The organism is Rhodococcus sp. P4_B6, from assembly GCF_056402215.1.
In genome coordinates, this window is sequence record NZ_JBFUHV010000051.1 from 1 (window position 1) to 56833 (window position 56833).

The 56833-nt window shown below is 68.9% G+C and carries 55 protein-coding genes and 1 riboswitch; of the genes, 35 read left to right on the forward strand and 20 right to left on the reverse strand.

Annotated features, from left to right (window positions below; translation table 11 throughout):
• Positions 1 to 695: Rossmann-fold NAD(P)-binding domain-containing protein (locus tag AC1DWT_RS23425; protein WP_477922406.1), on the reverse strand; the 695-nt coding region annotated here is incomplete at its 3' end.
• A gap of 271 nt (positions 696 to 966) precedes the next feature.
• On the opposite strand from AC1DWT_RS23425, the gene AC1DWT_RS23430 reads away from it, so the two are divergent.
• Together AC1DWT_RS23430 and AC1DWT_RS23435 are read left to right on the forward strand one after the other, a co-directional pair.
• The gene (locus AC1DWT_RS23430; RefSeq protein WP_072945947.1) at positions 967 to 1368 is read left to right on the forward strand and encodes a DUF488 domain-containing protein; all 402 of its coding nucleotides are present in this window, start codon (positions 967 to 969) and stop codon (positions 1366 to 1368) included.
• Positions 1365 to 1529: a hypothetical protein gene (locus tag AC1DWT_RS23435; protein ID WP_167372210.1), complete on the forward strand. Its 165-nt coding sequence runs from the start codon at positions 1365 to 1367 to the stop codon at positions 1527 to 1529. Before AC1DWT_RS23430 ends, AC1DWT_RS23435 begins: the two co-directional genes overlap by 4 nt.
• Positions 1530 to 1540: 11 nt before the next feature.
• Here AC1DWT_RS23435 and AC1DWT_RS23440 read toward each other — a convergent pair whose 3' ends face one another.
• Positions 1541 to 3082, reverse strand: coding sequence for an AMP-binding protein (locus tag AC1DWT_RS23440; protein WP_206012834.1), 1542 nt, complete (start codon positions 3080 to 3082; stop codon positions 1541 to 1543).
• A 168-nt stretch (positions 3083 to 3250) separates the two neighbouring features.
• On the opposite strand from AC1DWT_RS23440, the gene AC1DWT_RS23445 reads away from it, so the two are divergent.
• Positions 3251 to 4069, forward strand: coding sequence for a maleylpyruvate isomerase family mycothiol-dependent enzyme (locus AC1DWT_RS23445; protein ID WP_095865763.1), 819 nt, complete (start codon positions 3251 to 3253; stop codon positions 4067 to 4069).
• Positions 4070 to 4074: 5 nt separating this feature from the next.
• Positions 4075 to 4758 (forward strand): Type 1 glutamine amidotransferase-like domain-containing protein, encoded by a 684-nt coding sequence (locus AC1DWT_RS23450; protein ID WP_072945940.1) that lies wholly within the window; start codon positions 4075 to 4077, stop codon positions 4756 to 4758.
• A gap of 29 nt (positions 4759 to 4787) precedes the next feature.
• On the opposite strand, the gene AC1DWT_RS23455 is transcribed toward AC1DWT_RS23450, so the two are convergent.
• Complete coding sequence (locus AC1DWT_RS23455) at positions 4788 to 5117, reverse strand: hypothetical protein (RefSeq protein ID WP_011594545.1); 330 nt, start codon at positions 5115 to 5117, stop codon at positions 4788 to 4790.
• 513 nt (positions 5118 to 5630) lie between these two features.
• Between AC1DWT_RS23455 and AC1DWT_RS23460 the strand changes: the two genes are divergently transcribed.
• The 6 genes from AC1DWT_RS23460 (at position 5631) to AC1DWT_RS23485 (ending at position 11014) form a co-directional block, all read left to right on the forward strand.
• A complete protein-coding gene (locus tag AC1DWT_RS23460) occupies positions 5631 to 7004 on the forward strand; it encodes an FAD-binding oxidoreductase (protein WP_206015940.1) in 1374 nt (457 codons plus the stop codon).
• Between the two features lie 110 nt (positions 7005 to 7114).
• Positions 7115 to 8305, forward strand: a complete 1191-nt coding sequence (locus AC1DWT_RS23465) for a DUF4185 domain-containing protein (protein WP_206012835.1) — start codon at positions 7115 to 7117, stop codon at positions 8303 to 8305.
• Positions 8306 to 8369: 64 nt separating this feature from the next.
• Positions 8370 to 8645, forward strand: coding sequence for a GNAT family N-acetyltransferase (locus AC1DWT_RS23470; protein WP_072945936.1), 276 nt, complete (start codon positions 8370 to 8372; stop codon positions 8643 to 8645).
• Positions 8629 to 9168 carry a DUF3558 domain-containing protein gene (locus AC1DWT_RS23475; protein ID WP_072945934.1) on the forward strand — a complete coding sequence of 180 codons (540 nt, stop codon included), beginning with the start codon at positions 8629 to 8631 and terminating at the stop codon, positions 9166 to 9168. The genes AC1DWT_RS23470 and AC1DWT_RS23475 overlap by 17 nt, the downstream gene beginning before the upstream one ends.
• On the forward strand, positions 9165 to 9689 hold the full coding sequence (locus AC1DWT_RS23480) for a DUF3558 domain-containing protein (protein ID WP_206012836.1): 525 nt from the start codon (positions 9165 to 9167) through the stop codon (positions 9687 to 9689). The genes AC1DWT_RS23475 and AC1DWT_RS23480 overlap by 4 nt, the downstream gene beginning before the upstream one ends.
• A gap of 83 nt (positions 9690 to 9772) precedes the next feature.
• Positions 9773 to 11014 (forward strand): MFS transporter, encoded by a 1242-nt coding sequence (locus tag AC1DWT_RS23485; protein WP_206012837.1) that lies wholly within the window; start codon positions 9773 to 9775, stop codon positions 11012 to 11014.
• On the opposite strand, the gene AC1DWT_RS23490 is transcribed toward AC1DWT_RS23485, so the two are convergent.
• The gene (locus tag AC1DWT_RS23490) at positions 11007 to 12560 is read right to left on the reverse strand and encodes a carboxylesterase/lipase family protein (protein ID WP_206012838.1); all 1554 of its coding nucleotides are present in this window, start codon (positions 12558 to 12560) and stop codon (positions 11007 to 11009) included. The genes AC1DWT_RS23485 and AC1DWT_RS23490 overlap by 8 nt on opposite strands.
• Positions 12561 to 12672: 112 nt before the next feature.
• Between AC1DWT_RS23490 and AC1DWT_RS23495 the strand changes: the two genes are divergently transcribed.
• The 5 genes from AC1DWT_RS23495 to AC1DWT_RS23515 all read left to right on the forward strand — a co-directional run bounded on the left by AC1DWT_RS23495 (position 12673) and on the right by AC1DWT_RS23515 (position 16849).
• Entirely contained in the window at positions 12673 to 13350 is a 678-nt protein-coding gene (locus AC1DWT_RS23495) for an NUDIX hydrolase (protein ID WP_206012839.1), read from the forward strand.
• A 58-nt stretch (positions 13351 to 13408) separates the two neighbouring features.
• Positions 13409 to 13504: riboswitch (TPP riboswitch) on the forward strand.
• Positions 13498 to 14220 carry a TenA family protein gene (locus AC1DWT_RS23500; protein ID WP_206012840.1) on the forward strand — a complete coding sequence of 241 codons (723 nt, stop codon included), beginning with the start codon at positions 13498 to 13500 and terminating at the stop codon, positions 14218 to 14220. It overlaps the preceding riboswitch by 7 nt.
• Positions 14205 to 15245 (forward strand): ABC transporter substrate-binding protein, encoded by a 1041-nt coding sequence (locus AC1DWT_RS23505; RefSeq protein WP_072945923.1) that lies wholly within the window; start codon positions 14205 to 14207, stop codon positions 15243 to 15245. The genes AC1DWT_RS23500 and AC1DWT_RS23505 overlap by 16 nt, the downstream gene beginning before the upstream one ends.
• On the forward strand, positions 15223 to 16044 hold the full coding sequence (locus AC1DWT_RS23510; protein WP_072945921.1) for an ABC transporter permease: 822 nt from the start codon (positions 15223 to 15225) through the stop codon (positions 16042 to 16044). Before AC1DWT_RS23505 ends, AC1DWT_RS23510 begins: the two co-directional genes overlap by 23 nt.
• Complete coding sequence (locus tag AC1DWT_RS23515) at positions 16037 to 16849, forward strand: ABC transporter ATP-binding protein (RefSeq protein ID WP_072945919.1); 813 nt, start codon at positions 16037 to 16039, stop codon at positions 16847 to 16849. Before AC1DWT_RS23510 ends, AC1DWT_RS23515 begins: the two co-directional genes overlap by 8 nt.
• A 29-nt stretch (positions 16850 to 16878) precedes the next feature.
• Here the strand turns inward: AC1DWT_RS23515 and AC1DWT_RS23520 are convergent, their stop codons facing one another.
• A complete protein-coding gene (locus AC1DWT_RS23520) occupies positions 16879 to 18237 on the reverse strand; it encodes a WS/DGAT/MGAT family O-acyltransferase (protein WP_477922412.1) in 1359 nt (452 codons plus the stop codon).
• Positions 18238 to 18415: 178 nt separating this feature from the next.
• Here AC1DWT_RS23520 and AC1DWT_RS23525 point away from each other — a divergent pair, with 178 nt between their 5' ends.
• Positions 18416 to 19405 (forward strand): alpha/beta hydrolase, encoded by a 990-nt coding sequence (locus AC1DWT_RS23525; RefSeq protein WP_206012841.1) that lies wholly within the window; start codon positions 18416 to 18418, stop codon positions 19403 to 19405.
• A gap of 10 nt (positions 19406 to 19415) precedes the next feature.
• Here the strand turns inward: AC1DWT_RS23525 and AC1DWT_RS23530 are convergent, their stop codons facing one another.
• Positions 19416 to 19760 carry a 4Fe-4S dicluster domain-containing protein gene (locus tag AC1DWT_RS23530; RefSeq protein ID WP_095865769.1) on the reverse strand — a complete coding sequence of 115 codons (345 nt, stop codon included), beginning with the start codon at positions 19758 to 19760 and terminating at the stop codon, positions 19416 to 19418.
• Entirely contained in the window at positions 19757 to 21334 is a 1578-nt protein-coding gene (locus AC1DWT_RS23535; protein ID WP_206012842.1) for an FAD-binding protein, read from the reverse strand. The genes AC1DWT_RS23530 and AC1DWT_RS23535 overlap by 4 nt, the downstream gene beginning before the upstream one ends.
• Before the next feature lie 303 nt (positions 21335 to 21637).
• Between AC1DWT_RS23535 and AC1DWT_RS23540 the strand changes: the two genes are divergently transcribed.
• Positions 21638 to 22183 carry a hypothetical protein gene (locus AC1DWT_RS23540; protein WP_072945910.1) on the forward strand — a complete coding sequence of 182 codons (546 nt, stop codon included), beginning with the start codon at positions 21638 to 21640 and terminating at the stop codon, positions 22181 to 22183.
• A 3-nt stretch (positions 22184 to 22186) separates the two neighbouring features.
• Here AC1DWT_RS23540 and AC1DWT_RS23545 read toward each other — a convergent pair whose 3' ends face one another.
• Positions 22187 to 23398, reverse strand: coding sequence for an MFS transporter (locus AC1DWT_RS23545; RefSeq protein ID WP_206012843.1), 1212 nt, complete (start codon positions 23396 to 23398; stop codon positions 22187 to 22189).
• A gap of 123 nt (positions 23399 to 23521) precedes the next feature.
• Between AC1DWT_RS23545 and AC1DWT_RS23550 the strand changes: the two genes are divergently transcribed.
• From AC1DWT_RS23550 to AC1DWT_RS23565, 4 genes are all read left to right on the forward strand, one after another.
• Positions 23522 to 24427 (forward strand): PPE domain-containing protein, encoded by a 906-nt coding sequence (locus AC1DWT_RS23550; protein WP_206012844.1) that lies wholly within the window; start codon positions 23522 to 23524, stop codon positions 24425 to 24427.
• Between the two features lie 14 nt (positions 24428 to 24441).
• Complete coding sequence (locus AC1DWT_RS23555; protein ID WP_206012845.1) at positions 24442 to 25104, forward strand: ESX secretion-associated protein EspG; 663 nt, start codon at positions 24442 to 24444, stop codon at positions 25102 to 25104.
• A gap of 70 nt (positions 25105 to 25174) precedes the next feature.
• Positions 25175 to 26533 (forward strand): T3SS (YopN, CesT) and YbjN peptide-binding chaperone 1, encoded by a 1359-nt coding sequence (locus tag AC1DWT_RS23560; RefSeq protein WP_083395813.1) that lies wholly within the window; start codon positions 25175 to 25177, stop codon positions 26531 to 26533.
• A 576-nt stretch (positions 26534 to 27109) separates the two neighbouring features.
• Entirely contained in the window at positions 27110 to 27400 is a 291-nt protein-coding gene (locus tag AC1DWT_RS23565) for a hypothetical protein (protein WP_072945903.1), read from the forward strand.
• Between the two features lie 287 nt (positions 27401 to 27687).
• On the opposite strand, the gene AC1DWT_RS23570 is transcribed toward AC1DWT_RS23565, so the two are convergent.
• The 3 genes from AC1DWT_RS23570 to AC1DWT_RS23580 all read right to left on the reverse strand — a co-directional run bounded on the left by AC1DWT_RS23570 (position 27688) and on the right by AC1DWT_RS23580 (position 31814).
• Positions 27688 to 28809 carry a methyltransferase gene (locus tag AC1DWT_RS23570; RefSeq protein ID WP_206012846.1) on the reverse strand — a complete coding sequence of 374 codons (1122 nt, stop codon included), beginning with the start codon at positions 28807 to 28809 and terminating at the stop codon, positions 27688 to 27690.
• Between the two features lie 81 nt (positions 28810 to 28890).
• Complete coding sequence (locus AC1DWT_RS23575) at positions 28891 to 30525, reverse strand: AMP-binding protein (protein ID WP_206012847.1); 1635 nt, start codon at positions 30523 to 30525, stop codon at positions 28891 to 28893.
• The gene (locus tag AC1DWT_RS23580; protein WP_477922418.1) at positions 30525 to 31814 is read right to left on the reverse strand and encodes an MFS transporter; all 1290 of its coding nucleotides are present in this window, start codon (positions 31812 to 31814) and stop codon (positions 30525 to 30527) included. The genes AC1DWT_RS23575 and AC1DWT_RS23580 overlap by 1 nt, the downstream gene beginning before the upstream one ends.
• A gap of 299 nt (positions 31815 to 32113) precedes the next feature.
• On the opposite strand from AC1DWT_RS23580, the gene AC1DWT_RS23585 reads away from it, so the two are divergent.
• The 6 genes from AC1DWT_RS23585 to AC1DWT_RS23610 all read left to right on the forward strand — a co-directional run bounded on the left by AC1DWT_RS23585 (position 32114) and on the right by AC1DWT_RS23610 (position 36365).
• Positions 32114 to 32857, forward strand: a complete 744-nt coding sequence (locus AC1DWT_RS23585) for an SDR family NAD(P)-dependent oxidoreductase (protein WP_206012849.1) — start codon at positions 32114 to 32116, stop codon at positions 32855 to 32857.
• Between the two features lie 43 nt (positions 32858 to 32900).
• Positions 32901 to 34088, forward strand: coding sequence for an acyl-CoA dehydrogenase family protein (locus AC1DWT_RS23590; RefSeq protein WP_072945892.1), 1188 nt, complete (start codon positions 32901 to 32903; stop codon positions 34086 to 34088).
• Between the two features lie 68 nt (positions 34089 to 34156).
• Entirely contained in the window at positions 34157 to 34669 is a 513-nt protein-coding gene (locus tag AC1DWT_RS23595) for an acetyl-CoA C-acetyltransferase (protein ID WP_241031288.1), read from the forward strand.
• Positions 34670 to 34709: 40 nt separating this feature from the next.
• Positions 34710 to 35285: a TetR/AcrR family transcriptional regulator gene (locus tag AC1DWT_RS23600; protein ID WP_072945888.1), complete on the forward strand. Its 576-nt coding sequence runs from the start codon at positions 34710 to 34712 to the stop codon at positions 35283 to 35285.
• Positions 35286 to 35395: 110 nt separating this feature from the next.
• Positions 35396 to 35860: a winged helix-turn-helix transcriptional regulator gene (locus AC1DWT_RS23605; protein ID WP_072945886.1), complete on the forward strand. Its 465-nt coding sequence runs from the start codon at positions 35396 to 35398 to the stop codon at positions 35858 to 35860.
• Between the two features lie 91 nt (positions 35861 to 35951).
• Positions 35952 to 36365, forward strand: a complete 414-nt coding sequence (locus AC1DWT_RS23610) for an ester cyclase (protein ID WP_095865777.1) — start codon at positions 35952 to 35954, stop codon at positions 36363 to 36365.
• A 68-nt stretch (positions 36366 to 36433) separates the two neighbouring features.
• Here AC1DWT_RS23610 and AC1DWT_RS23615 read toward each other — a convergent pair whose 3' ends face one another.
• Both AC1DWT_RS23615 and AC1DWT_RS23620 read right to left on the reverse strand, forming a co-directional pair.
• On the reverse strand, positions 36434 to 37528 hold the full coding sequence (locus AC1DWT_RS23615) for a Glu/Leu/Phe/Val family dehydrogenase (protein WP_206012850.1): 1095 nt from the start codon (positions 37526 to 37528) through the stop codon (positions 36434 to 36436).
• 6 nt (positions 37529 to 37534) lie between these two features.
• On the reverse strand, positions 37535 to 41047 hold the full coding sequence (locus AC1DWT_RS23620; protein ID WP_206012851.1) for an indolepyruvate ferredoxin oxidoreductase family protein: 3513 nt from the start codon (positions 41045 to 41047) through the stop codon (positions 37535 to 37537).
• A gap of 137 nt (positions 41048 to 41184) precedes the next feature.
• On the opposite strand from AC1DWT_RS23620, the gene AC1DWT_RS23625 reads away from it, so the two are divergent.
• Both AC1DWT_RS23625 and AC1DWT_RS23630 read left to right on the forward strand, forming a co-directional pair.
• On the forward strand, positions 41185 to 41697 hold the full coding sequence (locus tag AC1DWT_RS23625) for an Lrp/AsnC family transcriptional regulator (protein WP_072945874.1): 513 nt from the start codon (positions 41185 to 41187) through the stop codon (positions 41695 to 41697).
• Between the two features lie 23 nt (positions 41698 to 41720).
• A complete protein-coding gene (locus tag AC1DWT_RS23630; RefSeq protein ID WP_072945872.1) occupies positions 41721 to 42182 on the forward strand; it encodes a 6,7-dimethyl-8-ribityllumazine synthase in 462 nt (153 codons plus the stop codon).
• A 252-nt stretch (positions 42183 to 42434) separates the two neighbouring features.
• On the opposite strand, the gene AC1DWT_RS23635 is transcribed toward AC1DWT_RS23630, so the two are convergent.
• Positions 42435 to 43076, reverse strand: coding sequence for a restriction endonuclease (locus AC1DWT_RS23635; RefSeq protein ID WP_072945870.1), 642 nt, complete (start codon positions 43074 to 43076; stop codon positions 42435 to 42437).
• A 190-nt stretch (positions 43077 to 43266) separates the two neighbouring features.
• Between AC1DWT_RS23635 and AC1DWT_RS23640 the strand changes: the two genes are divergently transcribed.
• Positions 43267 to 44322, forward strand: a complete 1056-nt coding sequence (locus AC1DWT_RS23640) for a 2,3-butanediol dehydrogenase (protein ID WP_206012852.1) — start codon at positions 43267 to 43269, stop codon at positions 44320 to 44322.
• 3 nt (positions 44323 to 44325) lie between these two features.
• Here the strand turns inward: AC1DWT_RS23640 and AC1DWT_RS23645 are convergent, their stop codons facing one another.
• Positions 44326 to 45837, reverse strand: coding sequence for a PucR family transcriptional regulator (locus tag AC1DWT_RS23645; RefSeq protein ID WP_206012853.1), 1512 nt, complete (start codon positions 45835 to 45837; stop codon positions 44326 to 44328).
• A 121-nt stretch (positions 45838 to 45958) separates the two neighbouring features.
• Between AC1DWT_RS23645 and AC1DWT_RS23650 the strand changes: the two genes are divergently transcribed.
• The 3 genes from AC1DWT_RS23650 (at position 45959) to AC1DWT_RS23660 (ending at position 48091) form a co-directional block, all read left to right on the forward strand.
• Positions 45959 to 47410 (forward strand): purine-cytosine permease family protein, encoded by a 1452-nt coding sequence (locus AC1DWT_RS23650; RefSeq protein WP_206012854.1) that lies wholly within the window; start codon positions 45959 to 45961, stop codon positions 47408 to 47410.
• Complete coding sequence (locus AC1DWT_RS23655) at positions 47403 to 47810, forward strand: YybH family protein (RefSeq protein ID WP_206012855.1); 408 nt, start codon at positions 47403 to 47405, stop codon at positions 47808 to 47810. Before AC1DWT_RS23650 ends, AC1DWT_RS23655 begins: the two co-directional genes overlap by 8 nt.
• 128 nt (positions 47811 to 47938) lie before the next feature.
• The gene (locus tag AC1DWT_RS23660) at positions 47939 to 48091 is read left to right on the forward strand and encodes a hypothetical protein (RefSeq protein ID WP_167372209.1); all 153 of its coding nucleotides are present in this window, start codon (positions 47939 to 47941) and stop codon (positions 48089 to 48091) included.
• A 10-nt stretch (positions 48092 to 48101) separates the two neighbouring features.
• Here the strand turns inward: AC1DWT_RS23660 and AC1DWT_RS23665 are convergent, their stop codons facing one another.
• The 5 genes from AC1DWT_RS23665 to AC1DWT_RS23685 all read right to left on the reverse strand — a co-directional run bounded on the left by AC1DWT_RS23665 (position 48102) and on the right by AC1DWT_RS23685 (position 54972).
• Positions 48102 to 49469 (reverse strand): bifunctional lysylphosphatidylglycerol flippase/synthetase MprF, encoded by a 1368-nt coding sequence (locus AC1DWT_RS23665; protein ID WP_206012856.1) that lies wholly within the window; start codon positions 49467 to 49469, stop codon positions 48102 to 48104.
• A gap of 90 nt (positions 49470 to 49559) precedes the next feature.
• Positions 49560 to 49898, reverse strand: coding sequence for a 4Fe-4S dicluster domain-containing protein (locus AC1DWT_RS23670; protein WP_072945860.1), 339 nt, complete (start codon positions 49896 to 49898; stop codon positions 49560 to 49562).
• Positions 49895 to 51490, reverse strand: a complete 1596-nt coding sequence (locus AC1DWT_RS23675) for an FAD-dependent oxidoreductase (RefSeq protein ID WP_206012857.1) — start codon at positions 51488 to 51490, stop codon at positions 49895 to 49897. Before AC1DWT_RS23675 ends, AC1DWT_RS23670 begins: the two co-directional genes overlap by 4 nt.
• Positions 51491 to 51632: 142 nt before the next feature.
• Complete coding sequence (locus AC1DWT_RS23680; RefSeq protein WP_072945856.1) at positions 51633 to 52061, reverse strand: pyridoxamine 5'-phosphate oxidase family protein; 429 nt, start codon at positions 52059 to 52061, stop codon at positions 51633 to 51635.
• A 1-nt stretch (position 52062) separates the two neighbouring features.
• On the reverse strand, positions 52063 to 54972 hold the full coding sequence (locus tag AC1DWT_RS23685; RefSeq protein ID WP_477922425.1) for an FAD-binding and (Fe-S)-binding domain-containing protein: 2910 nt from the start codon (positions 54970 to 54972) through the stop codon (positions 52063 to 52065).
• A gap of 130 nt (positions 54973 to 55102) precedes the next feature.
• Between AC1DWT_RS23685 and AC1DWT_RS23690 the strand changes: the two genes are divergently transcribed.
• Positions 55103 to 55762 carry a DUF998 domain-containing protein gene (locus AC1DWT_RS23690; protein ID WP_241031657.1) on the forward strand — a complete coding sequence of 220 codons (660 nt, stop codon included), beginning with the start codon at positions 55103 to 55105 and terminating at the stop codon, positions 55760 to 55762.
• A 45-nt stretch (positions 55763 to 55807) separates the two neighbouring features.
• Positions 55808 to 56590 carry a DUF427 domain-containing protein gene (locus AC1DWT_RS23695; protein ID WP_206012859.1) on the forward strand — a complete coding sequence of 261 codons (783 nt, stop codon included), beginning with the start codon at positions 55808 to 55810 and terminating at the stop codon, positions 56588 to 56590.
• Positions 56591 to 56833: the final 243 nt, after the last annotated feature.

Genomic DNA, 56833 nt, shown 5'->3' on the forward strand with positions numbered 1-56833 from the left:
TAGCCGCCCTCACCGGCGGCGTCAATCCCCAGATCGAGCCACTGGGCACCGACCGAGCGGACCTGGTCGGCGACCTCCGGGCGCACGTCGTAGCCGGTGGCCCGGCCGCCGAGCCGCTTCGCCGTCGCCAGGGCCTGCAGGCCGGCGACACCGACCCCGAGGACCAGCACCGTCGCCGGCTTGACCGTGCCCGCCGCGGTGGTGAGCATCGGGAAGAACCGCGTCGACTCCGACGCCGCCAACAGCACCGACTTGTAGCCGGACACGTTCGCCTGCGACGACAGCGCGTCCATCACCTGGGCGCGGGAGATCCGCGGGATCGCCTCGACGGCGAACGCCGCCACCCCGGCCGCCTTCAGCGCGGCGACCTGATTGTCCTGGTTGCGGGGGGCGAGGAACCCGATCAGGGTCTGCCCGGCATGCAACCGGCCCACTTCCTCGTCCGACGGCGGCGCGACCTTCACGATCACGTCCGCCGACCACGGGTCGGCGATCTTCGCCCCCGCCCCGGTGTACAACTCGTCCGGGATCAGCGCGCCCAATCCGGCACCCGACTCGACCACCACGTCGACGCCCTTGGCGATCAACGACGCCACGATCTTCGGCACCAACGCCACCCGACGCTCACCGTCGTTCGACTCCCGAACGACACCGATCGTCGGGCGCGCGGTGGACGCGCTCTGCGATGTATCCATGTATCGACTTCCTGCGGTAGATGGTGTGTGTGCCGCGACGAGCGGCGATCAACCGATGACGAGCGGGAAAAAAATTCCCCCGATTCGACTGAGTTAGCTGATAGTAGCCAGAGAACGCGTGACGTAGGGAACAGAGAAGTCCGTGCGTACGCGTCTGAATCGAGTCCGAACAGTCGTTCTCACAGATCTTTCTGCTCGATTGTGAACCCGATCACAGGGCGATTCGTCGTAGTCTGACGGTAGACAGCCGCAAGGAAGCGGAGGTTCGGCCATGAGCAAACCGAAGGAACGGAGCGCGGAGGACGTCACCGCGGATCCGCCGGTGATCGTCGAGCGGGTCTACGACCATCCGACCGAGGGCGATGGACTGCGACTGTTCGTGGACCGGCTGTGGCCGCGGGGGCTGCGCAAGGACGCGTTCCATTTCGACGACTGGGCCAAGGACCTGGCGCCGTCGACGGAGTTGCGTCACTGGTACTCGCACGACGTTGCCGCGTTCAGCGAGTTCCGCGAGCGGTACGTCCACGAGCTCGATTCACCGACCGGCCGGAAGGCGGTCGCACGGGTGCAGGAACTGGCGCAGGGGCGGCCGATCGTTCTGCTCACCGCGACGAAGGACGTCAGTCACAGTCATGCCGAGGTCCTCGCCGAATACATGCTGGATCGGTTGTGACGTTTCCCGGCGACGAGGCCGTGCCCATCACCGAGCCGGACGGCGACGTCGGCGGCGATCCGGTCTGCTGGCTCGACCGCGTGTGCCCCGACTGCGGGTTGTTCCTCACCGACCGGACCGCGAGCACCTGCCCGCGCTGCGGTGCGGCACGGGACAGGTGACGGTCGGGGGTTCAGCCGGCGTTCAGGTACCGCGCGCGGAGTTTGTGCTTGACGAGTTTGCCGGTGGGGGTGCGCGGCAGGTCGTCGGAGAAGTCGATGCTGCGGGGAGCCTTGTAGTGACTGACCCGCTCCCGCACGTAGTCGAGTAGCTCGCGGGCGACGGCGTCCGACGGTTCCACCCCGGCGACGAGTTGCACGACGGCTTTGACTTGTTCGCCCATCTCCTCGTCGGGTACGCCGATCACCGCGACGTCGAATACCTTGGGATGCATGGTGAGAACGTTCTCCGACTCCTGCGGGTAGATGTTCACTCCGCCCGAGATGATCATGAACGCGGCCCGGTCCGTGAGGTAGAGGAAGCGGTCGGAGTCGATGTACCCGATGTCGCCGCTCGTCGTCCACGTCGGGTGGTCGGGGTGCGTCGCGGAGTCGGTCTTCGCGGGGTCGTTATGATACTCGAACGGTCGCTCCTCCCGTTCCCAGTAGACGGTTCCGATGTCGCCGACGGGGACGTCCGCGCCGGTGTCGTCGCAGATGTGGACGGTGCCCATGACCCCGTCGTGGCCCACCGACCCGGGCTTGGCGAGTGCCTGTGCGCTGTCGATGAACGTGGCACCGGCGCCCTCCGTGGAGGCGTAGTACTCGTGGACGACCGGACCCCACCAGTCGATCATCGACCGCTTCACGTCGGGCGGGCACGGCGCCGCCGCGTGGATCGCAACCTTCAGACTCGACACGTCGAACTTGTCGCGAACGTCCTTCGGCAGCTTGAGCATCCGGACGAACATCGTCGGAACCCACTGACTGTGGGTCACCCGGTACTCCTCGATGAGCCGCAGTGATTCCTCGGCGTCGAAACGGTCCATCAGCACGATCGTGCCGCCGACGGAGGTGATGGTGCCGCAGAAGCGCAGCGGCGCGGCGTGATACAGCGGTGCCGGGCACAGATAGACGGTGCCGGAATCGAATCCGTACATCGGGGCGAACACCGCGGTGTACGGGTCCGTCGTCGTGTCCACTTCCCCCTCGGGGAGTGCGGGTTTGATCCCCTTGGGCCTGCCGGTGGTGCCCGACGAGTACAGCATGTCCTGCCCGCGGGGCTGCGAATCGAGCGGTTCGGCCGACTGCGCCGCCACGGCGTCCTCGTAGCTGTCGAATCCGTCCAGCGCACCGCCGTACACGAGCCGGTGGCGGACGCGGGGCAGCTGACTCCGGTCGCGGGGCACAGCGCCGCCCGCGTCGGCGGACACGATGAGCACCTCGGCTCCGCAGTCGTCGACGACGTAACCGGCTTCCTCCGGGGTGAGGTGCCAGTTCACCACGGTGATGTACAGCCCGGATCGCAGCGCCGCCCAGTACACCTCGAGGACCCGGAGGTCGTTGCTCGACACGAGCGCCAGGTGGTCGCCGACCTTCAGGCCGAGCGAGCGCAGGTGCCGTGCGAGGCGGGTGGACCGCTCGTCCAACTCCCGGTAGGTCAGCCGCTCCCCCGTCGAGGGACGTATGACGGCGGGCTTGTCCGGGGTGGTCGCCACGAAGTTTCCAGGGAACATCCGCACTCCTTTTGTTAATGGAGATTCTCACCCTCGGTCTACCACACCGAACCCCTGGACGGGGAGGCCTTCGACGCTCTCACCGGCACATTCGCCCACCCGCGGCGAAAATGCTCGGCCTGTCGGGCGGAAGGTCCTAGAGTTGAGGCAAAAGGAGGCGTACGACCCGTGAATGCCCTACAGAAGGAATCGATCCTCGACGCGTTGTTCGAGGAATGGGACGTACTCGACGACGTGCTGTCCTCGTTGTCCGGCGACGCGTGGTTCACGCCCACCGCCCTGCCCGGGTGGACGGTGCACGACGTGACCGCGCATCTCATCGGCACGGAGTCGCTGCTCGCCGGAATCTCCGCGCCGCACACCACCATCGACGTCCGCGGCCTCGCCCACGTGCGCAACGAGATCGGTGCGTTCAACGAACAGTGGGTGGAGGGACTGCGGGGGTGCTCCGGCACCGAAATGCTCGAGCGTTTCCGGATGATCGTCGCCCGCAGGCGGTCGGAGCTGGGCGAGATGACCGACGAGATGTTCGCGGCCGAGACCACCACGCCGGTCGGGCCGGCGCCCTATCTCCGGTTCATGCGCATCCGCGTGTTCGACTGCTGGATGCACGAGCTCGACCTACGGGACGCACTCGGGCTGCCCGGCGACGAGGGCGGCCTGCGCGGGGAGACGGCGTTCGCGGAGATCGCAGGCGCCGTCGCATTCCTCGTCGGCAAGCGCGGCAAGGCTCCGGACGGGTCGAGGATCACGCTCGAGCTGACGGGACCGCTCGCGCGGAACATCCACATCGCCGTCGACGGCAGGGCCGCGGTGGTCGACGAACTGCCGTCGGAGGCCACCACGACGGTGACTCTCGACTCCCGGCTGTTCACCCGGCTGGCAGGCGGCAGGACGACGGCCGCGGACCACCGCGACGAGATCGCGTTGCGCGGCGACACCGACGCGGGCAAGCGGATCGTCGACAACCTCGCGTTCACGATCTGACCGCGGTGCGCCTGTTCCTGTCCTCGTACCGGTTCGGCGCGGATCCCGCGCCGCTGATGTCGCTCGTCGGCCGTCCGGGGCGCGTCGGGGTGATCGCGGCTGCGGCGGATGCGTGGCCGCGGACGGCGCGGACGTCCGCGGTCGTGAGTGACGTGATGCCGCTGACGCGCCTGGGCTTCACCGCGGAGGAGGTGGATCTACGCGACTACATCGGCGACGACGGGCAGCCGCGTGCGGCCGCACTGAGGCAGCGGCTCGACGGGTTCGGCATGGTGTGGGTGCGCGGCGGGAACACGTTCGTGCTGCGCGCGCAGATGGCCCGGAGTGGGGCGGATCGGGTGATCCCGGAACTGTTGGCGAGTGATTCGCTCGTGTACGCCGGCTACAGCGCGGGGGCGTGCGTGATGACTCCGACGCTGCACGGTCTCGACTCCTCCGATGACCCGGCGGAGGTGGTCGCGACGTGTGGCGTGGAGCCGCGCTGGGACGGACTGGGGATGGTGGGCTTCGCGATCGTGCCGCATCACCCGCCTGCGGAGCTTCCAGGGGCCGAGAACGCGGTGCCCTTGGAGGACGTGGCCGCCGTTCGGCGCACGATCGACGCCCTGAGGCTCGCCGGCATCGAGTACCGCACCTTGACGGACGATCAGGCGATCGTCGTGAACGGAGATCGAACCGAACTCGTCTGACGACGGCGAGCCCTGCGGCGGGAAGGCCTTCAGCCGAAGACGGCGACCGGCACGGACGGCGTGAAGGGGGCGACGCGGTCGAGTGCGGCCCAGGTGACCTCGCAGCGCTTGGCGGTGACTTCGTCCGCGTCGGCGAGGAGCGTGTTCAGGAGGGTCTTCGGGTTCAGGCGCCATTCCTGGACCATCGACCGAACTTCCTCGTTGGTGAACAATCCCGAACCGGCGAGTGCGAAGATCCATTCGTCGAACTCGCCACGGTGGATCTGCTCGATGGAGTCGTAGTCGATACCACCATCGAGGAACTCGTACGARAACATCGCGGAGATGTAGCTGCTGGGATCTCGGTGGAGTGCATTCATCGGTGCGGGTCCTTCCAGGGTCGGTGCGGCAAAACCCGGCCCCAACGGTGTTCTGGCTCACATTTCGTGAGAATCTCCGTTTGGGTGTAACGCCTCGCCGGTGTTTGACGATGCAAGACGCTAACCCGTAGAAGTGGGTTTTTGCATTGCCTGGTCGATACGATCCGGTAACAGAGTGGCGAATGTGACCTGTGTTACACCCGATTTGTCCGGGTCCGCCCGGTTCGCGGGACGCCTCTACCAGCATTTTCCCCTCCGGGCACGGTTGCATACCCCATCGGTGGACCCCCCGAAAAAATTCACCCCCCTGATCCCACATCGTGAGACTCCTACGCGTAAGTAACTAACAGATGGGCTATTGGGGGGTCGCTTCTGCACCGAACGTCCAGGTTGGAGCGATATCCGGGAAACACGGTCGGAATCGGTTCAGTTGGACGAATGACCAATTCGCGGACACTCGCCGTTCGCCGGGCTACCGTCGAGGTCCCCGACACCCGCATTCCAGGAGTCACGATGACGGTCACCGACGACGCACTCGCGGCGCTCACGAGCGCGCTCCCCCGGGGCTGCCTCGTCACCGATCCGGACGTCCTGGCGTCCTACCGCCAGGACTGGGCGCGCGATCCCGACGCCGTCCTCCCCCTCGCCGTCGCCCGCCCCGCGACCACCGAGGAAGTCCAGGTGGTGATGCGCTGGGCGACCGAGCACCGCGTCCCCGTGATCCCGCGCGGCGCCGGCTCCGGGCTCAGTGGCGGCGCCACCGCCGTGGCGGGCAGCGTGGTGGTCAGCACCGAGCGCATGCGCCGGATCGAGGTGGACCCGGTGACGCGGATCGCCGTCGTCGAACCGGGGCTGCTCAACGCCGAGGTCAAGGCCGCGGCCGCCGAACACGGCCTCTGGTACCCGCCCGATCCGTCGTCGTTCGAGATGTGCTCGATCGGCGGCAACGTCGCGACCAACGCGGGCGGGCTGTGCTGCGTCAAGTACGGCGTCACCACCGACTACGTCCTCGCGCTGCGGGTGGTTCTCGCGGACGGGACGGACGTGCGCCTCGGCGGCCCGCGGCTGAAGGACGTGGCCGGCCTGTCGCTGACCAAGCTGTTCGTCGGGAGCGAGGGAACACTCGGCATCGTCACGGAGGCGACGCTGCGGCTGATCCCGGCCCAGCCACCTGCGAGCACCCTCGTCGCGTCGTTCGCCTCCGTGCAGGCGGCCGCCGACACCGTGCTGGCCATCACCCGCACGCTGCGACCGTCGATGCTCGAGTTCATGGACCGCGCCTCGATCGGCGCCGTCGAGGACGCATTGAAGATGGGCCTGGACCGGACGGCGGAGGCGATGCTCATCGCCCGGTCGGACGCCCCCGGTTCGATTGCGGCCGAAGAGATTTCCGTCATGTCCGACGCCTGCACGGCAAACGGCGCGACCGAAGTCTTCACCACCGACGACCCCGACGAGGGCGAAGCGTTCGCCGCGGCAAGACGATTCGCGATCCCCGCGGTCGAGAGACTGGGCACCCTGCTCCTCGAGGACGTCGGGGTCCCGCTGCCGAAACTGCCTGCGCTGGTGGAGGGAATCGCGGCCATCTCCCGCGAACGTGACGTGATGGTCGCGGTGATCGCCCATGCCGGCGACGGAAACACGCACCCGCTCATCGTGTTCGACCCCGAGGATGCCGCGATGGCCGAGCGCGCCCACCTCGCTTTCGGCGAGATCATGGACCTCGCAATCGCTCTCGGCGGCACGATCACCGGCGAGCACGGTGTCGGCCGCTTGAAGAAGGCCTGGCTGCCCGACCAGTTGGGCCCGGACGTCATGGAATTGACGCAGCGGATCAAGACGGCACTCGACCCGATGGGGATACTCAACCCCGGAGCGATCCTGTAGCTACCCAGGGCGGGTGCGATATCCAATGGTTACCCAAGGGACTGGTGTGACAGGTGAGGTATTGCTAGCGTGACCGGACCGAACTCGACTCGTCGCAGAGAGGTGCGCTCGTGACCAGACTCCGCCGTGTCGCCTCCCTGGCGATGCCCGCCTTACTCGCTTCCACCTGCACGTTTTTCACGATGGCGCCCCCTGTTGCGACGGCGGCGCCGTGCCTCGGCGGAACCGGCAGCCTCGGATCGAGCGGCTCGGGCCAGGGCATCAATCCCATCCCCTGGCTCAACGGCAGTGACGGCCGCCTTCCCGAGCTGCGTGGCAAAACTCAGGCAATCGCGCACATCACCGGGCCTCGCAGCCCCAACGACACGATCGGCAGGTTCCGGGTACTCGGCACCGACCTCGGCATCATGTGGGACAACGGCGGAGGCGAGATCCTCACGGCGTTCGGTGACACCGTCGGGCTGAGCGACAACCCGCTGTGCGGTCTGGTCGGCGACTGGCGCAGCAACATCCTGCTGCGCAGCTCCGACAAGGACCTCACCGACGGGATGGGCATCGACAATTCCCCGGTCGATCTGCCGAACCATTCCAAGGAGATCATCCAGAGCCAGAAGATCCCGGGCGTGGAGCAGACCGTCATCCCCACCACCGGCATCTCGGTCGGCGAGGGCCCGGCCGCGACGCAGTACATCAATTACATGTCGGTGCGCAGCTGGGGCGCCCCGGGCGAGTGGGACACCAACGCGTCCGGCATCGCGTACTCCGTGGACAACGGCGAGAACTGGGTCACCGATCCCCTGACGCTGCGGCCCAACGTGCCGGGCACGGGCGCCGAGAACTTCCAGATGGGCTCGTACGTCAAGCACGACGGATTCGTCTACGCATTCGGCACCCCCTCGGGGCGTTCCGGCGACGCCCGGTTGTCGCGGGTGAAGGAGGCGGACATCCGGAACCTCACGCTGTACGAGTACTGGGACGGCAAGGCGTGGGTGAAGGCCAACGCCACCGTCGCCACACCGGTGATCCCCGGACCGGTCAGCGAGTTGTCCGTGCAGTTCAACGAATACCTCGGTCAGTTCGTGGCGATGTACACCGATGCCGGCAACTCGGTGGTGATGCGCCGTTCCGACCACCTCGAATCCGGCTGGAGCGAACCCGAAGTGCTCGTGAGCAGCCGGGACGTGCCCGAGCTGTACGGCGCGTACATGCACCCGTGGTCGAAGGGATCCGACCTGTATTTCCTGGCCACCACCTGGTCGGACTACAACGTCATGCTGCTGCGCACCAACCTCGCGGACTGACGTAATCTGCGAGTGACAGCGTGCGCGGGACAGCGCGCACGCCACACGAGCAGAGGAGCGATCTGTGGCGGCCACGGTGGAACACGACGTGTCGGAATCCCGGTTCGAGATCTACCTCGACGGCCAGCTGGCCGGATACGCCGACTACTTCGAGCGGAACGGCGCCCGCGACTTCCACCACACCGTGACGTACCCGCAGTTCCGCGGGCAGGGTCTGGCGGCGGTGGTGGTGAAGGCCGCCCTCGACGACACGAAGTCCAGTGGGCTCGCCGTGATCCCGTCGTGCTCCTACGTGGAGAAGTACATCGCCGAGAATCCGAGCTATGCGGAGCTCGTCTGATCCGCTCCGCCCGGCCGTCCGCGCGACGTGTCTTCTCGCGGCGACGGTCGTGCTGGCCGGTTGCGGTTCCGGCGGCGGTTCGGACACCGATCCGGCATCCGCGCCGACCACCTCGGTGGCCGTGCAGCCCGGCCCGTTCGTGGGTGAATGCGGCTCGCTGACCGACGCCGAAGTGTACGAGCGGGCGCGGATCGCGGGGCTCACCCCGGTGTCGCGGAACGGCATCAAGTGCCGGTGGGAAGCGGACGGCGGCGAACGGTACGTGATGTTCACCTGGTACCGCGGCAGCCCCATCGACCGGGAGCGGTCGGTGGCCAAGGGCATCGGTCACGAGGTCCACGACCTCGAGATCGCCGGGCATCGCGGGTTTTCGTCGCAGAACGTCGGGTTCTGCGAGGTCGCGCTCGGCACCGGTTCCGACTTCGTGCACTGGCTGGTCCGCTACGGAACGGGCAGTGCACCCTCCGATCCGTGCGAGGCACCGACCGCGCTCGGCCGGCTGACGCTGGAGAAGGCCAAATGACCGGCCGCCGGCGACTCGCCGCGGCGGTCGCGTCGGCGATGGTGCTGGCCGGCTGCGGCACGTCCGTCACGGGCACTCCCCTGCCCGAGGGTGCCGCCTCCTCCGACGACGGCTCGCCGCAGTTCGACAAGCTCCTGCGCGAATGCGACGCCGTCCCCAACGACAAGATCGTGGAGACACTGCACGGCGCAGGCATCGACCAGTACTTCTACGGTGCAGTGTGCATGTGGACGGTGTCGTCCGCCGCCGGATCGATCGACGTCACGTTCGGCTGGTTCGAGAACAACTCGTTGCAGCGGGAGCGGGCGGTGGCGGACCAGCTGGGCTATCAGGTGGAGACCACGACGATCGCGGGCACGTCGGCGTTCAGCGCCCGGCGGCCGGGTGATTCGGCGACGTGTGGGATCACCGCCGCCTACTCCGGTGTCATCACGTGGTGGGTGCAGCAACGGTCCGGGACGGGCGACCCGTGCGACGGTGCGCGCACGCTCGCCGAGTTGACTCTGCAACGCAACCAGTAGCGGCCGAAAATTCGCTCGCGGTGGCCACGACCTCGCTGTTAGCGTCGAAGGACCACCGACCGAGCCGACCAGAGGACCTTGCCGTGACCGCCACCGAGACGGCTGTGACTCGCCGGTTCGGGCCCCTGATCCTCCTGAACGTCGCGACCCTGTTCTCCTCCACGGGCAACGGCATCGTGATCGTCGTGCTGCCGTGGCTCGTGCTCGAGCAGACCGGTCGCGCATCGGACGCCGCGATCGTCGCGGGCGCGGCCACCCTCCCGCTGTTGCTGTCGAGCCTGTTCGCGGGCACGTTCGTCGACCTGTTCGGACGACGCCGCACGTCGCTGATCTCCGACTGCCTGTCGGCCCTGTCCGTGGCGGCCATCCCGGTGATCGCGACCACGACGGGCCTCACCGTCACGGTGATCGCCGTCCTCGCCGCGATCGGCGCCGCGTTCGATCCGGCCGGCATCGCGGCCAGGGAGTCGATGCTGCCCGCCGCCACGAAGTCCGCGGGGTGGTCACTCGACCGGATGAACAGTCTCTACGAGGCCAACTACAACGTGGCGTATCTCGTCGGCCCGGGCATCGGCGGCGTYCTCATCGCCACCGTGGGTGCGGTGAACACGTTGTGGGTCGCCGCCGCCGGGTTCGTGCTGTCCGTTGCGACGATCGCGTTCCTGCGTCTCGAGCACGCCGGCAGACCGGACACCGCCACGCGCCCGACGTCCATTTGGCACGGCACGCTCGAGGGATTGAAGTTCGTGTGGCACAACCGGCTCCTGCGCACGATCGCGCTCGTGGACATGGCGGTGGTCGCGCTGTACATGCCGGTCGAGTCAGTGGTGTTCCCGGTGTACTTCACCGAACTCGACAAACCTGCGCAACTCGGTTCGGTCCTGATGGCGCTCAGCATCGGCGGCGTGGTGGGCGCCCTCGCCTACGGACCGCTCGCGCCGTTCGTGTCGCGCCGGATGCTGATGGTGGTGGCGGTGACGGTGCTGGGCGCAGCGATGGTCGCGATGGCGTTCCTGCCGCCGCTGTGGGCGATTCTGGCGCTGGCTCTCCTGCAGGGTCTGGTGTTCGGTCCGGTCGGCCCGATCGCCAACTACGCCATGCAGACTCGCAGTCCGGAGCACATGCGCGGCCGGGTCACCGGGGTCATGACGTCCACGGCGTATGCGGCGGGTCCGCTGGGCTACCTGCTGGCCGGTCCGATCCTCGACAAGTGGGGTATCCAGCCGACGTTCTTCGTGCTCGCGATCCCGGTCCTGATCATCGGGCTGGCGTGCTTCGCGCTGCCCGTGCTGAAGGAACTGGACGATAAGGTGCCGGTCAGTTGAACCCCATGACGTCGTTGCCCCAGGCGACCCGCATCTCGTGGTCCGGGTCCTTCACCAGCGTGTCCGCGCCGTCGATCAGCAACGTGGCGCGGTCCTCCTCGTCGTAGGGGGCCCAGTGCTTGGACGCGTCCAGGGCGGCGGGGACACCGTGCCGCGCGAACGCGAGCCACCGGCGCTGGATGCGGCCCGACACCTCGAGTGCCGTCTTCCGGCCGCCGAGCCAGAACGTCGGGTCGATGTTGAGGGTGTCGAAATTGCCGAAGACGTACGGGAGTTCGGTGGCGTGCCCGGCTCCGATGCGCGCGGCCTTGAGCATCGGGGTGGCCTGGTCGAACCGGTACATCCACGTCGGCGAGTGCCTGCTGTGGGCGTCGGCCACCCACAGGGCGGGCATCCGGAACGCGGCGTCGCGGGACATCGCGAGTGCGCCCTTCGGTTTGCCGCGGTCCGGGTACACAGACAGGATGTCGGCGAGGCGGGCCGCGGGCAGTTCCGGGTGATCGGTCGCGATCGCCCGCAGCATCTCCTGCACCGAATCCGAAGTGACCGGCAGCAGAGGCGATTTCATGAACTTGAAGATCGACGACTCGTCCTTGTTGGAACCGATGATGAGGGGGATCCGGTGGGAGTAGCCCTTCTGGAACGCGGCCACCGGGTAGCGGGGCAGGAAGTCGCGGTCCACCACGGGCGCCATGGCGAGTGTGCCCGGGATCTTCGTCGGCACCTCGTTGACGAGGGTGTCGCTGGCCTCGATGACCGTGCGGTACGGGAGGCGCAGCAACGTGTCGATCCGGGCGGGTTCCACGTCGAGGATGTCGAGGAACTGCTTCGCGACCGTGGCCGCCCGCTCGCTGCCGTACACCGACGTGGCGGGTGGGCTCTGGGCGATCGCGCGGTGGAACAACCCGTCCGCACTCGGGCACGTCATCAGGGTGGTGATCGACCCGGCTCCCGACGACTCCCCGAACACCGTCACCTCGTCCGGGTCACCGCCGAACGACGCGATGTTCTCGCGCACCCATTCGAGGGCGGCGACCTGGTCGCGCAGCCCGCAGTTGGTCTCGAACACCCGCTCCGCCGTCGAGAACGACGACAGGTCGAGGAAGCCGAGCGCCCCGACCCGGTAGTTGAACGAGACCAGCACGACGTCGCCGAGAGTGGACAGGATCCGCCCGTTGTAGATGCCCTGGGCCGCGGTTCCCAGGCAGTAGGCGCCGCCGTGGATCCACACCATCACCGGCCGCGGGATGCCGTCGGGCCTGGGTGCCCACACGTTGACCGACAGGCAGTCCTCGTCCATCTCGAGTCCGGCGTCGATCGGGACGGCGGTGCCGTGGCCCTGCGGGGCCATCGGGCCGAAGTCGACGCAGTCGCGCACGCCGTCCCACGGTGCGGGCGGGGCCGGCGCCCGGAACCGCAGATCGCCGACGGTGGCGGCGGCGAACGGGATGCCCTTCCACGCGTAGACGTCGCCTTCGGGATAGCCGCGCACGTCGCCGTCCCGGGCGCGGACGACGAGTGTGTCGCCTGACTTCTCGACATCCACGGCCGAATCTCCTCACGCAGCGCGTACGGGAATCTCTCGCCAAACTACCAACGATGCGCAGGCAGGACCGTTCGAACGCGATATAGATCAACCGCGCGCTAACATGTGCTCCGTGGCCGCATCGACCGATCCCGAGGGCAAGAGTCTCCTCGACTACCCGCGGCCGTCCGTGGCGGTCGACGTCGCCGTCCTCACCGTCGACGGCGCCGAGCTGAAAGTGCTTGTGGTTCCGCACCGTTCGGGCCGGCTCGCGCTTCCGGGCACCTTCCTCCACAAGGGCGAGCGGCTGCGGGACGCCGCCGAGCGGTGCCTGCGGATCAAGGCCGGACTGGCGGGTGCCGAGTTCCACCAGTTGGCGATGTTCGACGACCCCGCCCGCGACGACCGCGGGTGGGTGCTGTCGATGACGCACGGTGCGGCGCTGCCGCGCACGGCACTCCCCCGCGACGCCCTGCTGATCCCCGTCGACGGCGACCGGGTGACGCAGGACCTCGCGTTCGACCACGCGGACGTCGTCACCCTCGCCGTCGCCGACCTGCGCGAGCGGTACGCGCGGTCCGTCGACCCGTCGGGGCTGGCCGGCGACACGTTCACGGTGCTCGAACTCCGCCGGGTCTACGAGGTGGTGTTCGGCCGTCCCCTCCCGAAGGACTCGTTCCGCCGGCACATGATGCCCGCCCTCGAGCACACCGGCGACATGGCCGTCGTCGGGACCGGCAGGCCCGCCGAGATCTACACGCGCGGCCCCGCGCCCCTCCCGCCGGGAGCGGCCGCGTTCCTCGCAGGCTGAGCCCGTCCACCCACCCGGGGCCTTTCCGTTCGCGGCACGGCCGGTGCTAGGGTCGGCTTGTTCTGACACGGGGTGCTCCGCACGGGCGGGGCTGAGAACACACCCGGGAACCTGCTCAGGTAATGCTGACGAAGGGATGTCAACGTTGTGAATAGCTCTGTCCAAGGTGCTGCGGGCGCAGGCCAGCACGCCCGATTCACGGACCACTTGTGGGACCGGACCAAGGTGCTGCGCGAAGCGATCGACGAACTCGAGTTCCTCCGCCGCCTCGGCGACGGAACACTGCCGCTGGACGTGTTCCGCACGTACATCGAGCAGGATTTCCTGTACCTGACCGGATACGCGAAGGCCCTGTCCCTGGTCGCCGCGCATGCGCCGGGCCCCGTCGAGGCCGGCTTCTGGGCCGGCTCGGCAGCCGAGGCCGCCACGGTCGAGGCGACATTGCACCAGAATCTGCTGACCAGCGGACGGCTCCCCGCGTCGGACGCCGAACCGCAGCATTCGCAGGCCTGCCTCGGGTACATCTCCTACCTGACGGCGGTCGCCGCCACCGAGCCGTACGCGGTGTCCGCCGCCGCGGTGCTGCCGTGCTTCTGGATCTACGCCGACGTGGGACGCCGGCTGGCGGCGAGCGCCCGGGACGTGCTGGCCGCCGACCCGACGCACCCGTACGCACAGTGGGTGACCACGTACGACGCGGAGGAGTTCCACGCCGCCGTCGCGAAGGCCCGCGAACTCGTGGACGCCGCCGCGGAGGCCGCGACCGACGCCCAGCGCGAGGCGATGGTGGAGGCGTTCACGATCGCCAGCCGCTACGAACTCATGTTCTGGGACACCGCACTCAACAAGCAGGAATGGCCGGCGTCGTGACACTTTTCTCCCGTACCAAGCGCGCTGCCACCGCAGCCGTCATCCTCGTCTCGGCCCTGTCGATGCTCACCGGCTGCGCCGGCGACTCACAGTCCGACGACACCATCCGGTTCGCACTCGACTGGACGCCGAACACCAACCACACCGGACTGTTCGTCGCCCAGCAGGAGGGCTGGTTCGCGGACGCCGGACTCGACGTGCAGGTTCTGCCGTACAACGACACCTCACCCGACACCCTCGTCGACGCCGGCAACGCGGAGTTCGGCGTGAGCTTCCAGAGTTCCGCGACGTTCTCGAAGGCCGCGGGCGCCCAGACCACGTCGGTCATGGCCCCGCTGCAGCACTGGGCGACGGGCATCGCGGTGAAGGCGGATCGCGCCGACATCACCCGCCCCCGGGATCTCGACGGCAAGATCTACGCCGGTTTCGCGGACCCCGACGGCGAGGAGACGCTGAAGCAGATCATCCGGAACGACGGCGGCAAGGGCGAATTCACCACCGTCACGCTCGGCACGTCGGCCTACGAGGCCGTGTACTCCGGCACCGCCGACTTCACCGTGTCGTTCTTCGGCTGGGAGGGCATCGAGGCCGAGCACCGGGGCACCCCGATGCGCTACTTCCACTACACCGACTACGGCTTCCCGGACGCGTACGCACTCGTCATCGAGGGCAACGAGCAGTGGATGGACGAGCATCCCGAGCAGGCCCGCAAGTTCGTCCAGGCCCTGCAGCGCGGCTACCAGTTCGCCGCCGACCGGCCGGACGAGGCCGCGCAGATGTTGATCGACGCCAACCCCGGCGCCTTCACGGACGAGTCCCTCGTGCGGGAGAGCCAGCAGATGCTGTCCTCCGAGTACATGAAGGACGCTTCCGGAAAGGTCGGGACACAGACGGCCGAGCAGTGGGCGGGGTACTCCGGTTTCCTGTTCCAGCACGGCCTGCTCACTGGCCCCGACGGGGCACCGCTGACCACGGAACCCGACTGGTCGACGTATTTCACCAATGAGTACCTCGCTCAGCCCTGACCCGACCCTCCGGACCCCGGCCCCGGGCACGTCCCCGCTGCTGCGGCGGGTACTGCCCGCGGTCGTGGTCGTGGCGCTGCTGGTCGTCGCGTGGCAGGTGTACGTGACGGTCAGCGGTATCCGGCCGCAGGTGCTGCCGTCGCCGCTGCGGGTCGTCCAGCAGGGTTGGCGGGCGCGGGACGCCATCTCCGGTCACGCCTCCGCGACACTGCAGGTGACGCTGATCGGGTTCGCCGTGTCCCTGCTCTGCGCGTGGGCTCTCGCCGTGCTCGTGGACTTCTCGCCGTGGCTGCGACGCGCATTCGTTCCGCTGTTCGTCGTGTCGCAGACGCTGCCGATCATCGCGATCGCGCCGCTGATGATCATCTGGTTCGGATTCGGTCTGCTGCCGAAGGTCCTCGTGATCGCCCTCGCCACGTTCTTCCCCATGACGATCGGCCTGATCGAGGGTTTCGCCGCCGCCGACCGGGAGGCGGGTGCGCTGTTGCGCAGCATGGGCGCCTCCCGGTGGCAGGAATTCCGCTACGTGCGGCTGCCCTCGGCCATCCCCCGGTTCTTCACCGCCCTGCGCATCGGCATCACGTACGCCGTCGTGGGTGCCGTGTTCGCCGAATACGTCGGGGCCACGTCCGGTCTCGGCATCTACATGGCCACGCAGAAGAACTCCTTCCGCACCGACCTCGTGCTGGCGGCGGTGCTCGTCACCGCCGTGATCAGCGTCAGCCTCTACCTGCTCACGTTCGCGGTGGAGCGCGTCGTCGCCCCCTGGATCAAGAACGAGAGAGCCCGGCATGAGTGAGACCGCGCGCGTCGCACTGTCCGGACTGAGCAAGGGATTCCCCGTCCGCGGCGGCATCCGTCCCGTCCTCGACAACGTCTCGTTCACCGTCGAACCGGGCGAGTTCGTGTCGGTGATCGGCCCCAGCGGGTGCGGGAAGAGCACCGCGTTCGCCATGCTCGCCGGACTCGACCAACCGGACGCCGGCACCGTCACGATCGGCGGCGAGCCCGTGCGTCCCGCGGGCAGTGGCCCGTCGAACTGCGCGTACATGCCGCAGAAGGACCTGCTGTTCCCGTGGCGCAGCGTCCTCGACAACACCACCCTCGGACTCGAGGTGCAGGGCGTGCCCCGGAAACAGGCGCGGGACAAAGCCCGGGAACTGTTTTCCGTCTTCGGTCTCGGCGGGTTCGAGGACGCCCGCCCCAGCCAGCTGTCCGGCGGCATGCGACAGCGCGCCGCGATGCTGCGGACCGTCGTCCAGGACCGGCCCGTGCTGCTGCTCGACGAGCCGTTCGGCGCCCTGGATTCGTTGACCCGCACCGAGATGCAGACCTGGTTGCAGGACGTGTGGCAGCGCTACCGGTGGACCGTCCTGATGATCACCCACGACATCCGGGAGGCCGTCTACCTGTCGGACCGGGTGGTCGTGCTGTCCGCCCGGCCCGCCACCGTGCGGCGCGAGGTGACGGTGGGCCTGCCCCGCCCCCGCGAACTGTCGATGATGACGTCACCCGAATTCGCGGACGTCGAACACGAACTGCTCGGCGTGCTGCACGAGGAATCGCGGCGGGCCCTCGTCGAGCAGGAGTCGGGCAGACGCTGAAACCCGCGGCGCCTCCAAGCAGTAGCGTCTCAGAGTAGTGCCGCCTCCAGTTCGCCGAGGGCAGCCTCCAGGTAGTGGAGGATGCGTTGCAGGCTCGGCACCGAGCGGCGGCACCCGATGACACCGAAATCGAGGTTGCCGCCGTTGGTGGTGAGCGTGATGTTCAGCGCCTGCCCGTCCAGCACCACCGACGTCGGGTAGATGCCGTCCAGCCGGGACCCGTTCCAGTACATGGTCTTCCGCGGTCCCGGGACGTTGGAGATGATCACGTTGAACGGCGGCGGCGTGAAGCGGACGAACCCCGGCACCGGCGTCAGGGCGATCGGTGACATGTTGACCGCGGACCACGCCAGCGCCTGCAACGAGGTGAGGCTGCCGAACAATTCCTTTCCCTGCGACATGGACGCGGAGATCGCCGTCAGACGCTCCGCCGGGTCGTCGACGTCCGTCGCCAGGTTGCACAACGTCACCCCCACCGCGTTGCCGCCGGAGTCGGCCTTCTGCTCGTCGCGCAGCGACACCGGAACCATCGCGATCAGCGGTTCGTCCGGCAGCGCGTTCTGTTCCTCGAGGTAGCCCCGCAGCCCCCCGGCGCACATGGCCATCACGACGTCGTTGACACTGACGCCTGCCGCTTTCCGCACGGCATGGATCCGGTCGAGCGGCCAGGACTGCGCGGCGAACCGGCGCGCGCCACCGATCGGGACGTTGAGCATGGTGCGGGGCGCCTCGTACGGAAACCTCATGTCGTGCTGACCCATCGCGGTGCGGGCGATCCGCAGCGACGCCGGCGCGAGACCGGCGACGTCGCCGACCGTGCGGCGGACCCCGTTCACCACCGACCAGAGGTCGGGGGCGGCGGCTCCGTTCGCCGACCCCGAGCGCGGCAGGTTCCACGGCGGCGGCGCGTCGCGCACGTCCGGGTCGGTCGACAGCGTCCGCATCAGCAGCCGCAGCCCGGAGACCCCGTCCATCAGCGAGTGGTGCAGCTTGGTGTAGATCGCGAACCGGCCGTCGGAGAGGCCCTCGATCAGATACATCTCCCACAGCGGGCGATGACGGTCCAGGAGCGTGCCGTGCAACCGGGACGTCAGCGTCAGCAATTCGCGGACCCGGTACGGCGCAGGCAGGGCCGAATGACGCACGTGGTATTCGAGATCGACGTCCGACTCGTCGGCCCACCACAGGTTCCCGAGAYTGCCGACCGGGCCCGCCGGCTTCTTGCGGAACGTGGGGTCCACGTCCGTGTGCTTCAGCAGTGTTTCGTGCATCGACTTCACGTAGTCCGGTCCGGCATCCTCCGGCGGTGTGAACAATTCGAGCGATCCGACATGCATCGGATGCTCTCGCGATTCGCCGAGAAGGAATATCGAATCGGTAACCGGCATGATCCCCACCTGGACGTTCACCCCCGCTCGGTCACTATCCCATTACGACTTCCGCCTGGATGCTACGTCGGGCGTAGCGTCCGTGCGACCTACTTCGATGTAGACCGTACGGCGCAAAGAGGTGGCAAACCTGAAGGCAGCACGTCGAAGGGCACCGAGGCCGGAACGGAGGCAGGCAATGAGCACTGCGACTTACGAATTCTGCCCGTCACCGCTCCCGGTGACGCGGCGGGAGTTCGCCGGGACCAGCCTGCAGTCGGCGGCCCTCGCACATACCCTCCGCCGCACGGTCCGGCCGTTCCTCGACGGGTGGGCGCGCTACCCCGAACTGCCGTGGCCCACCGGAGTCGTCGACCTGTTCGGGTACTCGCTCGGCCCCATCCGCGGAACCCAGCGCAGGCCCGTCCGGCTGCCGCACTGCCGCGCCGAATGGATCCGGCCTCCGGGTGAGCTCGGCGACCGGGCGATCCTCTACCTCCACGGCGGGGCGTTCCTGTGCTGCGGGATCAACTCGCACCGCCAGATGGTGTCGCGGATCTCGGCGGAGTCCCAGGCGTCGACGCTGAACGTCGCGTACCGGATGATCCCGCGGAACCCCATCCGGGCGGCCGTCGCGGACGGTGTCGACGGGTACCGGTGGCTGCTCGCGCACGGGTACACCGCGGACCGCCTCGTCATCGCCGGCGACTCGGCGGGCGGATTCCTGACGTTCATGGTGACGCTCGAAGCGCTGCGCCAGGGGCTGCCGCGTCCCGCCGCCGACGTCGCGCTGTCGCCGCTGACCGACCTCGACCCGGTGAACAAGCTGGCCCATCCCAACGCCGACCTCTGCGCCGTCTTCCCCAAACGCGCGGTCGGTGCCCTGTCCAGGCTGATCGAACGCCTGGACACCCGGGGCGGGCACGAGCCGTCCACGTCCCCCGTGGACGGCTCCCTCGCCTCCATGCCGCCTGCCCTGATCCAGACCGGCTCGCAGGAAATGGTGTACGTCGACGCGGAACTGATGTCCGAGCGGCTGTCCCAGGCCGGTGTGCCGTGCGAACTGCAGGTGTGGGAGCGGCAGGTGCACGTCTTCCAGGCCGCCGCCGGACTGCTCCCCGAAGGCACCCGCGCCATCCGCGAGATCGGCCGGTTCATCCGCAGGGCCACCCCCGTGAGTGCTTGTTAACGTCCGGCGGTTACGAAGTACTCACGGGTGCGAACAGGTGGTTCCGGTCGAGCGTGGAACCCGGCGTGCGCCCGCCACCCCACCCGATCACGGCGCGGTAGGCGCCGAGCGCCCCGGACTCCGCCAGCGCGTCGGCGTCGGTGTGGGTGGAGTCCTCGGGAACCGGGGTGTCGAACGGCGCGACGTACAGCGCGTCGGTGGGACAGTTCGCCTCACACATGAAGCACGTCTGGCAGTCCTCCTGGTGCGCGACGACGGGAACCCCGTCCTCGCCGCGCCGGAAGACGTCCGTCGGGCAGACCTTGATGCAGATGTCGCACTGCACGCACCTGTCGGCGAGGACGACCTCGATCACGACGCCACCGTCCTGTTTTCGGCGGCGCCGTGTTCCGGCCGCACCCACACTTCGCCCATTCCGCCCGACAGCAGGCGACGGGTCTGCGACGGATCGGTGTCGGGCAGGTCGGTGCGCACGTGCATGCCCCGGGTCTCGGTCCGCGCCAGCGCCGAGTGGGTCGCCCACCGGGCCGCGGCGAGCATCGCGGCGGCCGAACGTGCCTGCAGCAGTTCCCGTTCGCTCCCGCCGAGCAGATCGGCGGCACCCGACCAGGCTTCGTCGAGCGCGGTCACGCTGTCCTGCAGGCTCGTCGCGCTGCGCCGGTAGCTGCGCCGCAGCGGCAGGGTGTGCTCCTGAACCAGTCCGACGATGGCGCGCGACGCTTGCCGCCGGGCGGACGGGCCGCGCAGACCGGCCGTTCCCGCGCCGCGCACTCCGTCGGGGACGGGACGCCCCCGCGCGAACCGGGCGGCGCCCGCGCCCGCCCATGTTCCCGAGGAGATCGCCCAGGCCCCGTTGTGACTGCCGCCGCCGCTGCGGCCGCCGGTGATCAACTCGCGGGTGGCGGCGTCGCCGGCTGCGAACAGGCCGGGAACGTCACTGGCGCAGTCGGTGCCGGTGATCCGGATGCCTCCGGTCCCACGCACCGTCCCCTCCAGCACCGCGCGCACGGGATACTTCTGCGTGAACGGGTCGATGCCAGCCTTGTCCAGCGGCAAAAAGTAATTCGGTTGCGACGTGCGCATGACCGCGCGGATGTCGGGCCGGGCCCGATCCAGCCGCGCATACACCGGGCGGCCGGTGGCGAGGTGCGCCATCGCGGCGCCGCGTGCGGAGAAGCCGCCGTCCCCGAGCGGCTGGCCGTCCGCGTCGTAGTACGTGGCGAACTGCATCATCAAGCCCTTGGTGTGCCCGCTCCACGCCGGGGCCAGCGCGTAGGCGGTCGAGAATTCCATGCCCGAGAACGACGCCCCGACCTCGGCGGCCATCAGGAGTCCGTCGCCGGTGTCGACGTTCGTTCCGAAACTTCCCGACAGGAACGCGCAGCCGCCGGTCGCCACGACCACGGCCCCGGCGCGCACCGACCACGGCGCGTATCCGTTCTGCCGTTGCAGACCGGCGGCGCCGGACACGACGCCGTCGCCGGTGGTGAGCAGTTCCAGGGCGGGGCTGTGGTCGAGAATGGTGACCCCGGCCCGGTGCACGCGCCTGCGCATCCGGCGCATGTACTCCGGCCCCTGCAGGCTGGTGCGCACCTCCCGGCCGTCGTCGCCGGACGGAAACCGGTAGCCGGAATCGGCCAGTTCGTCCACCCGGCGGTGGGTCTCCTCGAGCACCCGGTACATCCAGGCCGGTTCGGACAGCCGGCCGCCGTCCTCGAAGCGGGCCTGCACCGACCGTTCGCGGGCGGGGCCGGGCGGGATGTTCCACAGGTTGTTGCCACCCGACGCGGTGGGACCGCTGGTTCCGCAGTACCCCTTGTCGGCGAGCACCACCCGGGCGCCCTCCCGGGCCGCGGACAGTGCCGCCCAGGTGGCGGCGGGTCCGCCGCCGAGGACGAGGACGTCGGCGACGATCTCGAGTGCGCTCACGAAGCGAACAGCATCGCCGACGCGGCGACGGCCGCCCCGGCTCGTTCGGACAGCGGGCGGCGGCGGAACAATCTGTCGAGCAGAGACATCGTTACCCCCGGTCGGAGCGGTATGGACACCGCTCGATCGTCGGCTCGCGACCCCGTCCGGGCAAGGGTTCTCGTCAGCGTGCGCCGAACCCCGGCGGCCGCCCGGCAACCTTCGAGCGAACCCCTCCCGGGCAACTCGATTGCGGACACGTGCACCAGCCGGGGGCAACGCCCTCTATGGTGGACGCATTTGCACGCCGACGACGGGTAAAGCATGGACGACAGGACTGTAGCGATCGGGGCGCTTGCGATTGCCACCGTTTCAGCGGTCTCCGGGCTGATGATCGGCGCCGCAGGCGGCGCGTTCGGCAGTCGCGGACCGACAGTCGTGCCACCACCGCTGTCGTCGGAAGGTCTGCAGGCCGCGGGGCCGTACAGCGCGGAACCGGCGACGTTCCAGGTGTTCGTCCCGCCGACCCCCACCTGGCAGATGGCGGAGCTGACCACCCCGCGGGTCGTCACCCTCCCCACCGAACCGGCGCCGGTGACCACCGCGCCGCCGCCCGCGCCCTCGACGACCCCCGCACCGCCTCCCCCGCCGCCGGTCCGGACGACGCTCGCGCCGCCTCCGCCTCCCCCTCCGCCGACGATCAGCCTCGCCCCGGTCACCACGCCGGTGACCCGGCCCCCGATCGTCACGACGACCGAGGCGACCGTTCCGCCGCAGGCCGCCGTGGCACCGACACTGGCGCCGACCACCACCACGACGACGCGTCCGGTGATCACGATCCCGCCGGTCACCACCAGGCCACGAGGCTGACGCTCAGGCCCGTCTGCGCGCGATCAGTTGCGCGACGGCCACCCCCGCACCCAGCGCGGCGACCAGCGCGCTGAAGACGATCCCGGCGGCCCGAAGGTCGGTGAACCGCGCGAGCACGCCGACACCGACCGCGGGGACGGCCAGCATCACGTAGATCCCCGCGAAGAACGCCGACGACACCCCGCCGCGGAACTGCTGCTCGACCCGTTCGACGGTGGTGGCGATCGAGGCATTGAGGCACAGGCCCCCGGCGACGCCGAGCACCACCGCGGACGCGAGCAGCGGCGCGAGCACGATGTTCGCCAGCGCGAGCGCCAGCAGGCCGGCTGACGGGATCAACGCGAGGCACCCGACGAGCATCGCGGCGGCCGTCGACATCCGGCGTGCGAGGAGCTGACCGAAGGCCATGAACAGGAACGTCAGGAACACGACGAGACCGGCCATCGTGTGGCTCCTCGACCCCAGATATTCGGTCAGGAACAGCGCCGACACGGCGGTGAGCACACCGGTCACCGCGAATGCGGTTCCGGCGGCGAGCACGGCGGTGACGAAGGCGCCGCGGATCGACGCCGGAACCTGCAGGCGGCGAGGTCGGATGCGCCACGTCGGGCGGGTGGCCGGTGCCGGCGCGAACAGCCACAACGCGGCGCCCGCGAGGACGGCGAGCACGAGATTCACCACATAGGGAATGGTCAGCGGACTCGAGGTGAGGTCGGCGATCACCCCCGCGCTGAGCGTGCCCAATCCGAGTCCGCCGGTGTTCACCGCGATCGCGAGCATTCCGGCTGCGGCCTTGCGGTCGGGCGGGAACAGATCGATCACCGCGGCCGTGCCCGTGCCGGTCATGAGGCCTGCGGACAGCCCGGAGATCACCCGGGCCACCACGAACACCGGAAGCGTGGACGGCAACAAGAACAGCACGGCACTCACCGCGGCGAGGGTGACCGCGAGAAAGAGCACCGGACGCCGTCCGAGGTCGTCGGACAGCCGCCCGAACAGGGCGAGCGCGACCACGACCCCGACCGCGTACACGGCGAACAGGATCGTGACGGTGAGGGCGCTGAACGCCAGTTCCTGCGCATAGATGGAATAGAGCGGGGTGGGAAGTGTCGTTCCCATCATCGTGACGAGGAACGCGAACGACGTGGCCCCGACCGCGAGGGCGGACGACCGCCGGGTGCGGGTTCCGGACACTGCGGGCGAGAACGAAGGCATGGATCCGAGCCTTTCGGAGATCGGGAGCGGTGACAAGCCCCGTCCAGCAGTCGGTAAGGTGGCTTCCCGCCGGATTGGGGGGTCCACTCCGGGACCGAGAGTGTCCAGCAGCGGAGGTCGGGGATGAATGGCGGGGAGAATTTTCGATCGGGCGCCTGGGATCACCGCGCCATCAGCAGTGCTGTCGACGCCCTGAGACCCGCCGAGTCCGAGGCGGTCGCCGCGTCCTGGGACGACCTCGGACGAAAATTTCAGGAGTCCGTGGCCGCGTTCCACGAAACGACCCGGGCCGCGGTCGGCACCGGCTGGCGCGGACGGTCGGCGACCGCGGTGGTGTCGGCACTCGACGACTACGCCGCCCGGGCCGGGCAGGTCGGCGGCCGTTTCGCCGACGTGGGAGAGGCATTGCGGCACGCGAGCGCCGGCGCCGAAGCGGTACGCGGTGCGGTCGGCCCGCCCGGGGACCACCCGACCGACTGGACCCGGGTGCTACCCGGCAACTGGACCGCGGAAGCCGACGCCGATGCCGCGGAACAGGACGCGAAGGCGACCATGGATACCCTGTACGCGTCGGCGTATCGGGTTGCCGACGATCGACTCCCCACCGACGGTCTCGCCGCGACCCACGGTGCGGCGACGGAACACGGGCGGCCGGTGGGCTTCGACATCGGACCGAACGGCGTGCACGGCGTACCCAGCGATCAGCAGGTGGCCGAACCCGAACCTGAACCCGGCGCGGACTCCGAGCCTCGCGAGAGTGACCAGGTCCAGCCCCAGGCCACGCAGGCCGCTCCCGGTTCGATCGCCGGTGCGGCGCTGGCCGGGGCCGTCGGCGGCGGGGTGGCGCAGTACGCGCACGGCATCGTGGCCGCGCACCGGGCGCCGGCCCCCGAACGGCCCGGCAGTCTGGCCCTGCCCGCCGCACGCGAAGACGAGGAGGAACCACCGACCTACCTCGAAAGCATCGACGAGGGAAGCGAACTCGTCGGGAAACTACCCCTCGTCACGCCCGCGGTGATCGGCGAATAGTCGTGGGGCACTGGGTGTTGAGCGGTCCGCAGTTCTCGGCGTCGTGGGCGCGGACCGGCCAGGACCGCATCCCGTATCCGTTCACGGTCACGAGCGCGCTGGCCACCGCCGACGAGTACGAGGCCGAGCAGCGCCGGATCCGCGCCGACTTCTCCGGACCGGAACACGACCCGCTCGCGTCGGCGCTGCTGGTGCTCGCCGAACCCGACCTCCGGATCGAGATCTCCGGCTCCGAAGGCGGCACGCCGATCCGCCTGATCGGGGCGCTCGCGCGCGGGCACGGAATCGCGGCGGTGCAGCATCCGGGCGGCGAGGTGGTGATCCGCAGCTGTGAACCGTACGACGTCGGCAGGCAGCTGATCGCGCAGCTGCCCGACACCGACGCGGGCACGCGTCGCGGCGTCGTGGTCGACCGGGCGGATGCCGCGCACCGGCAGGCGGAGGTCGCCCGGATCCTCGACCGCCCGTCGACGGGTCAGGGGGTCGTCACCGTCGTCCGCGGCGCGCGGCACTCGCCGCGCCCGGTCGGCGGTCTGGCGTGGCGTGACATCGACAGCGACGGCAGATATCTCGTGTGGGGCGACACGGCGGTGGCGGTGGAACCGGGCACGTCGTGGGACCTCCTCGACGCGGTCACCCGGCTGACCGGACGGATCGCGGCCGGTCACCCCGTCTGAGCCCCGCACCCCCTCCTGCGCTGCGGTGTCAGCGATCGCCGCTACCGTATACAGCGGAAGTAGGTGACCTGTGGCCGACCCGGACGGAGCAGACATGCAGGACTTCGATCTGGATTCGAGCGTGAACCGCGACTGGGCGGAGTTCCAGCGGCGCCTCGCGGACTATCTGGCGGCGATGCAGGACGAGGACCTACTGGTGCTCGAATCGGGATTCGAGGAACTCGACGAATCCCAGGGGCTGATGCCGTGCATCCAGTTCGTGGTGTGGGACGGCGACACAGTGCGCTGCGAGGTGCCGTCGAACCACTACCTGCACCCCGACCGCGCGCTGACCGAGGCCGAGCAGACGTACCTCACCGAGCTGGGCTGGAACCGTCCGACCCGCGGCCCAGACGACGACCCGGACGACGGCTCCCCCGCGTTCTACGTGGACAAGAAGCTGTCGTGGTCAGATCAGCTGGCCGCGATGGCGGTGGCCGCGTTCCGCGACGTCTGGGGAATCACGCATCCCGCGTTCCTGAGTACCGAGACGTCGAGCACCGATCCCGAGGCCACGTTCGACCCGATTGCGGTGCGGCCGCCGCTGGTCGCGCAACTCGACCCCGCGGCCGCCGTGGTCCCGCGGGACGTCGAGCACCTGCACGAACTGATCACGCTCTCGCTGGTGCCGATGCTCGGGCTGCTGCCCGAACGCGACCCGGACGGCGACGTCCCGATCCGGATGGGCAACACCATCCTGTTCGTCGGGCCGCTCGCCGACACCGTCGACGTGCAACTGTTCGCGCCGCTGGTGCACGACATCAGCGACCGCACCCGGGCGGCCGAGGTCACCGCCGACCTCAACCGCACCTGGTCACGGATCAAGTTCGTGCTGGTCGACGACCGTTTGTCGGCGTTCCTGGAGGTGTCGGGCAACCCGTTCGTCCCGCAGCACCTTACGGACAGCTGCAAGTCGTTCGCCGATTTCCTGCGCACCGTCGACAGCGACTTCGCGGCGCGGTTCGGCGGCGAACTGTTCTTCAACCGGGACTCCGGCCCCGACGAGGAACCCGAACCTGTGTCGGCACCCCACACCGGGAACGGGACGTCGACGACCGATCTGCCGAAGGAACTCCAGACGCTGTTCCATCTCGATCCCGGGTGCGGTGGCGACACCGATCCGGCCGTCGTCGCCGACGTGTGCGGTCACGACCGCGACCGGATCCTCGCCCTCCTCGACACCGGCACCGCGTGGGTGTCCCGTCTGCGTGACACGGACGACGCGTCGGTGGAGCACTGGGAGCGCGTCGTCCGCACCCTGCGCAACGCCCTCCGGACCGTCGTACTGCCGCCGACGGAGAACGCTCCCGACACCAAGCCGCGGCCCGAGCAGATGGGACTGTTCAACAACCCCGAGGAGCAGACGCTGTTCGACGATCCGTCGTCCTAGAAGCGACCGTTTCGACGATCGGTCCGGGTTTCCCGGGATATGGCGTACTGTCGGCTCTATCGGAGCCGTCCAGGTTCCGCATTCAGGGATGGTCCATGGCTGACRAATCGCCCCGCAATTCCATGTCGAAGAAATCCGGCAAGTCGCTGAAGGAGAAGCGCGCCGACAAGAAGATGAAGACGAACGGACAGAGCGATCCGGAAATCGTCACGCACGTCAAGAAGCGCTAGCGCCCGTGCGCCTTTCTGGTAGCTGCAGCAACCACAAAGGCGCACAAGCCTGCCCGCTCTACCCACTTCCCACGCTCGACGGCAACACGGAAGTCACCATTCCCACGACCGCCAGACCAGGCTCCACCGCACCGTGCAAGCATCTGGGGGCCTTATGCTTCGGTAGGCAGCGGCAGCTGTCGACGGTTTCGCGCTCGGCTGAGGCCCCTGAAACGCGGTAGTGCCGCCACTTCGCAGCAATCCCATCCGTAACCCACAAAAATGCGCACAGGCGCACACTAAAAGCGTGCATACCGGTGGTCTGCCCACCACAGCCAGTGGTCGAGCAGACGCAGAAGGAGTCACGATGAATCTGAAAACGAGTGCGGCGCGTGCCCTGGTCGCCGGTGCGCTGGGCTTCACCACGCTGGGACTCGGCGCCGTTCCGGCAAATGCTGATCCGTGGCCACCGCCGCTACCCGGCATCTCGGTACCCGACTTGGGTCCACCGCCCGGACAACCGGCGAAGCAGCCATTCTTCCCACCGCCGGGACAGTTGGGCCAACTGCCATTCTTCCCACCGCCGGGACAGTTGGGCCAGCTACCCTTCGTGCCGCCGCCCGGACTCTGGGACAAGCCGTGGAAATGGGTTCGTTGACGCTGATCGTCATGGCGGACATGCTGACTGGTCGCACCGACGTGTTTTCAACGGTCAGGGTTCGCCCGGGGCCAGGCGCCGTACGTGCATCGGATGCATCGCGGCGCGTCGGCCGCGGGTCGGGCTGACGACGAGCGTGACGACGGTGTCCCTCACCTCCCGGTGCTGCTCGGTGACGGCGCCTACGATCGCGCGACGGCGAACCGTTGTGGACGATCCCGGATCTCGTGTCGACGCCGCGGGTCACGCCGGAGTCGTACGGCCCGAACACCACGCAGTCGCGGTCATCAGTCCTGCGCGCCGAGCCGCCACAGCGACGTCACTTCCCGCTTGCGGGCGGCGTGCAGCGCATCCGAGCGGTCGGCGACCTTGCCGTGCCGGGGCGCCACGTCCCGCCGCCCGAGAACGGTGAGGCCGGCGTCGTCGATCAGGGTCAGCAATTCCTCGCGGGTTCGCAGTCCGAGGTGCTCGGCGATGTCGGACAGGATGAGCCAGCCCTCTCCCCCGGGTTCGAGGTGCTCGGCCAGGCCGGCGAGGAATCCGCGGAGCATCCGGCTGTCCGGGTCGTAGATCGCGTACTCGATGGGCGAGGTGGGCCGGGCCGGGATCCACGGCGGGTTGCACACGACCAACGGCGCCCGGCCGTCGGGGAACAGATCCGTTTCCACGACCTGCACCCGACCGGCGTAGTCGAGCCGGTCCAGATTCGCCCGCGCGCATGCCAGCGCGTTCGCGTCGAGTTCGGTCGCGATCACCTTCTCGACACCGCGGTGCGCAAGGACGGCCGCCAGCACGCCGGTGCCGGTGCCGATGTCGAACGCTGTCGCGAGCGAAGGCAGCGGGGTATCGGCGACGAGGTCGACGTATTCGCCGCGAATCGGTGAGAACACGCCGTAGCCGGGGTGGATGCGCGCACCGAGGGCGGGGATCTCGACGCCCTTTTTCTGCCACTCGTGGGCGCCGATCGCGCCGAGCAGATCCCGCAGCGTGGTGACCGTCGGCTGGTCGGTCGGTCCGTATGCCGCGAGCACCGCCTGCCGCACGTCGGGGGCGCGGCGCAACGGAACGGTCTGGTCGGCGTCGAACGGCACCAGCAGCATCCCGAGGATGCCTGCCCGCCGCGACTGTGTCTGCCGGTGCAGATGGAACGCGGTGGCCGGGTCCGTGGACGTCTTGCGGGCCTTGCGGTCGGTGCGGGCGGCGACGGCCGTGCCGAGCTGGCGGGCGTTGTGGAAATCACCGCGCCACAGCAGCGCCGTCCCCTCGCACGCCAGACGGTAGGCCTCGTCGGCGGTCATCGAGTCGTCGGCGACCCTGATCTTCTTCGGGGGCGCCGCCCCGCTGGTGGACCGCCACACCGCCGAATGCTCGGTGCCGTCCTCGGTCCAGCGGACGAACTCGGTTTCCATGAGGGAGAGCCTAGGCCTACGGCCCGTGAGTGGTTAACGAGTGCAGGGACTCCTTAACCACTCACGGGCGGCGGAGCCGCCCTACGGGAGTGCGCGGACCGCCGCCCGGCGGAGCTTGCCGACTTCGGTGCGTGGGAGGTCGGGCCGGAAGTCGACGACCTTCGGCGCCGCGTAGGGCCCGACGCGCTGCGCGACGAGTTGCTTCAGTTGCGTGACGAGGTCGCTGTCGTCACCCGGGGTGTCCGCGCGGACGACGACCGCCCGGACCACTCCGCCGCGGACCGGATCTTCGTACGCGACTGCCGCCGCGTCCGCGACCGCCGGGTGCTGCAGCAGCGCGTTCTCGACCTCCACCGGGCTGATGTTGTGTCCCGACGCGATGATCATGTCGTCGTCCCGGCCCAGTATCTGCCACCGCCCTTCGGAGTCTGTGACGGCGCGGTCCTCGGTGAGGAACACGTCGCCGCGCCAGCGGTCGGCCCACAGTTCGGGGGCGTTCTCGTACCCGCTGGACATCTGGTGGCGGGGCTGCCGTACCGCGATCAATCCCGGCAGGCCCTCGGCCACCGGTTCGCCGTCCCGGTCGGCGAGGAAGGTGTCGAAACCCGGGATCCCGGCGGACATCCAGCCGGGAACGGACCGCGTTTCGGTGCCCTGGGTGTCGCCGAGCAGCATGCCGACCTCGGACAGTCCGTATCCGTTGCGCACGGCGGGTGCACCGGTGCCGGCCCAGTCTGCGGCGACCGCTGCGGTCAGCGGTTCACCGGCAGCGGCGACGGTGCGGAGCGACGCCGGTACCCCTTCCTGCGCGAACGTCGCCGTCAGTCGCCGCAGTGCGGCAGGCGCGGTGGTGAGGATCGTCGCCTTCTCCTCCCTGATGACGCGATGCCAGGCCTCGGGGACGAACTTGCCCGAGTACATGACCCGCGGCACGCCCAGCGCCATGACGGCGGCGCCGGTGCTGAACAGTCCGAACGCCCACGCCGGGTCCGAGGTGGAGAAGACGATGCTGTCGCGGGTGGCCCCGAGAACGGTCTTCGCGTAGGGCATGACCGAGACGAACGTGGCGTGGGTCATGGTGCACGCCTTCGGTGTTCCGGATGTTCCGCTGGTGAACAGCAGGGTGGCGGTGTCGCCCAGTGCGGTCTTCTCGAGCGGACCGTCGGCGGCGGCCAGGTCGACCTCGGTCCAGAACGACTTGTCGGTCCCGCCGGCCGCGCCGTCTCCGACGACGAACACGGCCGGGTCGAGTCCGTGGGTCGCCTGCGCCTCCGCGAGCGCCGGCCGGTACCGCCGATCGACCACGATCGCGCGGACTCCTGCCGCGTCGAGCCGAAGACCGATCGCATCCGGGGCGAAACCGCCGAACAACGGCACGTACACCAGCCCGGATCGCCATACCGCCAGCGCGGTGATCCAACTCTCGACCTGTCGGGACAGCAGTCCGCCGACGCGGTCTCCCCGCTTCAGGCCCGCTCGGGCGAACACCCGTGCCGCCTTGGCGGCGAGACGGTCGAGTTCGAAGTACGTCCAGCGGTCGGCCGACCCGTCTTCGTGCCGGACGGTCAGCGCCACCCGATTCGGGTCGGCGGTGTAGCGGGTGCAGATCTCGTGTGCCGTGTTGAAGTCGCCGCCGAACGGGTCGCGGTCCAGCAGGGATTCGATGTCCTGCCAGGCAGCGGCGAGTGCGGGCGACGCGGGTCCGTCGAGAGACATCAGTGGTTCACCTTTGCAGTTTTCGTCAGGGTCAGAACGAGGACGGTGATCGCGCACGCCGCGGCGATGTATGCGGCCAGTGCCCACGCACCGTCCGTCTCGGCCGCGATCGCCACCGCGATGAACRGTGCCGGCGCGCTGAACACGACGCCGCCGAACTGATAGGCGACGGACGCGCCCGTGTACCGGACCTCGGCAGGGAACAGACCGGTGACGTATCCGGCGACCGCGGAGTAGGTGACGGCGTGGCCGATGGTGATGATCAGAATCATCGCCAGCAGCACCGCGGCACCCGTGCCGGTGGACAGCAACCAGAAGAACGGGTACGCGATCGCGGCCATGTAGACGGAGCCGTAGATCAGCATCTTCCGAGTCCCGATCCGGTCCGCGATCATCGACGCGTAGGGCACGGACACGATGTCGAGGACGCACGCGACGAGGATGCTGAGCAGAATCGTCTGCCGCGAGATGCCGAGTTCCTTCGGGCCGTACGACAGCACGAAGACGGTGACGAGGTAGAAGGGCACGAGTGAGGCGGCCTGGGTGAGTATGCCGACGCCGAGTGCGCGCTTCTCACCCCGCAGCACCGCGAGGATCGGGAAGTCGGCAATCTTCTTGTCGCGCTTGACGTTCTCGAATTCCGGCGATTCGACGACCTTCAACCGCACGTACATGCCGACCGCGACCAGCCCGGCGCTGGCCAGGAACGGAAGCCGCCAACCCCACGCCTGCACCTGGTCCTCCGGAAGCTGCTCGACGAGGAGAAACGCGAGTGTGGCGAGCACGAGTCCGGCGGGAACGCCGGCTTGCGGCCAGCTGCCGTAGAACGCGCGTTTCTCGCGCGGTGCGTGTTCGACCGCCATCAGTACCGCGCCGCCCCATTCTCCGCCGACCGCGAAGCCCTGGGCAAGGCGCGCGAGGACGAGCAGCACGGGCGCCGCGAGACCGATGGCGCCGTAGGTGGGGATCAGACCGATGGCGACGGTCGACGACCCCATCAGCACCAGGGAGAACACCAGCATCTTCTTGCGGCCGATGCGGTCTCCGAAGTGCCCGAAGACGATGGCTCCGGCGGGACGGGACACGAACGCGACGCCGAACGTCGCGAACGCGGCGAGTGTCCCCGACAGCGGACTGAGTGACGGGAAGAACGCCTTCCCGAAGATCAGGGCGGCCGCGGTCCCGAAGATGAAGAAGTCGTACCACTCGATCGCGGTTCCGACGAAGGACGCGAACGCGACCTTCCGGGGTTCGACCCGGGTGACCTCCAGGTCGTCGATGACTCTCATATCGAATCTCCCATCGCTGCTGATGTCGGGCGGTGCGGTTGCCTGTCGGCCCGGTGCCACCGCGGTTGTGATCGAGCGGTCGGGCCTCGTCCGGAGTTCGCCGATCGGACCTCGCGTCCGCGACGTCGCCCCGTGTGGCCGCAGTCACAGGTTTAACACAGCCGCCGCGTCGACCGCAAGCATTTTTGTACCGATTGATCCAGCCTCAAGGCATTCGCGTTAGTCGATCATTAAGTGCGTTTACATCAAATTTCTCGACGGCTCTGGACTATTTTTGGATCGGTCAGTACATTTCTGGCATGAACGAGAACGACAACGAAGATCTCCGCGTCGCACTGGTGTCCGGCGGCTCCCGCGGCATCGGGGCCGCCGTCACCATCGGCCTGACCCAGCGCGGCTGCCGGGTGGGTTGCACGTACCGAACCGGCCGTGACGAAGCCGAGAAGCTCACCGCGAACGCCCCTGAACAGGTACTACCGATCCACTTCGACCTGCACGACGACACCACGGCGACCTCCGCGGTGGAGCACGTCGTCTCCCATTGGGGACGCCTCGATTCGCTGATCCTGAATGCGGGTCAGTGGTCGGGCGGACGGCTCAACGCGACGAAACCGGACGCCTGGTGGAGCGTGATCGAGACGAACCTCCGCGGCACCGTCGCCCTCGCCCGGGCCGCGCTACCCCACCTCGCGAACGGCACGTCACCGAGCATCGTTCTGGTGTCGTCGGTCGTCGGCGTGATCGGTCACCCCGGCGACACCGCCTACGCGAGCGCGAAATCGGCGATGGTCGGCTTCGGGCGATCGCTCGCGAAGGAGGTCGCCCGTGACGGCATCCGGGTCAACATCCTGGCCCCCGGCTTCGTCGCCACCGACATGACCGACGCGGTGCCCGCATCCGCGCGCAGGCGCATCGAACAGGACACCGTCCTGGGCCGATTCGGCACCGTCGACGAAATCGCCAAGGCCGCAGTCTTCCTCAGCGAAGACGCCACGTTCTGCACCGGCTCCGTTCTCACCGTCGACGGAGGCTGGGCGCTGTGACACACCACGACTGTGACGACCCACAACGAAGGGAAGAAACACCATGACCGCGACACTCACGCATTCGGCCGGAATTCCGGAGTCGGAGTACCTGACCCTCCGGGACCGCATCTTCGAAGCGATCTGGTCCGAACTCGATCCGCTGGAACAGCTGATCGAGGACGACGAGCAGGTTCCGCACGACATCGTCATGCCGATCCTCACCCGGATCGGCGCGCTCGGCCTGCTGGTCCCCCGCGAGTACGGCGGCAGCGGACTCTCGATCGCCCAGTACCTGCCGATCATCGCCGAGTTCGCCAAGGTGCAGGGCGGCCTGCGGGTCATCGTGCACGTGCACAACTCGTTCGCCCACGCGCTCTCCGAAATCGGGAACGAGCAGCAGAAGGCGGCGGTGCTTCCGGGCGCGGCGACGGGCCGGAATTCGGTCGCGTTCGCGCTCACGGAGCCGGGATTCGGGACCGGAGCCGACCTCGGCTCGACCGCGGTACGAGACGGCGACGACTACGTCATCACCGGCGAGAAATGGTTGATCACCAACTCGGACATCGCGTCTCACTTCATCGTGTTCGCGAAGACGACCGACCGCGAAGTCTCCGCGTTCCTCGTTCCCCGCGACACCGAAGGCCTGTCGATCGCGGCACTGCCCGAGACGATGGGCTGCAAGGGCACCGAGCACGGACACGTCACCCTCGACTCCGTCCGGGTTCCCGCCACCGCACTCGTCGGCGCCGAGGGGCAGGGCAACGAGCATCTCGAACGCGCCCTGGAGATCAGCCGGGTCTTCATCGCGGCAAGTTCGCTCGGTACCTCCGAGCGCGCCCTCGAACTGTCGATCGCCCACGCCAAGAGCCGCGTCACGTTCGGCAAGCCGATCGGCACGCGGCAGGCGGTCCAGCGGTACCTGGCGGAGATGGCCACCGACGTCTACGCCCTGCGCGGCATCCTGGCGGACGCGGCGAGGAAGTGGGATGCGGGCGAACGGATTCCGGCCGAGGCCAGTATGTGCAAGCTGTTCGGCCTCGAGGCGGTCGGGCGGGTGACCGACCGGGCGCTGCTCGTCCATGGCGGCATCGGTTACACGCGTGCGCATCCGATCGAGCGCCTGTACCGGGACGCCCGCCTCAACTGGCTCGAGGAGGGCACGCCGACGATCCAGTATCTGGTGGCGGCGGGACGACTGCTCGACGGGTACGCGTTCTCCGACGCATTCGAGACCTCGCGTCGACCCTGACCCGGCCATCCGCCGACCTGCAGCCGGGGCTCGGCTGCGGGTCGGCGCCGCCCTCGAAGGAGATGACAATGACGAACTCAGACCCCACCGTCCTCGTGGCGGGGGCACGAACCCCGTTCGGACGCTTCATGGGATCTGTCGGGTCTCACCGCCGAGGAACTGGGCGGCGACACGATCGGCGGTGCGCTGCAGTCCGGATGTGCCTGTCGGGAATCGACGCGATCACGCCGGCGCACCGAATGATCGCGTGCGGCGACGCGGTCCTGATCGATCACCTCGCGTTCGACGGCCTCCGCGATGCCTTCACCGGGTTGTCGATGGGGGCGCTGACCGAGGCCGGAAATCCCGGGTACGGCATCACGCGGGAGGCTCAGGACGGCTGGGCCGACGGTGCCTGCGCCGTCGTGGTCACGCGGAAGTCGACGGCCGTCCGCCTCGGCGTCCACTCGGATCGGGTGAGGGCGGCATCGGCGCGGCGGCGCTGTGCGGGGCGGCAGCCAGGGGCAGGCCCTGATCGTGCACGTCGCACGCACTCGGATCACAGACCCGGCCGCGCCGAACCCGTGATCCGGGCCGTCTAGACTCACACCTTCGACCGCCGGGAGACAAAGGGGCCCTTCGATGAGCGACAAGTACGACGCCAACCGGGACCGGGTCCTGCAGGTGGCCGCCGAATTGTTCGCGAAATCGGGGTACCACGGCACCGGCATCGCCGACCTGGGCACGGCGGTCGGGCTCGGCCGCGGGGCGCTGTACCACTACATCGGCAGCAAAGAGGCCGTCCTCTACGAGATCAGCAGCAGGCAACTCGCCCAGATGAACACGGTCGCCGACGAACTCGCGCTGTCGGAGGCCGATCCGGAGAAGCGACTGCGCGGCCTCGCCCGGGCGCTGATGCGCAACATCGCCGAACACCGCGCGGAGTGGACGGTCTTCTTCCGCGAGTACCACGCGCTGACGGACGAGCGTCGTGATCGCATCATCGTCGAACGTGAACGCTACGAATCGCATTGGCGGAACGCGTTGGAACAGGGCATTCGCGACGGGCATTTCCGCGTGCTCCCGCGGCTGATGGTGAAGGGCCTGCTGGGCATGTTCAACTACAGCTACCTGTGGATCACCCCCGCGGGCGCGGAGACGCCCGAGGAGATCGCGGACGAGTTCCTCGACGCCGTCATCATCGGGATGCGGGCGTGAGGCGCTCCGCGCCCGTGCGTGGTTAGCGAGTCCCTGCACTCGTTCGCCGCGCACGGGCGGCGCAGCTGCTGACTTGGACCCGCCAAGCCTGGCGCGACTATTCTCGTCGTATGAGCCCGTCCCCGGCCACGCCTGCCCGCTGTTCCATCGCGCGTGCGCTCGAGGTCCTGGGCGACCGGTGGACGCTGCTCATCGTCCGTGACGCGTTCTGGGGTCACAGCCGATTCTCGGAGTTCACGCGCAGTCTCGGTGTGGCGTCCGATGTGCTCACCGCCCGGCTGGCGTTGCTCGTCGACGAGGGAATTCTCGAGCGCCGCGCGTATCGCCAGGCGGGGTCGCGGGAACGTCAGGAGTATGTGCTGACCGAGAAGGGCAGGCAGTTGCATGTCGTGATCGGGGCGCTGGGCCAGTTCGGTCGCGACCACCTGCCGCGTCCGGGGAGCACCTCCCCCGAATACTCGGACGAGACCACCGGCGAGGCCGTGTCCCTGGCCTTTGTCACCGACGACGGCCGACGCGTGTCCGCATCGACTCTGCACGTGCAGCGAGGAGAACCGGCGCCCACGGGCGACTGACGAAGCCGGCCACATCGTGAGAAAACGACGGCTCGACCTCGTCATACCCATGCTAACTTGGAAAATCCAAGCCAGAGAGAGGCAAGAACGCATGTCCCATCAACACGGAGTTCACGCAGTCGAGAATTTCTGGGCCCGGGTGTGGCAGTCACCCCAGGATCCCCACGCGATCGACGAACTCGTGGTCGAAAACTTCGTCATCGTCAGCGGCGGAGAGACGATCCGCGGCCGGGCCGACTTCAAGGAATGGGTGCTGAAGTTCCAGTCCACCGTCGAGGATCTGGAGTTCATCCCCGTCGAAACGTTCCAGAACGCGGACGGCTCCCGCGTCGCGTCGCTGTGGGAGATGACCGGCCGCAATCGCGGATTCATGGGCACCGAACCCGACGGGCAGCCCATCCACCTGATCGGCACCGCCGTGTGGAACGTGCGCGCCGACGGGATGCTCGAATCCAACCGCGTGGAGCGCAATGCCTGGGAGCTGCACCGGCGGCTGACGGCCTAGGCGCTTCGCGCCCGTGCGCCTTTCTGGTTGTGGGAGCAACCAAAAAGGCGCACGGGCGGCGGAGCCGCCTACTTCGCTGCCGCGATCCGGGCCTCGGCGACGGCGTCGGCTGCGGCGCCGGCGAGGATGCCGTCCCGCTTCGCGATGTCGAGGATCTGCACGACGGTGGCGAAGATCTTCTCGACCTGCGCGCGGACGTCGTCGGCGGACGTGCCGAGCCGCTCGCCGGCGACCTGGATGAGTCCGCCGCCGTTGGCGACGTAGTCGGGGACCCACGTGATGCCGCGGTCACCGAGATCGTGCTCGACGATCGGGTGGGCGAGCTGGTTGTTCGCGGCCCCGCAGATCACCTGGGCGGTGATCGCGGCGACGGATTCGTCGGTGAGGGTGGCGCCCATCGCGCAGGGTGCGTAGACGTCGAGTTCCAGGTCGATGACGCTGGAGGCGATCTTCACCTCGGGGAAGTCGCGGGCCACCCGATCGAGTGCGGCTGCGTTGACGTCGGTGGCGACCACCGACGCACCGTCGGCGAGCAGCAGCTTGATCAGCTGGTAGCCGACCTTGCCGATGCCCTCGACCCCGACGACGCGTCCGGCGAGGCTCGGGGTGCCCCACTTCTCCTGCGCGCCGGCGCGCATGCCCTGGAAGACGCCGAGGGCGGTCATCGGGGCGCTGTCACCGGATCCGCCGGCGGACGTGTTGCGTCCGACGACGTACTCGGTGGCGCGGCCCATCACGTCGAGGTCGTCGGAGTTGGTGCCGACGTCACCGGCGGTGATGTAGCGCCCGCCGAGCGTCTGGACGAAGCGGGCGTACGCCTCGAGCAGCGCCTCCGACTTTCCGGTGGCCGGGTCGCCGATGATGACGGCCTTGCCGCCGCCGAGGTCGACTCCGGCGATCGCCGACTTGTAGGTCATGCCCCGCGACAGCCGCAGGACGTCCTTGAGGGCGGCGGCCTCGTCGGCGTAGGGGTAGAACCGGGTGCCGCCGAGCGCCGGTCCGAGGGTGGTGTCGTGGATCGCGACGATCGCCTTGAGTCCGGTGGCGGGGTCCTGGAAGAACGTCACCTGCTCGTGCGCGGTGTCGGTGGGGAAATCGGTCCGTTCGAACACTCCGGCGTTCTGGAGCGGTGCGGTGGCGTGACGTTCCGCGGTGAGAGTCATGTCTTCTCAGGACCTTTCCGAAGGGGTGGCGATGGTGATGGTGGAGGTGTCGACGCCGAGTTCGGCGAGACGCTGGAGGTAGACGGTGACGTTGCGCAGCTTGACGTCCTCGTAGCCCCGGACGAGGTCGGGAGTCGCGGCGATCAGCGTGGCGGTGTCGTAGGTGTCGGCGGTGAGGTCGGCGATCAGGCCGGCGACCGTGGCCTCGTAGTGCGCGAGCAGTTGACGCTCGAGACGACGGACCTTGGCGTAGCCGAACGGGTCGAACGCGGTGCCGCGCAGGAACTTCGCCTTGGCGAGGGTCTTGAGCGCGACGTGGGAGCGGGGGCCGAATCCGATCTTGGTCTTGCGGCCCATGGCCTTGAGGACCGGCGGGTGCAGCTTGTAGGTGAGCTTTCCGGCGCCGGGGACCTCGCCGGCGGCCGCGTCGAGGAAGGCCTGGTCGGTGAGCATCCGGGCCACTTCGTACTCGTCCTTGTAGGCGGTGAGCTTGTGCAGCCCGGCGGCGACGGCCTCGCTGAACTCGGTCCGGCTGCCCAGTGCGCGCTCGGCGTTCCACGCCTGCTGCACCAGGGCGATGTAGCGGGCGGCGACGCGGTCACCCTGGAAGGCGACCAGGTTCGCGGCCCGGCGTTCGGTGAGCTCGCGGGTCGCGCCGTCGAGGGTGGACCCGGCGAACAGGTGGGCCGGGACGACGGTGTCGCTGCGCTGCGGCACGGCGGCCGAGCTGGTGGCGTCGAGGAAGGCCGCCCGGTCGGCGACGGCGACGCGTCCCCAGTGGAACGCGGCCTTGTTGGACTCGACGGCCACCCCGTTGATCTCGAGGGCTTCCTCGATGAACCGGGCGGGGACGGGCAGCCCGCCGGCCTGGTAGGCGGCGCCGACCAGCAGGAAGTTGGCGGCGGCGGTGCTGCCGAACAGCGCGGTGGCGGCGGCGAGGCCGTCGATCGCGGTCAGTTCGCGGGCCGAGACGTCGAGACGCTCGAGCAGCTTGTCCTCGTCCGGGTAGCGGACGGCGGGGTCGTAGACCATGTCGCCGGTCGGGGTCTGGCTCGTCGATGCGACCGTGATGGTGCGGTCGGAGCTGCCGAAGCCGGCGTACTTGGCGTCGGCGGCGGTCAGCAGGTCGAACGCGAGGACGCAGTCGGCGGTCGCGGGGCTGATCCGGTTGGACGGCGCCGAGCTCCCCGCACGCGTCTTCTGGTCGCTCAGCCGCAGGTGCGACGTGACGGGTCCGGCCTTCTGGCTGAGACCGGTCTGGTCGAGTCCCTCGACGTGCAGCCCGGCGCGCAGCGCGGCCATGCCCAGCACCTGGTTGACGGTGACGATGCCGGTACCACCGACACCGGCCATGAACAGGTTGTGGGTTCCGGTCCACACGGCGGGATCGGGGTCGCCGATCTCCGGCGGAACCGGGATCTCGCGCAACGTCTTCGGCGCGCCCTCCTCGGGCAGTTCGACCGTCACGAACGACGGGCAGTCGCCCTCGAGGCAGGAGTAGTCGGTGTTGCAGCTGGTCTGGTCGATCTTGGTCTTGCGGCCGAACTCGGTGTCGACGGGCTGCACGGACAGGCAGTTCGACTTGACGCCGCAGTCGCCGCAGCCCTCGCAGACGGCCTCGTTGATGACGACGCGGGTGCGGCGGGCGGGCAGCTTGCCGCGCTTGCGCTTGCGGCGGGCCTCGGCGGCGCACTGCTGATCGAAGATGAGGACGGTGACGCCCTCGATGTCGCGCAGGACGCGCTGCGCCTCGTCGAGCCGGGTGCGGTCCCACAGCAGCGTGTTGGCGGCGAAGTGGGCGCCCTTGTGCCGCTTCGGGTCCTCGGCGCAGACGATGATCTGCTTGACGCCCTCGGACGCCAGCTTGTGGGTCAGCTGCGGCACGGTCAGCCCGGCCTCGGCGTCCTGGGCGCCGGTCATCGCGACGGCGGAGTTGTAGAGCACCTTGTACGTGATGTTGACGCCGGCCGCGACGCACGCCTGCACGGCGAGCTGGCCGGAGTGGAAGTAGGTGCCGTCGCCGACGTTCTGGAACATGTGCTTGACGTCGCTGAACGGGGCCTGCCCGATCCACTGCGCGCCCTCGCCGCCCATCTGGGTGAGCATCGTGACGGCACTGTCGGTGCGGCCGGACATGGTGACCAGGGTGTGGCAGCCGATGCCGCCGCCCGCGATCGATCCCTCGGGCACCGCGGTGGAGCGGTTGTGCGGGCAGCCGGAGCAGAAGTACGGGGTGCGCGACGTCGGGAGGACGGTCAGTTCGAGGCGCGGCGGCGGGGCCGGGGTCAGCGCGACCCGGTCCTTCAGGACGCGGCGCAGCGGTCCGGTGAGCCGGGCGGCGGTCAGTTCGCCGTCGACGGGGATCAGGTTCTTGCCCTGCGCGTTCTTCTTGCCCAGCACGGCGGGTGCACTGGCGCCGCCGTACAGGATGTCCTTGAGCTGGGACTCGACGAACGGCATCTTCTCCTCGACGACGAGGACCTGCTCGACGCCGTCGGCGAGTTCTCGAACCTTGTCGGCGCCCAGCGGGTAGGGCATGCCGACCCGGAGGATGCGGATGCCGGCGTCCTCGAGCTGGGAGTCGCCGAGCCCGAGGTCGAGCAGGGCCTGGCGCAGCGAGTCGTACGCGGTGCCGACGGCGGCGATGCCCAGCCACGCGGTGCGCGGGTTGACCTCGATCGCGTCGATGTCATTGGCGGCGTTGAACGCCTCGACCATCGCCCAGCGCGGGCCGTAGAGGTCGGCCTCGGCGTAGACGCTGTCGGGCGGGGACGCGAGCACGCGCTGCCGGTACGACCACGGCTTGCCGTTCCACTCGATCTCGGGGAGCACGATGTCGAGGCCGGCGAAGTCGCGGTCGAGGGTCCAGAGTCCGTCGGCGACGTCGGCGACGATCTTCATGCCCGACCAGCAGCCGGAGATCCGCGACAGCGCCACCCCGTAGAGGCCGAACGTGATGACCTCCTCTGCGTTGCGCGGGAAGAAGACGGGCATGCCCATCGCGGCCATGGACCGTTCGCTGGCGCAGGGGATGGTGGAGGACTTGGCGTTGGGGTCGTCGCCCACGAGGACGAGGACGCCGCCGCGCGCGTTGGCGCCGTACATCGCGGCGTGCCGGATGGAGTCGCTGGCGCGGTCGAGGCCGGGACCCTTGCCGTACCAGACGCCGACGACGCCGTCGTGGGTGCGCTCGCCCTGCGGGAGGTCCACCTGGCTGCCCCAGACGGACGTCGCGGCGAGTTCCTCGTTCATGCCGGGCACGAATTTCACGTCGTGGTCGGTGCTCAGCGTGGGGATGGCGGCGATGGTGCGGTCGAGGCCGGCGAGGGGGCTGCCCTGGTAGCCGGAGACGAACGTCGCGACGTTCAGGCCCGCGCGGCGGTCGCGTTCGTGCTGCTCCACCAGCTGGCGGGCGATGGCCTGGACACCGGTCATCAACACCGGACCCGAGTCGGCCCGGTATCGGTCGGCGAGATCAAAGGATGCTGCACTGGTGCGAGCGTCGTCTAGCTGAGTCATTGCGATTCCCGATCCGTCGCGTTGAGCATTTCGTGAGCTTGATCCTGTATCTGCTCTATGATTTGGTCAACGCAAATCGGATCAACTGATCAGTTCACGCAACAGGTGACGGTGGTCACTTCCCGGAGGTACCCAAAGTGCTCAGCATCGACAAGCTCGACGTGCAGTTGCTCGGACTGCTCGGCCAGGACTCACGCATGAGCGTGGCCGAACTCGCCAACTCGCTGGGCGTCGCCCGCAACACGGTGCAGTCCCGGATGAAGCGCATGGAGACCAGCGGGCTGCTCACCGGCTTCCGCCCAAACCTCGACCTCGCCGAGGTCGGCATTCCCATCCAGGCGTTCGTCGGGCTGGAACTCGAACAGGGCAAGCTGACCGCCGTCGGCAACCGTCTCGTCGACCTGCCGGAGGTCATCGAGATCCACGCGACCACCGGCCGGGAGGACCTGCTGGTGCGGGTGGCGACGTCCACGCACGCGGAGCTGCAGAAGTTGCTGGAGAAGATCGCGAACCTGCCCGGCATCACGCATTCGACGACCACCATCGCGCTGACGAGCCCGCTGCCGTACCGGATTCAGCCGCTGCTCGAGCACCTCACCGACGACTCCGGGTGGGGCCGGTCGACGGCACTGCCCCGTTCACACCGCTAGGACCGGTGCAGTAGTTTCAGACCATGAGTGAGAGTCAGGGACGAATCGCGTTCATCCAGGCCACGTGGCACCGCAGCATCGTCGACCGCGCACGCGACGGCTTCACCGACGAGGTGACCACGCTGGGCTATTCGAAGGACGATCTGGACTTCTTCGAGGTGCCGGGCGCGTTCGAGATCCCGCTACACGCACGCCGCCTCGCCCTCACGGGGCGTTACGACGCCGTCGTCGCGGCCGCGCTCGTCGTCGACGGCGGCATCTACCGGCACGAGTTCGTCGCGACCGCGGTGATCGACGGCCTCATGCGGGTGCAACTCGACACGGACGTGCCGGTGTTCTCGGTTGTGCTGACCCCGCACCACTTCCACGAGCACGACGAGCACCTCACCTACTTCGGCGAGCACTTCGTCAAGAAGGGCGCCGAGGCCGCGCGGGCCTGCGTCGCCACCGTCACATCGCTGAAGTCGCTGCCGACCGCGAACTGACGCGCCTCCCGAATCCGCAACGAGAACACCACCGCCGGTACGTACCGGCGGTGGTGTTCTCGTATTTCCGGGGTCGGGTGCGCTACCCGGCGACGAAATGCGACAGAATCGCCTGCACCGCAGCCGGGTCGATCTTTCCCGCATTACCCATCAGGCCGTTCATCAAGCCCATATTCATCTCCGCGATTCCACTCGAATGTCGACAGTCACGCTGGCTGTCGTCGGCGCGAGCGAGATCGTTACGGGGTCGAACTATCCGGCCCTCGCGTGCCGGTGCTGGACGAAGAGGAGCCAGAACACCGGCGCGCCGACGACGGCGAGGATGGTCGCGAACACGCGGAGCCCGACGTTCCCCTCACCGAAGGGGGCGATCATGAGGACGATCGTGCAGACGACGGCGCCGAGCAGTTGCCAGTGCGCGCCGAAGAAGCCCGCGATCATCGCCCATGCGTTGCGGGCGACGATGCGCGCCGGCGACTCGGGCTCGGGTGGGGGCGGCGGGGACGGGGTCACCGCAACCGTCGAGTTACGAGCGGCGGCCACCAGTTTCGGGGCGTGGGCGCCGAGCGGCGGGGTTTCGCCGTCGGGTTCGCACCGGAACAGGGCGATGCCGACGGCGTCCGCGTAGTCGACGGCCTCGTCGGTGTATCCGGGGCCGGAGAAGTACAGCAGTTTCCGGGCGTGGCTGGTTCCGCGGGTGCCGTAGAGGTTCGCGAGATCCGATTTGCCTGCGCTGCCGCCGCGCCACTTCACCTGCGCGTACGCGCGTGACGAGTAGACGTCGATGCCGCCGTCCGTGCCGCCGAGTAGCGCTGTCGCGTCGCCGTAACCGAGCTTCTGCATCTGCTCGGCGGCATTGATTTCAGCTTCAGCCGCCGTGCGTATGCGTGCCATGCCTCACTCCCCCAGATCGAACCAGTCTTTCCCTTCGAAGGTACCCGCAGATCCGGCCAAACCAGCTATCCGCCGGTGAACGTCACACAGTCGTCGTCGGATTGCAACGCACTGCAACCCTTCCCGGCCGCGTGCCGGCGTCGTACCGTTCGGCCCATCAGCAGGTTCACAACGAGGTGAGGGCGGATTCATGAGAGCAGCGCGCTTCCACGGACGACGCGACATCCGGATCGACGACATCCCCGAACCGGAACTACGGCCCGGCGCCGTGAAACTCCGGGTCGGGTGGTGCGGCATCTGCGGCACCGACCTGCACGAGTACCTGGAGGGCCCGATCTTCATCTCCCCGCCGGGACATCCGCATCCGCTGTCGCACGAGAACGCGCCGGTGACGATGGGCCACGAGTTCTCCGGGACGGTGGAGGAGGTCGGTGAGGGCGTCACCGATGTCGCGGTGGGCGACAACGTGGTGGTGGAGCCGTACTTCGTGTGCAACGAGTGCGCGTCCTGCACGGCGGGCAATTATCACCTGTGTACGAAGATGGGGTTCATCGGATTGGCCGGTGGCGGAGGCGGACTCAGTGAGAAGGTGGTGGTCGACCGCCGGTGGGTGCACAAGATCGGCGACATCCCGCTCGACGAGGCGGCCCTGATCGAACCGCTCAGCGTCGCGCATCATGCGGTCGTCCGCAGCGGGGCCGAGGCCGGCGACGTCGCGCTGGTCGGCGGTGCCGGGCCGATCGGACTCCTGGTCGCCGCGGTCCTGAAGGGTCTGGGTGTCACCACGATCGTCACCGAACTCAGTGACGCCCGGAAGCAGAAGGCGCTGTCCAGTGGGGTCGCCGATCACGTCGTCGACCCGTCCTCGGAGGACGTGAAGGCCCGGGTGCTCGAGCTGACCGGCGGCGTCGGCGCCGATCTCGGGTTCGAGTGCGCGGGGGTGAACGCCGTCCTCGACACCATCCTCGACGCCGTCCGTCCCGCGGCCGTGGTGGTGAACGTGTCGATCTGGGGCAAGCCCGCGACGGTCGACATGCAGAAACTCGTCCTCAAGGAGATCGACCTGCGCGGCACCATCGCCTACGTCCGCGACCACGAGGCGGTGATCGAGATGGTCCGCAGCGGGGTGATCGACCTGGCCCCGTTCATCACGGGCCGGATCGAACTCGACAACCTGGTCTCCGAGGGACTCACCACGTTGATCGAGCACAACGACACGGCGGTGAAGATCCTGGTCCGGGCGTGACCGTCAGTCGGGTTCGTCCGTCGACGGCGTCACCGCCCTGGCCTTGAGTGCCAGCCACAACTCCATGCGGTCGTCGGCCTGGTCGAGGTTCCGTCCGGTCAGCGCAGCGATCTTGTCGATCCGGTTCCGGACGGTGTTGCGGTGCACAGAGAGGGCGGCCGCCGCGGGGTCCCATGCCCCGTTGGCGCGCAGCCATTCCTCGAGTGTTCGCTGGAGTTCGACGCGTTCGCGCGGCTCGAGCTGATCGAGGGGTGCGAGGACGGCGGTCGAGAAGCCGCTGAGCACGTCGGCCGAGCCGAGGCGCAGCAGCAACTGGACGGTCTCCCCCTCCTTGGCGTCGACGGCGCGGCCCAGCCGGGCACTGACCGCGACGAGGGACCGCGCCTGCATCGCCGACACGGCCAGCGCGTCCACGGGAACCAGCGCGCCGATCCCGATCGCGCATCCCTCCGCGACCCCGGACAGCAGGTCCGCGAGCCCGGCGGACTCGGGGTGCGCGATCTCGATGTCCCAATTACGCTGCCGCAGGACGGCATCCGGGAGGGCCGAACCGATCCGGACGGTCAGATCGGCCACCGCGTCGGGAGCGGAGCGCACGACAGCGATCTGCAGTGGGTCGCGGGACAGCCCGATGCCGGCGGCGATCTGATGCGCGCGTTCCCGCCGAAGTCCGGGCCGGAGCAACTGCGCCAGCGCCGCCGCCCGCCGCTGCCGCTCGGGTTCGCCGGCCACGTGACGGCGTTCGAGTTCGAGCGACAGGAGCGAGACGAGAACATTGGACGCGTGACGCAGCGCGCTGTCCGCCGACCTCTCGAGCACGACGAACGCGAGCGGGTTCTCGATGCGAACGGGGTGCAGTTCGAGTTCCCGCCGTCCGGCGCCGCCGAACGCCGTCCAGCCCCTGGCGCGGGTGGTGTAGCGACCCACCTGATCCTCAGCGTCCTGCAGGAACGCCGCATCGACCCCGTCGGAGAGTTGGACGACCCCGCCCGACGCGTCCAGCACCGCGCAGAGTGAGCCGCTGACGGAACGCCACGTGTCGAGCAGTCCGCTCAGCGGCGACGGTCCGGCCGCGACCGCCGTGAGCCGATAGCTCAATTCGATGGCGTCCTCGAGCGCACGTTTCTCCTCCTCGGCTATCCGGGAGAAAATCCACTTGGTGATGGCGATGAACGGCACCGAATCGGGGGCGATGAGCAGCGGGACGCCGAATTCACGCGCCGCCTCGACGAGCGGCGCCGGTGGTGCCTGATAGGGCAGCCCGTGCCCCAGCCCCAGGCACAGCGCGGCGACCCCGCCCGCGACGCAGTCCCGGACGTAGTCGCGGCACCCGGACTCGGTCATGGGAAGCATGAGACCGACGGTCATCAGCAACTCCCCGCCCTGCAGCCAATCCCGCGGGCGCGTCAGTTCGGACACGTGCGCTGCGGTGATGGGGTTGTTCACCCCGGCCGTGCCGCTCATCGACGTGAGCCGGAGCGTGGGAGCGGACAGCACGTCCTGGACGGTGATCACCGGCATCCCCTTGTACGAATTGCCCAACCGTAATAGACGAACTGTACATCTCGCCTCTGGTGCCGGAGCGGCGCACTGCGCAGAGTAGTGATCAGAGCCACAGCACCTCCTAGGAGTTTCAGTGACAGATCACTCCGGCGACACCGCCGCGACCCTCGGTGGCACCATCGAGACCCGCTCGATCGACTACGTCCCCGAGGACGAACGTCACGGGAAGGTCCGCGACCAGGGCCCCTTCTGGTTCGTCGGAAACTTCCAGCCCTTCACGGTGGCCATCGGCTTCGTCGGTCCCGCCCTCGGCCTGTCGCTGGGCTGGACGGTCGTCGCGGGCATTCTCGGCATCTTCTTCGGAACGTTGTTCATGGCGTTCCACGCGTCGCAGGGACCGGTCCTCGGACTCCCGCAGATGGTGCAGTCCCGCGCGCAGTTCGGCTACCGCGGTGTCGTCCTCGCGCTGATCGGGACCTTGTTCACGTACGTCGGGTTCAACGTGGTGGACGTCGTCATCATCAAGTCGGGCCTGCACAGCATCTTCGGGTGGAACGCGGCCGTCATCGCCGTCGTCATCACCGCCGTCGCGACGCTCCTCGCCATCTACGGCCACGACCTGCTGCATCTGTCGTTCCGCGTGCTGTTCTGGCTGTCGCTGCCGCTGTGGGCCATCCTCACGTGGGGCGTCGTATTCGGGCACGCCGGCGGCAACGCGGGCGCCACGACGGGCGGGTTCACGCTGCTGGCGTTCATCGCCCAGTTCAGTGTCGCGGCCTCCTACAACATCACGTACGCGCCGTACGTGTCGGACTACTCGCGGTACCTGCCGCGCAACACGCGGACGTCGGCGATCGTGTCGGCCGTGTTCCTCGGCGCCTCCGCGTCGCCGGTCTGGCTGATCCCGGTGGGCGCGTGGATGGCCACCCGACTCGGAGCGACGGATGCGCTCGCCGGCATCCACGACGCCGGCAACTCGGTGGTCCCGTTCCTCGGCAGCGTGCTCGCCCTCGTCGCGACGCTCGTACTGGTGGCCACCATGGGCCTGAACGCGTACAGCGGCATGCTCACCGTGATCACCGGCATCGACTCCTTCCGGAAGGTCACCCCCTCCCGCCGGATCCGGGTGGTGACCGTCCTCGCGCTGGCGGCGGTCTGGCTGGTGCTGAGTCTGCTGTTCACCGATTCGACGACCGTCCTGAACACGACGCTGCTGATCATGCTGTACCTCCTCGTGCCGTGGACCGCCGTCAATCTCACCGACTTCTTCTTCGTGCGCCGCGGGCACTACGCCATCACCGACCTGTTCACGCCGGACGGGTTGTACGGAATGTGGTCGTGGCGGGGCATGACCGCCTTCTTCGCCGGCATCGTCGCGTCCGTTCCGTTCATGGTGCTGCCGTTCTACGTCGGACCGATCGCCGCGGCGCTCGGTGACGTCGACGTCGCGTTCGCGGTCGGCCTCGCCGTGTCCGGGATCGTGTACTGGTTCCTGTCCCGGTCGCTCGACCTCGACACCGAGGAACGGTTCATCGAAGACAGCGAAGCCGCACTGGCAGTCGAGGAGACACCCGCTCATGGCTGACACGGCGACGACAGCAGACGTCCAGGACGCGATCGACGCGCTGATCCGGGCATTCGGCGAGCACGACACGACCGCCTACTTCGAGGCGTTCAGCCCGGACGCGACGTTCGTCTTCTACACCCACCCGGTGCCGCTGCCGAGTCGCGAGGCCTACCGAGAACTGTGGACCGAGTGGGAGTCGGACGGTTTCCTCGTCCTGGCGTGCCGCTCCAGCGAGCAGAACGTCACGTTCCCGGCCCCGGATGTCGCGGTGCTGACGCATCGGGTCGGCACCACGGTGCGGGATTCGACGGGAACTGTCGAACTCGACGAGCGGGAGACGATCCTGTTCCGGCGTCGCGAAGGCTCGGGCTGGATCGCCGTCCACGAGCACTTGTCGCCCCAGTCGAACACAGACTGATAGCTGTCAGATAGCTGGCTCGACGTGCACCACGTCACATCAGGACCCCGTCGGGTTGCGGAGTCAGGCTCCCGACGGTGTACTGGTGAGTAACCCTGCCCGGCTCGGCCTATCGCGAAGGTGCACAGATGACGGACGAACGGCCCGCCAAGAACCAGACCCGACCGGACAAGGCGACGCGATCGACGCCGAAAGAAGAGACCGCGGACGTCTCCAAGACCGATCTCGCGGCCGTCGTCGACGCGCTGACGGCGACGAACGAGAAGAACTTCGACTTCTGAAACCCGAGCGTCAGTCCCGTTCCCGGTGCGGCACGAATTCGAACGTCAGGCACGCGAACGCCACGGGCAGCAGGTAGCGGAAACGCAGGAGCACGTAGCGCCGGTTCCCCGTCGCATGGAACTTGCCGAGGTAGCGGTACAGCGACTCCAGCGCGATCAGCGCGTCGCCCAGGTGCAGGACGCGGCGGAAGAGCCGGGCGCCGGCACCGGGTGCGTCGGGGTCGAGGAGTTCGGGAAACGCCGCGAACGACAGCGAGACGTAGCGCGCACCGGTCCGCTCGGCGTACCGGATGACGTCGACGGTCATGCGTTCGTCGGTGCCGTTCGGGGCGCCGTCACCGCGCCACGGCACGTCGAGGCTCAGCTCGCGGGCGGAATCGGCGGTGCCGTACCGCTGGAAGGCGACGGCGCGACCGGTGCAGTCGCGGGCGACCACGAGGAGAACACCGGGAAGCGTGCCGTCCAGCAGGTGATCGAGGATCATCGAGAATCCGCGGCGCTGATGTCCGGCGCGGGCGTCGTCGACGATGCCGATGAGTTCCCGGCGTGTCGGTTCGTCGAGCGCGGCTTCGGGGACGATCTCGGTGGTGAGCCCGGCGTTGCGGGTGCGCTGCACCGCCTGCCGGAGGTTCCGGAACTTCCTGCCGTGCAGGGTGAAGGATCCGACGTCGATCACCACGTCGCGGCCGATCGGGACCGCCGTCAACGGTTTTCGGGTGTCGCCGCCGATCTCCCACAGCCGGGTGACCCGCTCCCCCGCGCCGAGCACCGCGACGCGCCACCCGCGTTCGGCCGCGAACTCGTCGAACGCGTCGAGGAGCGCCGCGAGCCCCCGCGGGTCTCCGATGGGATCGCCGGAGACGACGGCGATCCCGGACCGCGCCCGGTAGGCGATCGCCGCGGTGCCGGACGCGTTGAAGTAGTACGACTTCGCCGAATTGAGGGCGAACGGCGACAGTGGATCGTCCGTGGTCCGCTGGATCAGCGAGAAGACGCGGGCACGGTCCTCGGGCTGCGGCACGCTGCGCACCGGAAGCATCAGGACGGGTCCGGTGGCCACGAGGAGCAGGAACCCCGGGGTCGAATGTGCGCTCGAATAGGCCACATCCGCGACCGCCACCATCAGCACCGCCGCGGCCGCATGCGTGACGGTGACGGGCCGTCGCAGGTGCAGTCCCCGGGCCACGAGCAGGACGGCGATTCCGGACGCCACCATCCACGTGCGGACGGGACCCGACCGTCCGGCCATCCACATGAGCACGAGGCCGACCACGACAGTGGCGCCGACGAGCGCCATCCGCGCCGCGGGCGATTCGGGCCGGTAGACCCGCAGCCCAGGCACGGTCGTCGGTGTCGATTTCGAATTCTGCACGCGCACCCCTGCACCCGGAAACGACTGTTCCGTACCTCCAATCTAGCGGCTCCGCCGCCCGTGAGTGGGTAAGGAGTCCCTGGACTCGTTACGCACTCACGAGCGAAGCCGTGGTGGCGGCGCACCGTGCGGCAGGGACGGCCCGACCGCGGTGAGCGAGCCGGCGGCACGCCCCTTGCCCCAGCCGAGTTTCTCGCGGTACCGGCCGATGTGGTCCTCCGGGATGCGCTGACCGTCGACGAGCGGAGTGGACTGCGGGTCGACGTACAGCGCGTCGACCGGGCAGTACGCCTCGCACATGAAGCACGTCTGGCAGTCCGATTGCCGCGCGATCACGGGGATCCCGGTGTCGGTGCGGTCGAACACGTTGGTGGGGCACGCGTCGACGCATTTGTCGCAGCCGATGCACGCCTCGGCCAGCAGAACCTCGATCACGACGCCACCCGCAACAGCCCGTCGTGCACCGCGGCGGTCGAGGTCCAGACGTCGTCGAGCCCACCGGTGAGGATGTGGTGGTGCTGGGTGGGGTCGAGGTCGGGATAGTCGGCGCGCTTGCTCATTCCGCGGGTCTCCGTCCGCGCCAGCGTCGAGTGGTACATCCACCGGCCCACCGCGGTGATCGCGGCGGCCTGCCGGGCACGCACCCGCTCGTCGCCGGAGTCGCCGCCGAGGCCGGCGGACAGTGCCGTCCACAGCGACTCCAGTTCGCCGAGCGCGCCCTGCACCCGCGTCCCGTCCCGCAGGTAGTTCTTCTCGTACGGGATGAGTTCGGCCTGCGCGGCCGCGACGACGGCGGACGCCTCCAGCCCCGGCCGCCCCGTCGGCCGCAGCCCGGCCCCGCCGGCGGGACGCAGTTCGCCCGCAGCGACCCGACGTTCGGTTCGCGCAAACCTAGCGGCCCCGGTTCCGGCCCAGCTGCCGGACGACATCGCCCACGCCGAGTTGTGGCTGCCGCCGCCGGTGAAGCCGCCGCAGATGCGTTCACGGGTCGCGGCGTCCCCGGCCGCGAACAGCCCGGGCACCGAGGTGGCGCAGGTGTCGTCGACCACCTCGATGCCACCGGTTCCGCGGACCGTGCCCTCGGCGAGCATGCTGACCTCGAAGCGGTCGGTGAACGGGTTGATCCCGCGACGGTCGAACTGCAGGAAGAAGTTCGGCTGGCCGAGCCGCATCTGGCGCTGCACCTCGTCGTCGGCGCGGTCGAGCTGGGCGAACACCGGTTCGGACAGCAGTGTTTTCGCGATCACCGACCGCCCCTTGGTGGAGCCGGCGCCCTCGAGGACGCTGCCGTCGGCGTGGAAGAACGTGGCGTAGCCGTAGTAGGCGGTCTTGGTGATGGTGGAGTTGGCGGGAACGATCGCGTAGGCGTTGGAGAATTCCATGCCGGAGAACGTGGCCCCCACCTCGGCGGCCATCAGCGCACCGTCGCCGGTGTCGACGTTCGTGCCGAGCGCGCGGGACAGGAACGCGCAACCGCCGCTCGCGATCACGACGGCGCCCGCGCCGATCCGGTAGTCGCGGTCGTCGTGGCGCTGGTAGCCCGCCGCGCCGCGCACCCGGCCGTCGGTGTCGACGAGCAGTTCGAGGGCCGGCGAGTGGTCGAGAATCCGGACGCCCGCCTTCTTCACCCACGCGCGCATGCGTCGCATGTATTCGGGCCCTTGCAGTCCGGTGCGGATCTGCTTCCCGGTGTCGGGGTCGACCGGGAACGGGTACCGGCCCTCCTCGGCGAGCAGATTCATGGTCGCGTACGTCTGGTCGAGGACGCGGTCCATCCAGTGGTGATCGGCGAGATGTCCGCCGAGTGCTTCGCGGCTGGCCTTGGCCTTCGCCCGCGCGGACGGGTCGGGGTCGACGTACCAGACGCCGGTGCCCGAAGGCGCGGTGGCGCCGCTGGTTCCGCAGTACCCCTTGTCGACGAGGACTACGTCCGCCCCGGCTTGGCGTGCGCGGAGGGCGGCCCACGTTCCGGCGGGGCCGCCGCCGATGACGAGGACGTCGGTGCTCAGGTCGAGAAGTTCGGTCATGAAGGGCGCTCCTGTCGAGGCGGAACAACTGCCCTTCGACGCTTCCGCACTTCGGGCGTCCCCGCCATCGTCAGAATCATCGTGAACCGAATCGCCCGTGCGCCTTTCTGGTTGTTCCAGCTACCAGAAAGGCGCACGGGCGCTATGCGCCCTGACCGTAGTCGACGCTCAGCCAGTGCTCCGGCCGCATCCGGATGATGATCGCGTTGTCGTCGTACGCCTGCTCCACGAACGGGTCGACCTCGTCGGCGGGGAGGTAACGAGCGGCGAGTCCACGGACGATGTCGGCGGTGGGTGCTTCGTCGAACTCCGCCGGACCTTCGACGCTGACGTACCGGTACGGCGGCTTCTCGTGCTGGGCGACGAGGCTGAAGCGGCCGGAGGCGCGGATCAGCCGCTCCTTCAGCGAGCCGCGCCCGGTCCAGACGTACGGTTGGCCGCCGGGTTCGTAGCCGTACCAGATGGGCACCGCAAGTGGGGCGCGTCCGTCGCGGTCGACGGCGATCACCCCCACGTGCACGTCGGCGAGGAACTTCTGACGTTCGTCACTGGTCATCGACAACTGCGACATTTCAGTCTCCGCTCTGGTGATCGGGTTTCGACGGTGGTGCGGGGTCGAGCAGTTGGGCGAGGTGTTTCGACGATCGGTTCGGATCGAGTTGCCGCACCTGCATGTGGCAGCTGAACCCGTCCGTCAGTATTACTGCATCTTCGGGACTCTCGCGCAGCGCGGGGGCGAGTGCCTGCTCCGCGACCTGCATGCTGAGGTCGTAGTGGTCGGCCTCGAATCCGAAGTTACCTGCGACGCCGCAGCATCCGGTGGCTTCCCGCACGCGCGGCACCCCGACGGCCTGCAGTGCCTTCCGCTGGGCCGCCGCGCCGAACACCGCGTATTCATGGCAGTGCGTCTGCACGGTGACGTCTTCGGGCACCGGCACACTCGGGCTCCATCCGGACTCGGTGCGTTCGAGCACCGCACCGGCGAAGCTGCGGATGCGGGCGGCGACGCGTCGTGCGGCGTCGGTGTGGACGAGTTCGGGCAGGTCCTTCCGGAATGCGGCGGCGCAGCTCGGTTCGAGGACGACGATGGGCCGGTCGGTGCCGTCGTCGAGGAGTTCGGCGGCCCTGGTGAGGGTCTTGGTGGCCTGCTTCAGCTGTCCGGTGGAGATCCAGGTGAGCCCGCAGCACACGTCGCTGCGGCACTGCGAACTCAGGCCCGCGTCGGCGAGCACCCGCGACGCGGCCCCGACCACCTCGGGACGGAACCCACGCGTGAACGTGTCGGCGAGTATCACGACGTCCGCGGTGCCGGCCCGCGACGTCTCTCCGACCTCGCGGCGGATCTGCTTGCGGGACGCGAACTCCGGCATCGACCGGTGCGGGGTGAGACCACCCAGCMTGGCCGCGACCTTCGCGAGCCGGCCGGCGGTGAGCCGATTCACCACGGGCGCCGAGCGTTCCGCGATCTTCAGCCACACCGGCAGCCAGCCGAGGGAGTAGTGCGACAGCGGCCGCACCCGGCCACGGTAGTGGTGGTCGAGGAACTCGGATTTGTACGTGGCCATGTCGACGCCGACGGGGCAGTCGGTGGAGCAGGCCTTGCAGGACAGGCAGAGGTCGAGGGATTCCTTGACGTCCTCGGACCGCCAGCCGTCAGCGACGGTCGGCGAGTTGCGGACCATCTCCTGCAGGGCGCGGGCCCGGCCCCGGGTGGAGTCCTTCTCGTCCCCGGTGGCGCGGTAGCTGGGGCACATCACCCCGCCGGTCGACGCGCGGCAGCGGCCCACCCCGATGCAGCCCTGGACGGCGTGGACGAACGGTGCGACGGGGACGTCGCTGGTGGGGGTGAGGTCGAAGGTGGTCTGCCAGGCCCGCGGGTTCACGCCGTCGAGGGCGAGGCTGCCGAGCAGCGGTTCGGGCTCGACGATGCTGCCGGGGTTCAGCACGGCCGCCGGATCCCACAGGCGTTTGAACGTGGCGAACGCCGCCATCATGGTGGGCGTGTACATCATCGGCAGCAGCGCCGACCGGGCGCGGCCGTCGCCGTGCTCACCGGACATCGATCCGCCGAACCGCACACAGAGTTCGGCGGCACGGTGGATGAACCGCGACATCACGTCCCGGCCCTCGTCGGTGCGCTGGTCGAAGTTGATGCGGATGTGCATGCAGCCGGCGCCGAAGTGCCCGTACATCACCCCGGTGAGGTCGAATTCGGCGAGCAGCGCCTTGATGTCGACGAGGTAGTCGGCCAGCTGATCGGGTGCGACGGCGGAATCCTCCCAGCCCGTCCAGGATTCGCCGCCCTCGACGAGCCGGGCGGACAGTCCGGCGCCGTCCTCGCGGACCCTCCACAGCGACGCACGTTCCGCCGGGTCCCCGACGACGCGCGAGTCGACGAGGCGTCCGGCCGCACGCAGCTTCGAGACCAGTTCTGCCCCGCGGAGTTCGACCTCCGCGAGGTCCTCGCCGTCGAGGTCGACGTACAGCCAGGCCTGACCGTCGGGCAGCCCGACCACGGAGTCGGCGCCGCGGAGGTGCCGCATGGTGTCGACGATCGCCGAGTCGATGCCCTCGATGGCGGCGGGCGAATAGTCGAGGATGATCGCGTTGTCGCGGGCCGCGTCCACCAGGTCGTGGTATCCGAGGCACAGCAGCATCGCCGCGGACGGCACCGGCACCAGCGCGACGGTCGCGGCCACGATCACCGCGCACGTCCCCTCGCTTCCCACCAGCGCGCGGGCCACGTCGAAGCCGTTCTCGGGCAACAGGTTCGCCAGGTGAAAGCCGGATACCTGGCGTGGGATGCGGCCGAGCTCGAGCCGGAAGTCGCCGAGATGCTCCTGCGTCAGTTCGTCGAGTCCGGCGGTGATCCGCGCGGCCTCGCCCACCGCGGGCGTGTCGTCGGGATCGGTGGCCCGCAGCCCGTCGCGGGTGGCGGTCAGCCGGTGCCCGCTCGCGGTCACCACGTCGAGTGCGACGACGTGATCGGACGTGCGGCCGTAGCGGACGGAGTGGTTGCCGCAGGCATCGTTGCCGATGGCGCCGCCGACCGTCGCGCGGGACTTGCTGGACGGGTCCGGCGCGAAGGTGAACGCGCCGTCCGTCGCCAGTTGCACGTCCTTCTGCAGATCCGTCAGCACGATGCCGGGTTCGACGACGGCGGTGCGGGCGGACGCGTCGACGGCCCGCACCCGGTTCATGTGCCGGGAGAAGTCGAGCACCACTCCCCTGCCGATCGCGTTGCCGGCGAGCGAGGTCCCGCCGCCGCGGCTGGTGACGGGGATGCCGCGGTCGGTGCAGGCCCGCACGATCGCCACCACGTCGGCGGGCCTGTGCGGAAACGCCACGGCCAGCGGCGGCACCCGGTAATTGGAGGCGTCGAAGGAGTATTCGGCGCGCCGGCGCGTTCCGGTGTCGAGGTCGATGCCCAGCTCGGCGAGCTCGGCATGCAGTTCGGCGGCGGGGCGCGTCAGCTCAGCCACGCGCAGCCCTGCCCTCGGAGTCAGCAACCGGAATCGTCGTCAGCGGGGCCATGGCTACATCGTCGAGCCGCCCCCGAAGATTGTCAACAATCCACTCCGTGAGCCGGTACGGTACGGAGGGGTGAGCGTCGTGCGAACGTCTGCACCCGCCCGGCGACAGCTGGCCGTGCGGGTGGGCGGCGCTGCGTGGGTGCTGATCGCGCTGTATTTCCTCGCGGAGGTCGTGACCGCGCGCGCCTGGCCGCGGCCGTACCGGGTGCGGACGAGTTCCGTCAGCAATCTGGGTGTCACGGGCTGCGACGGGTCGGCGGCCCAGGTCGCGGCCGTCCGACTGTGCTCGCCGCTGCACGCGGTGATCAACAGTGCGTTCGTGCTGACCGGGGTGTTCATCCTCGTGGGGGCGGTGTGCCTGCGCGACTTCCTCCCGCCCGGCATCCTCCGCCGCACCGCGCTGGCCCTGTTCGGTATCGCCGCTGTCAGCGCCGCGCTGACCGGCGTGGTTCCGATCGACGTGGACGCCCACCTCCACCAGGTCGTCGCGACCCCGACGTTCGTCGCGCGCAACGCCGCCATGATCGTCGTCGCGATCGGGCTGTACGGGCGGTGGCGCCTCTTCGCACTGTGGACCGGCCTGTGCTGCCTGGTCGGGATCGTCGGGATGGCGGCGATCCTCCTCCGCGAGGGACCGTTCGGAATCACCGAACGCCTCGCGCTCTACCCGTTCACGGTGTGGGTCGTGACCGCCGGGTTCAGTGCGCTTCGCGCCCGTGCGCCGTTCTGGTTGCTCTGACTACCAAAAAGGCGCACGGGGCGCCGAAGGTGCCACCATGGAGTGATGTCCACAGCCCTCACGCATGCCGCCGCTTCTCAGCAGGTCGCGGAGAACGGCCGCATCTCGATCGAACCCAATCGCAAGCGCCTCCGGGTGTTCTTCGGCGGTCAGGCGGTCGCCGACACCACCCGGTCGGTGTACCTGTTCGAGAAGGGACACCTGCCCGTCTACTACATCCCCCGCGACGACGTGAACTTCGACGTCCTCCAGCCCGTCGACGCGACCACCACCTGCCCGTGGAAGGGCAAGGCGCGGTACTGGGATCTCGTCGTCGGCGACCGTCGTGCCGAGCAGTCGGTGTGGGGTTACGACGAGAAACTCGCGGATTCCCTCGACCTCAGCGCGTACGTCGCGTTCTACTGGCACCGGATGGACGCCTGGTACGAGGAGGATCAGCAGGTGTTCGTCCACGCCCGCGACCCGTACGTCCGGGTGGATGTGCTGCCGTCGTCCCGGCACGTGGAGGTCTTCGTCGGCGACACCCTGGTCGCCGACACGGTCCGCCCGCGACTGCTGTTCGAGACGTCGCTGCCGGTGCGCTACTACATTCCCCGCATCGACGTGCGGTCCGAGTTCTTCACCGCCTCCGATACCAGGACGTCCTGCCCGTACAAGGGGACGGCGTCGTATCTGTCGTTCACCGGGACCGAGAGCACCGATCCGGTGGAGGACGCCGCCTGGTTCTACCCGTTCACCACCGCGGAGGCGTCGGGCATCGGCGACCACGTCTCGTTCTACCCGGACCGTGTGCGGATCGTCGTCGACGGCACACCGGTGGAGAACTGATATGGACGCAGATTTGTCAAGAGGGCAGCAGGAGGCGGACGTCCAGGACCGTCGTCGAGGGACGTCCGCCTCGGGTGGCCCCGGATGAATCTGTTGGTTGGTGGCGAGCGTGTCGGTTGTCGACGCGTTGTCGAAGTCTGATATGCGCGGGTTGGCTACCGCAAAGACAGTTGTTCGGCTGGAGTGGATCGCTGGTCTAACCTCGAGCGTGATCCCAACGTGCAGTTGAGGATTGCTCATAGT

Coding starts and splice junctions, on each gene's coding strand:
- AC1DWT_RS23620 (WP_206012851.1), bottom strand. CDS start 41,047: ATGACTCAGCTAGACGACGCTCGCACCAGTGCAGCATCCTTTGATCTC.
- AC1DWT_RS23505 (WP_072945923.1), top strand. CDS start 14,205: ATGGCCGGCGTCGTGACACTTTTCTCCCGTACCAAGCGCGCTGCCACC.
- AC1DWT_RS23430 (WP_072945947.1), top strand. CDS start 967: ATGAGCAAACCGAAGGAACGGAGCGCGGAGGACGTCACCGCGGATCCG.
- AC1DWT_RS23660 (WP_167372209.1), top strand. CDS start 47,939: ATGACGGACGAACGGCCCGCCAAGAACCAGACCCGACCGGACAAGGCG.
- AC1DWT_RS23440 (WP_206012834.1), bottom strand. CDS start 3,082: ATGTTCCCTGGAAACTTCGTGGCGACCACCCCGGACAAGCCCGCCGTC.
- AC1DWT_RS23525 (WP_206012841.1), top strand. CDS start 18,416: ATGAGCACTGCGACTTACGAATTCTGCCCGTCACCGCTCCCGGTGACG.
- AC1DWT_RS23540 (WP_072945910.1), top strand. CDS start 21,638: ATGGACGACAGGACTGTAGCGATCGGGGCGCTTGCGATTGCCACCGTT.
- AC1DWT_RS23595 (WP_241031288.1), top strand. CDS start 34,157: ATGACGAACTCAGACCCCACCGTCCTCGTGGCGGGGGCACGAACCCCG.
- AC1DWT_RS23590 (WP_072945892.1), top strand. CDS start 32,901: ATGACCGCGACACTCACGCATTCGGCCGGAATTCCGGAGTCGGAGTAC.
- AC1DWT_RS23575 (WP_206012847.1), bottom strand. CDS start 30,525: ATGTCTCTCGACGGACCCGCGTCGCCCGCACTCGCCGCTGCCTGGCAG.
- AC1DWT_RS23510 (WP_072945921.1), top strand. CDS start 15,223: ATGAGTACCTCGCTCAGCCCTGACCCGACCCTCCGGACCCCGGCCCCG.
- AC1DWT_RS23545 (WP_206012843.1), bottom strand. CDS start 23,398: ATGCCTTCGTTCTCGCCCGCAGTGTCCGGAACCCGCACCCGGCGGTCG.
- AC1DWT_RS23675 (WP_206012857.1), bottom strand. CDS start 51,490: ATGACCGAACTTCTCGACCTGAGCACCGACGTCCTCGTCATCGGCGGC.
- AC1DWT_RS23680 (WP_072945856.1), bottom strand. CDS start 52,061: ATGTCGCAGTTGTCGATGACCAGTGACGAACGTCAGAAGTTCCTCGCC.
- AC1DWT_RS23515 (WP_072945919.1), top strand. CDS start 16,037: ATGAGTGAGACCGCGCGCGTCGCACTGTCCGGACTGAGCAAGGGATTC.
- AC1DWT_RS23460 (WP_206015940.1), top strand. CDS start 5,631: ATGACGGTCACCGACGACGCACTCGCGGCGCTCACGAGCGCGCTCCCC.
- AC1DWT_RS23640 (WP_206012852.1), top strand. CDS start 43,267: ATGAGAGCAGCGCGCTTCCACGGACGACGCGACATCCGGATCGACGAC.
- AC1DWT_RS23565 (WP_072945903.1), top strand. CDS start 27,110: ATGAATCTGAAAACGAGTGCGGCGCGTGCCCTGGTCGCCGGTGCGCTG.
- AC1DWT_RS23600 (WP_072945888.1), top strand. CDS start 34,710: ATGAGCGACAAGTACGACGCCAACCGGGACCGGGTCCTGCAGGTGGCC.
- AC1DWT_RS23475 (WP_072945934.1), top strand. CDS start 8,629: ATGCGGAGCTCGTCTGATCCGCTCCGCCCGGCCGTCCGCGCGACGTGT.
- AC1DWT_RS23655 (WP_206012855.1), top strand. CDS start 47,403: ATGGCTGACACGGCGACGACAGCAGACGTCCAGGACGCGATCGACGCG.
- AC1DWT_RS23550 (WP_206012844.1), top strand. CDS start 23,522: ATGAATGGCGGGGAGAATTTTCGATCGGGCGCCTGGGATCACCGCGCC.
- AC1DWT_RS23585 (WP_206012849.1), top strand. CDS start 32,114: ATGAACGAGAACGACAACGAAGATCTCCGCGTCGCACTGGTGTCCGGC.
- AC1DWT_RS23570 (WP_206012846.1), bottom strand. CDS start 28,809: ATGGAAACCGAGTTCGTCCGCTGGACCGAGGACGGCACCGAGCATTCG.
- AC1DWT_RS23605 (WP_072945886.1), top strand. CDS start 35,396: ATGAGCCCGTCCCCGGCCACGCCTGCCCGCTGTTCCATCGCGCGTGCG.
- AC1DWT_RS23630 (WP_072945872.1), top strand. CDS start 41,721: ATGAGTGAGAGTCAGGGACGAATCGCGTTCATCCAGGCCACGTGGCAC.
- AC1DWT_RS23635 (WP_072945870.1), bottom strand. CDS start 43,076: ATGGCACGCATACGCACGGCGGCTGAAGCTGAAATCAATGCCGCCGAG.
- AC1DWT_RS23695 (WP_206012859.1), top strand. CDS start 55,808: ATGTCCACAGCCCTCACGCATGCCGCCGCTTCTCAGCAGGTCGCGGAG.
- AC1DWT_RS23610 (WP_095865777.1), top strand. CDS start 35,952: ATGTCCCATCAACACGGAGTTCACGCAGTCGAGAATTTCTGGGCCCGG.
- AC1DWT_RS23615 (WP_206012850.1), bottom strand. CDS start 37,528: ATGACTCTCACCGCGGAACGTCACGCCACCGCACCGCTCCAGAACGCC.
- AC1DWT_RS23480 (WP_206012836.1), top strand. CDS start 9,165: ATGACCGGCCGCCGGCGACTCGCCGCGGCGGTCGCGTCGGCGATGGTG.